Source organism: Thalassobium sp. R2A62 (genome assembly GCF_000161835.1).
Taxonomy (GTDB): domain Bacteria; phylum Pseudomonadota; class Alphaproteobacteria; order Rhodobacterales; family Rhodobacteraceae; genus Thalassobium.
This window is the reverse complement of sequence record NZ_GG697169.2, coordinates 2,019,211-2,074,296: the sequence shown is the minus strand read 5'-3', so window position 1 is coordinate 2,074,296 and position 55,086 is coordinate 2,019,211. Positions and strand designations below refer to the sequence as shown.

Annotated in this window: 61 protein-coding genes and 2 pseudogenes (1 of these 63 only partly in view); 45 read left to right on the top strand and 18 right to left on the bottom strand. The window is 56.4% G+C overall.

Translation table 11 applies throughout. From position 1 onward, the window contains the following. The 5 genes from TR2A62_RS10290 to TR2A62_RS10270 all read left to right on the top strand — a co-directional run. Positions 1-1,216: the 3' portion of an acyl-CoA dehydrogenase gene (locus TR2A62_RS10290; protein WP_009160577.1), read on the top strand. The gene continues 488 nt to the left of window position 1, outside the view; 1,216 of the gene's 1,704 nt are visible here — the last part of the coding sequence; the start codon falls outside the window, past its left edge; its stop codon occupies positions 1,214-1,216. Continuing rightward, the gene (locus tag TR2A62_RS10285) at positions 1,213-2,259 is read left to right on the top strand and encodes an MBL fold metallo-hydrolase (RefSeq protein WP_009157894.1); all 1,047 of its coding nucleotides are present in this window, start codon (positions 1,213-1,215) and stop codon (positions 2,257-2,259) included. Before TR2A62_RS10290 ends, TR2A62_RS10285 begins: the two co-directional genes overlap by 4 nt. A gap of 74 nt (positions 2,260-2,333) precedes the next feature. Next, positions 2,334-2,801 carry a DUF6173 family protein gene (locus TR2A62_RS10280; RefSeq protein ID WP_040820591.1) on the top strand — a complete coding sequence of 156 codons (468 nt, stop codon included), beginning with the start codon at positions 2,334-2,336 and terminating at the stop codon, positions 2,799-2,801. Between the two features lie 58 nt (positions 2,802-2,859). Then, a complete protein-coding gene (locus TR2A62_RS10275; RefSeq protein WP_009160277.1) occupies positions 2,860-2,994 on the top strand; it encodes an aa3-type cytochrome c oxidase subunit IV in 135 nt (44 codons plus the stop codon). Between the two features lie 20 nt (positions 2,995-3,014). Further along, the gene (locus tag TR2A62_RS10270; RefSeq protein WP_009159040.1) at positions 3,015-3,614 is read left to right on the top strand and encodes a hypothetical protein; all 600 of its coding nucleotides are present in this window, start codon (positions 3,015-3,017) and stop codon (positions 3,612-3,614) included. On the opposite strand, the gene TR2A62_RS10265 is transcribed toward TR2A62_RS10270, so the two are convergent. Beyond that, complete coding sequence (locus TR2A62_RS10265; RefSeq protein WP_009157826.1) at positions 3,611-3,940, bottom strand: AzlD domain-containing protein; 330 nt, start codon at positions 3,938-3,940, stop codon at positions 3,611-3,613. The two genes, TR2A62_RS10270 and TR2A62_RS10265, sit on opposite strands and share 4 nt — an antisense overlap. Then, positions 3,937-4,644 (bottom strand): AzlC family ABC transporter permease, encoded by a 708-nt coding sequence (locus TR2A62_RS10260; RefSeq protein WP_040820588.1) that lies wholly within the window; start codon positions 4,642-4,644, stop codon positions 3,937-3,939. Before TR2A62_RS10260 ends, TR2A62_RS10265 begins: the two co-directional genes overlap by 4 nt. Positions 4,645-4,700: 56 nt before the next feature. On the opposite strand from TR2A62_RS10260, the gene fdhD reads away from it, so the two are divergent. Genes fdhD through TR2A62_RS10230 form a run of 6 tightly spaced genes read left to right on the top strand, consistent with a single transcriptional unit; the run spans position 4,701 to position 9,834 of the window. Then, positions 4,701-5,582, top strand: coding sequence for a formate dehydrogenase accessory sulfurtransferase FdhD (gene fdhD / locus TR2A62_RS10255; RefSeq protein ID WP_009159432.1), 882 nt, complete (start codon positions 4,701-4,703; stop codon positions 5,580-5,582). Then, the gene (locus tag TR2A62_RS10250) at positions 5,579-6,118 is read left to right on the top strand and encodes a YcxB family protein (RefSeq protein WP_009159135.1); all 540 of its coding nucleotides are present in this window, start codon (positions 5,579-5,581) and stop codon (positions 6,116-6,118) included. Before fdhD ends, TR2A62_RS10250 begins: the two co-directional genes overlap by 4 nt. After that, positions 6,115-6,708, top strand: a complete 594-nt coding sequence (mobA, locus tag TR2A62_RS10245; protein ID WP_009159174.1) for a molybdenum cofactor guanylyltransferase MobA — start codon at positions 6,115-6,117, stop codon at positions 6,706-6,708. Before TR2A62_RS10250 ends, mobA begins: the two co-directional genes overlap by 4 nt. After that, a complete protein-coding gene (gene mobB, locus TR2A62_RS10240; RefSeq protein WP_009158609.1) occupies positions 6,705-7,196 on the top strand; it encodes a molybdopterin-guanine dinucleotide biosynthesis protein B in 492 nt (163 codons plus the stop codon). Before mobA ends, mobB begins: the two co-directional genes overlap by 4 nt. Beyond that, positions 7,193-9,256, top strand: coding sequence for a gephyrin-like molybdotransferase Glp (gene glp / locus TR2A62_RS10235; protein ID WP_009157569.1), 2,064 nt, complete (start codon positions 7,193-7,195; stop codon positions 9,254-9,256). Before mobB ends, glp begins: the two co-directional genes overlap by 4 nt. Next, entirely contained in the window at positions 9,253-9,834 is a 582-nt protein-coding gene (locus tag TR2A62_RS10230; RefSeq protein ID WP_009160294.1) for a GNAT family N-acetyltransferase, read from the top strand. The genes glp and TR2A62_RS10230 overlap by 4 nt, the downstream gene beginning before the upstream one ends. Here the strand turns inward: TR2A62_RS10230 and TR2A62_RS10225 are convergent. Both TR2A62_RS10225 and greA read right to left on the bottom strand, forming a co-directional pair. Beyond that, positions 9,831-10,847 carry a hypothetical protein gene (locus TR2A62_RS10225; RefSeq protein WP_040820585.1) on the bottom strand — a complete coding sequence of 339 codons (1,017 nt, stop codon included), beginning with the start codon at positions 10,845-10,847 and terminating at the stop codon, positions 9,831-9,833. The genes TR2A62_RS10230 and TR2A62_RS10225 overlap by 4 nt on opposite strands. 12 nt (positions 10,848-10,859) lie before the next feature. Continuing rightward, positions 10,860-11,330, bottom strand: coding sequence for a transcription elongation factor GreA (greA, locus tag TR2A62_RS10220; RefSeq protein ID WP_009157657.1), 471 nt, complete (start codon positions 11,328-11,330; stop codon positions 10,860-10,862). 246 nt (positions 11,331-11,576) lie between these two features. Here greA and TR2A62_RS10215 point away from each other — a divergent pair, with 246 nt between their 5' ends. The 3 genes from TR2A62_RS10215 to TR2A62_RS10205 all read left to right on the top strand — a co-directional run bounded on the left by TR2A62_RS10215 (position 11,577) and on the right by TR2A62_RS10205 (position 16,020). Next, complete coding sequence (locus TR2A62_RS10215) at positions 11,577-13,229, top strand: electron transfer flavoprotein-ubiquinone oxidoreductase (protein WP_009158698.1); 1,653 nt, start codon at positions 11,577-11,579, stop codon at positions 13,227-13,229. A 166-nt stretch (positions 13,230-13,395) separates the two neighbouring features. After that, positions 13,396-15,084: a tetratricopeptide repeat protein gene (locus TR2A62_RS10210; RefSeq protein ID WP_009160792.1), complete on the top strand. Its 1,689-nt coding sequence runs from the start codon at positions 13,396-13,398 to the stop codon at positions 15,082-15,084. A gap of 6 nt (positions 15,085-15,090) precedes the next feature. Next, entirely contained in the window at positions 15,091-16,020 is a 930-nt protein-coding gene (locus TR2A62_RS10205) for a 4-(cytidine 5'-diphospho)-2-C-methyl-D-erythritol kinase (RefSeq protein ID WP_009158184.1), read from the top strand. Here TR2A62_RS10205 and TR2A62_RS10200 read toward each other — a convergent pair. Next, positions 15,979-16,977 carry a polyprenyl synthetase family protein gene (locus tag TR2A62_RS10200; RefSeq protein ID WP_009160745.1) on the bottom strand — a complete coding sequence of 333 codons (999 nt, stop codon included), beginning with the start codon at positions 16,975-16,977 and terminating at the stop codon, positions 15,979-15,981. The two genes, TR2A62_RS10205 and TR2A62_RS10200, sit on opposite strands and share 42 nt — an antisense overlap. A gap of 57 nt (positions 16,978-17,034) precedes the next feature. Here TR2A62_RS10200 and TR2A62_RS10195 point away from each other — a divergent pair, with 57 nt between their 5' ends. The 3 genes from TR2A62_RS10195 (at position 17,035) to TR2A62_RS18160 (ending at position 18,301) form a co-directional block, all read left to right on the top strand. Beyond that, positions 17,035-17,250: a DUF2007 domain-containing protein gene (locus tag TR2A62_RS10195; protein WP_009157461.1), complete on the top strand. Its 216-nt coding sequence runs from the start codon at positions 17,035-17,037 to the stop codon at positions 17,248-17,250. Beyond that, the gene (locus TR2A62_RS10190; RefSeq protein WP_009160790.1) at positions 17,247-18,017 is read left to right on the top strand and encodes a tRNA1(Val) (adenine(37)-N6)-methyltransferase; all 771 of its coding nucleotides are present in this window, start codon (positions 17,247-17,249) and stop codon (positions 18,015-18,017) included. Before TR2A62_RS10195 ends, TR2A62_RS10190 begins: the two co-directional genes overlap by 4 nt. A gap of 119 nt (positions 18,018-18,136) precedes the next feature. Beyond that, complete coding sequence (locus TR2A62_RS18160) at positions 18,137-18,301, top strand: YdcH family protein (protein WP_009159570.1); 165 nt, start codon at positions 18,137-18,139, stop codon at positions 18,299-18,301. Positions 18,302-18,340: 39 nt separating this feature from the next. Here the strand turns inward: TR2A62_RS18160 and TR2A62_RS10185 are convergent, their stop codons facing one another. The 4 genes from TR2A62_RS10185 to TR2A62_RS10170 all read right to left on the bottom strand — a co-directional run bounded on the left by TR2A62_RS10185 (position 18,341) and on the right by TR2A62_RS10170 (position 22,609). Next, positions 18,341-19,294 (bottom strand): transcriptional regulator GcvA, encoded by a 954-nt coding sequence (locus tag TR2A62_RS10185; RefSeq protein WP_009158244.1) that lies wholly within the window; start codon positions 19,292-19,294, stop codon positions 18,341-18,343. 309 nt (positions 19,295-19,603) lie between these two features. Next, a complete protein-coding gene (gene phbB / locus TR2A62_RS10180; protein WP_009159441.1) occupies positions 19,604-20,329 on the bottom strand; it encodes an acetoacetyl-CoA reductase in 726 nt (241 codons plus the stop codon). Between the two features lie 99 nt (positions 20,330-20,428). After that, positions 20,429-21,604: an acetyl-CoA C-acetyltransferase gene (locus tag TR2A62_RS10175; RefSeq protein ID WP_009157956.1), complete on the bottom strand. Its 1,176-nt coding sequence runs from the start codon at positions 21,602-21,604 to the stop codon at positions 20,429-20,431. 174 nt (positions 21,605-21,778) lie between these two features. Then, a complete protein-coding gene (locus TR2A62_RS10170) occupies positions 21,779-22,609 on the bottom strand; it encodes an EAL domain-containing protein (RefSeq protein ID WP_009157357.1) in 831 nt (276 codons plus the stop codon). A 129-nt stretch (positions 22,610-22,738) separates the two neighbouring features. Here TR2A62_RS10170 and TR2A62_RS10165 point away from each other — a divergent pair. After that, positions 22,739-23,323 (top strand): annotated as a pseudogene (locus TR2A62_RS10165) (DNA-3-methyladenine glycosylase I). Here TR2A62_RS10165 and TR2A62_RS10160 read toward each other — a convergent pair. After that, positions 23,304-23,855, bottom strand: a complete 552-nt coding sequence (locus tag TR2A62_RS10160) for a TlpA disulfide reductase family protein (protein WP_009158773.1) — start codon at positions 23,853-23,855, stop codon at positions 23,304-23,306. The pseudogene TR2A62_RS10165 and the gene TR2A62_RS10160 sit on opposite strands and share 20 nt — an antisense overlap. 25 nt (positions 23,856-23,880) lie before the next feature. Here TR2A62_RS10160 and argH point away from each other — a divergent pair, with 25 nt between their 5' ends. The 5 genes from argH (at position 23,881) to TR2A62_RS10140 (ending at position 29,840) form a co-directional block, all read left to right on the top strand. Beyond that, a complete protein-coding gene (argH, locus tag TR2A62_RS10155) occupies positions 23,881-25,272 on the top strand; it encodes an argininosuccinate lyase (protein ID WP_009158301.1) in 1,392 nt (463 codons plus the stop codon). Positions 25,273-25,336: 64 nt separating this feature from the next. Continuing rightward, positions 25,337-25,498 (top strand): hypothetical protein, encoded by a 162-nt coding sequence (locus TR2A62_RS18805; RefSeq protein WP_009157308.1) that lies wholly within the window; start codon positions 25,337-25,339, stop codon positions 25,496-25,498. Then, complete coding sequence (locus TR2A62_RS10150; RefSeq protein ID WP_009160410.1) at positions 25,498-25,800, top strand: DUF2834 domain-containing protein; 303 nt, start codon at positions 25,498-25,500, stop codon at positions 25,798-25,800. Before TR2A62_RS18805 ends, TR2A62_RS10150 begins: the two co-directional genes overlap by 1 nt. An 83-nt stretch (positions 25,801-25,883) precedes the next feature. After that, positions 25,884-27,152 (top strand): diaminopimelate decarboxylase, encoded by a 1,269-nt coding sequence (gene lysA, locus TR2A62_RS10145; protein WP_009159397.1) that lies wholly within the window; start codon positions 25,884-25,886, stop codon positions 27,150-27,152. A 69-nt stretch (positions 27,153-27,221) separates the two neighbouring features. Continuing rightward, complete coding sequence (locus TR2A62_RS10140; RefSeq protein ID WP_369699504.1) at positions 27,222-29,840, top strand: TIGR02302 family protein; 2,619 nt, start codon at positions 27,222-27,224, stop codon at positions 29,838-29,840. A 9-nt stretch (positions 29,841-29,849) separates the two neighbouring features. On the opposite strand, the gene TR2A62_RS10135 is transcribed toward TR2A62_RS10140, so the two are convergent. Then, positions 29,850-30,725: a zinc-ribbon domain-containing protein gene (locus TR2A62_RS10135; RefSeq protein ID WP_009159414.1), complete on the bottom strand. Its 876-nt coding sequence runs from the start codon at positions 30,723-30,725 to the stop codon at positions 29,850-29,852. Positions 30,726-30,912: 187 nt separating this feature from the next. Between TR2A62_RS10135 and TR2A62_RS10130 the strand changes: the two genes are divergently transcribed. From TR2A62_RS10130 to TR2A62_RS10115, 4 genes and pseudogenes are all read left to right on the top strand, one after another. After that, positions 30,913-31,590: a cell division ATP-binding protein FtsE gene (locus TR2A62_RS10130; RefSeq protein WP_009158991.1), complete on the top strand. Its 678-nt coding sequence runs from the start codon at positions 30,913-30,915 to the stop codon at positions 31,588-31,590. Beyond that, positions 31,587-32,492: an ABC transporter permease gene (locus tag TR2A62_RS10125; protein ID WP_009157757.1), complete on the top strand. Its 906-nt coding sequence runs from the start codon at positions 31,587-31,589 to the stop codon at positions 32,490-32,492. The genes TR2A62_RS10130 and TR2A62_RS10125 overlap by 4 nt, the downstream gene beginning before the upstream one ends. Continuing rightward, positions 32,489-33,220, top strand: a complete 732-nt coding sequence (locus TR2A62_RS10120) for a 1-acyl-sn-glycerol-3-phosphate acyltransferase (protein WP_009157361.1) — start codon at positions 32,489-32,491, stop codon at positions 33,218-33,220. Before TR2A62_RS10125 ends, TR2A62_RS10120 begins: the two co-directional genes overlap by 4 nt. After that, positions 33,217-33,819 (top strand): annotated as a pseudogene (locus tag TR2A62_RS10115) (pyridoxamine 5'-phosphate oxidase family protein). The gene TR2A62_RS10120 and the pseudogene TR2A62_RS10115 overlap by 4 nt, the downstream one beginning before the upstream one ends. A gap of 58 nt (positions 33,820-33,877) precedes the next feature. Here the strand turns inward: TR2A62_RS10115 and lysS are convergent. From lysS to TR2A62_RS10100, 3 genes are all read right to left on the bottom strand, one after another. Further along, positions 33,878-35,338, bottom strand: coding sequence for a lysine--tRNA ligase (gene lysS, locus TR2A62_RS10110; protein WP_009159841.1), 1,461 nt, complete (start codon positions 35,336-35,338; stop codon positions 33,878-33,880). Positions 35,339-35,404: 66 nt separating this feature from the next. Further along, positions 35,405-36,370 (bottom strand): acetyl-CoA carboxylase carboxyltransferase subunit alpha, encoded by a 966-nt coding sequence (locus TR2A62_RS10105; protein ID WP_009158726.1) that lies wholly within the window; start codon positions 36,368-36,370, stop codon positions 35,405-35,407. Positions 36,371-36,532: 162 nt separating this feature from the next. Further along, a complete protein-coding gene (locus tag TR2A62_RS10100; protein WP_009158520.1) occupies positions 36,533-37,492 on the bottom strand; it encodes an L-malyl-CoA/beta-methylmalyl-CoA lyase in 960 nt (319 codons plus the stop codon). A gap of 155 nt (positions 37,493-37,647) precedes the next feature. Here TR2A62_RS10100 and TR2A62_RS10095 point away from each other — a divergent pair, with 155 nt between their 5' ends. The 10 genes from TR2A62_RS10095 to TR2A62_RS10050 all read left to right on the top strand — a co-directional run bounded on the left by TR2A62_RS10095 (position 37,648) and on the right by TR2A62_RS10050 (position 44,857). Next, positions 37,648-38,490 (top strand): sugar phosphate isomerase/epimerase, encoded by an 843-nt coding sequence (locus TR2A62_RS10095; protein ID WP_009160194.1) that lies wholly within the window; start codon positions 37,648-37,650, stop codon positions 38,488-38,490. A 166-nt stretch (positions 38,491-38,656) separates the two neighbouring features. Next, positions 38,657-39,658, top strand: coding sequence for an N-acetyltransferase DgcN (dgcN, locus tag TR2A62_RS10090; RefSeq protein ID WP_009159131.1), 1,002 nt, complete (start codon positions 38,657-38,659; stop codon positions 39,656-39,658). Positions 39,659-39,713: 55 nt separating this feature from the next. Beyond that, entirely contained in the window at positions 39,714-40,676 is a 963-nt protein-coding gene (gene dgcA, locus TR2A62_RS10085) for an N-acetyl-D-Glu racemase DgcA (protein ID WP_009159926.1), read from the top strand. A 5-nt stretch (positions 40,677-40,681) separates the two neighbouring features. After that, a complete protein-coding gene (locus tag TR2A62_RS10080) occupies positions 40,682-41,539 on the top strand; it encodes a D-amino-acid transaminase (protein ID WP_009159333.1) in 858 nt (285 codons plus the stop codon). A gap of 148 nt (positions 41,540-41,687) precedes the next feature. Continuing rightward, positions 41,688-41,927 carry a hypothetical protein gene (locus TR2A62_RS10075; RefSeq protein ID WP_150103480.1) on the top strand — a complete coding sequence of 80 codons (240 nt, stop codon included), beginning with the start codon at positions 41,688-41,690 and terminating at the stop codon, positions 41,925-41,927. Continuing rightward, positions 41,860-42,282, top strand: coding sequence for a hypothetical protein (locus tag TR2A62_RS10070; RefSeq protein WP_190275701.1), 423 nt, complete (start codon positions 41,860-41,862; stop codon positions 42,280-42,282). Before TR2A62_RS10075 ends, TR2A62_RS10070 begins: the two co-directional genes overlap by 68 nt. A gap of 111 nt (positions 42,283-42,393) precedes the next feature. Continuing rightward, on the top strand, positions 42,394-43,362 hold the full coding sequence (locus tag TR2A62_RS10065) for a hypothetical protein (protein ID WP_009160826.1): 969 nt from the start codon (positions 42,394-42,396) through the stop codon (positions 43,360-43,362). Further along, positions 43,323-43,979 (top strand): hypothetical protein, encoded by a 657-nt coding sequence (locus TR2A62_RS10060; RefSeq protein ID WP_009157925.1) that lies wholly within the window; start codon positions 43,323-43,325, stop codon positions 43,977-43,979. The genes TR2A62_RS10065 and TR2A62_RS10060 overlap by 40 nt, the downstream gene beginning before the upstream one ends. After that, complete coding sequence (locus TR2A62_RS18155) at positions 43,980-44,195, top strand: OmpA family protein (RefSeq protein ID WP_083791056.1); 216 nt, start codon at positions 43,980-43,982, stop codon at positions 44,193-44,195. Between the two features lie 68 nt (positions 44,196-44,263). Beyond that, positions 44,264-44,857 carry a hypothetical protein gene (locus TR2A62_RS10050; RefSeq protein ID WP_009157937.1) on the top strand — a complete coding sequence of 198 codons (594 nt, stop codon included), beginning with the start codon at positions 44,264-44,266 and terminating at the stop codon, positions 44,855-44,857. An 89-nt stretch (positions 44,858-44,946) separates the two neighbouring features. Here the strand turns inward: TR2A62_RS10050 and TR2A62_RS10045 are convergent, their stop codons facing one another. From TR2A62_RS10045 to TR2A62_RS10030, 4 genes are all read right to left on the bottom strand, one after another. Then, on the bottom strand, positions 44,947-46,290 hold the full coding sequence (locus TR2A62_RS10045; protein ID WP_009160807.1) for a calcium-binding protein: 1,344 nt from the start codon (positions 46,288-46,290) through the stop codon (positions 44,947-44,949). Between the two features lie 259 nt (positions 46,291-46,549). Continuing rightward, positions 46,550-46,849 (bottom strand): DUF1244 domain-containing protein, encoded by a 300-nt coding sequence (locus TR2A62_RS10040; RefSeq protein WP_009159953.1) that lies wholly within the window; start codon positions 46,847-46,849, stop codon positions 46,550-46,552. 10 nt (positions 46,850-46,859) lie between these two features. Further along, positions 46,860-47,204 (bottom strand): 5-carboxymethyl-2-hydroxymuconate Delta-isomerase, encoded by a 345-nt coding sequence (locus TR2A62_RS10035; RefSeq protein ID WP_009158396.1) that lies wholly within the window; start codon positions 47,202-47,204, stop codon positions 46,860-46,862. Positions 47,205-47,228: 24 nt separating this feature from the next. After that, positions 47,229-47,963 carry an N-formylglutamate amidohydrolase gene (locus TR2A62_RS10030; protein ID WP_009159769.1) on the bottom strand — a complete coding sequence of 245 codons (735 nt, stop codon included), beginning with the start codon at positions 47,961-47,963 and terminating at the stop codon, positions 47,229-47,231. A gap of 148 nt (positions 47,964-48,111) precedes the next feature. On the opposite strand from TR2A62_RS10030, the gene pyk reads away from it, so the two are divergent. From pyk to TR2A62_RS09995, 8 genes are all read left to right on the top strand, one after another. Next, positions 48,112-49,560, top strand: a complete 1,449-nt coding sequence (gene pyk / locus TR2A62_RS10025; protein ID WP_009160162.1) for a pyruvate kinase — start codon at positions 48,112-48,114, stop codon at positions 49,558-49,560. 36 nt (positions 49,561-49,596) lie between these two features. Then, positions 49,597-49,821: a hypothetical protein gene (locus TR2A62_RS10020; protein ID WP_009157301.1), complete on the top strand. Its 225-nt coding sequence runs from the start codon at positions 49,597-49,599 to the stop codon at positions 49,819-49,821. A gap of 141 nt (positions 49,822-49,962) precedes the next feature. Beyond that, positions 49,963-50,163, top strand: a complete 201-nt coding sequence (gene rpmI / locus TR2A62_RS10015) for a 50S ribosomal protein L35 (protein ID WP_009158059.1) — start codon at positions 49,963-49,965, stop codon at positions 50,161-50,163. Positions 50,164-50,175: 12 nt separating this feature from the next. Next, positions 50,176-50,535 carry a 50S ribosomal protein L20 gene (gene rplT, locus TR2A62_RS10010; RefSeq protein WP_009159343.1) on the top strand — a complete coding sequence of 120 codons (360 nt, stop codon included), beginning with the start codon at positions 50,176-50,178 and terminating at the stop codon, positions 50,533-50,535. A 139-nt stretch (positions 50,536-50,674) separates the two neighbouring features. Continuing rightward, the gene (locus tag TR2A62_RS18800; protein ID WP_009157822.1) at positions 50,675-50,812 is read left to right on the top strand and encodes a hypothetical protein; all 138 of its coding nucleotides are present in this window, start codon (positions 50,675-50,677) and stop codon (positions 50,810-50,812) included. 279 nt (positions 50,813-51,091) lie between these two features. Beyond that, positions 51,092-52,162 (top strand): phenylalanine--tRNA ligase subunit alpha, encoded by a 1,071-nt coding sequence (pheS, locus tag TR2A62_RS10005; RefSeq protein ID WP_009159112.1) that lies wholly within the window; start codon positions 51,092-51,094, stop codon positions 52,160-52,162. A 133-nt stretch (positions 52,163-52,295) separates the two neighbouring features. After that, positions 52,296-54,692 carry a phenylalanine--tRNA ligase subunit beta gene (gene pheT, locus TR2A62_RS10000; RefSeq protein ID WP_009159915.1) on the top strand — a complete coding sequence of 799 codons (2,397 nt, stop codon included), beginning with the start codon at positions 52,296-52,298 and terminating at the stop codon, positions 54,690-54,692. Positions 54,693-54,707: 15 nt separating this feature from the next. After that, positions 54,708-55,086: YtoQ family protein (locus tag TR2A62_RS09995; protein ID WP_040820579.1), on the top strand; the 379-nt coding region annotated here is incomplete at its 3' end.

The window sequence follows — 55,086 nt, the reverse complement described above, 5'->3', positions numbered from 1 at the left end:
GACCGAACCACAGGCGGGCTCGGACGTTGGTGCTCTCCGGTCCAAGGCTGAACCGAACGGCGACGGCACATTCAAGATCAGTGGCCAAAAGATTTATATCAGCTGGGCAGACAATGATTTTACGGAAAACGTCTGCCACCTTGTTTTGGCGCGTCTTCCGGATGCGGTGGATGGGGTTAAAGGGATCAGCCTGTTTATGGTGCCCAAGCGCATCCCCGATGAAAATGGTGCGCCGGGTGTCGCGAACTCTCTTCGTGTGGTCAGTCTAGAGCACAAAATGGGTCTGCACGGCTCGCCGACCGCCGTAATGGAATATGACAACGCAGTGGGCTGGCTGATCGGTGAGGAACATGCCGGACTAGCAGCGATGTTCACAATGATGAACAACGCCCGTCTCGGTGTTGGGGTTCAGGGTGTCGGTGTGGCCGAAGGCGCGTATCAGCACGCAGTGACCTATGCGATGGACCGCAAACAGGGCAAAGCATCAGGTGCTGGCACAATCATTGAACATGCTGATGTGCGCCGGATGCTGGCGTCGATGAAGACCGATATTTTTGCGGCACGTGGCATCGCATTGTCCTGTGCCGTGGCGATCGATATGGAACAGGCGACAGGTGATGTTGAATGGCGCGACCGCGCTGCGTTTTTGACCCCGATTGCCAAGGCCTTTGGCACAGAAGTCGGCATGGACGTGTCGCACCAAGGTATTCAGGTGCACGGCGGCATGGGCTTTATCGAAGAAACGGGCGCGGCGCAGTATTCACGCGATGTGCGCGTCACCGCGATCTACGAGGGTACCAATGGTATCCAAGCGATGGATCTGGTCGCCCGCAAAATGATGGATGGTGGCGAGGCTGCGATGCGTCTGCTTGATGAAATCGAGCAAGCTGCTGAAACGGCCAAAGCCACGTTCCCAGTGTTGGCTGAACAGGTTTGGTCTGCGGCCGAAACACTCCGTGAGACGACAGAATGGTTGGTTTCGCAGACGGATATGAACGACAGATTTTCGGGCGCGGTGTCCTATTTGATGGGATTTGCTCGCGTCATGGGGGCGCATATTCACCTGACGGCTGCGATGCAGGGTGATGCCACGCGTGTGAAAATGGCCGAGTTTTATATTCGCCGTTTGTTGCCCGAGCATGTATCCTATCTCGCACAGGCACGAGACGGAGCAGACGCCATTATGGAATTCACGAACGAAGAACTGGTGGCGTGACAGAAACCACCCGCAAAGGCCTAAATTATCCTTGGGACACGCCGCCTGACACAGGTTCTGCAATCGAAGTCGCCGATGGTGTCTTGTGGATGCGCCTGCCTCTACCAATGGCGCTGGATCATGTGAACGTCTACGCCTTGGACGAAGGCGATTGCTGGACTGTCATTGACACTGGTTTTGACAGCGGCCGGACCCGCGCGATCTGGCAGCGTCTGTTGGATGGACCATTGGGCGGCAAGCCTGTCAGCCGAATTATTGGAACCCACCATCATCCCGATCACATCGGATTGGCAGGGTGGTTTCAATCAATGGGCGCGACACTATGGGCGACCCGCACGACTTGGCTGTTTTCCCGCATGCTGATGCTGGATGCTCAGGATCGACCGACGCCTGAGACGCTGGCGTTCTGGCAGCAGTCTGGCATGGATCCGGCGATCTTGGCCAAACGCCGTGAAGAACGCCCCTTTAATTTTGCCGATGTTGTCCACCCGATGCCTGTTGGGTTTCAGCGGATTCAACAGGATGACGTGATCGAGATGGGCGGGCGGTCATGGGATGTTCATATTGGCAACGGGCATTCCCCCGAGCATGCCGTGTTTTTCAGTCGTGACGATAATTTGGTCATTGCTGGTGATCAAATCCTGCCATCTATCAGCCCAAACATCGGGGTCTACGCGACCGAACCAATGGCAGACCCTTTGGCGGAATGGCTCGAAGCATGTGAACGATTTGCGGAGCTCGCGCGGCCTGATCACCTCGTGCTTGGCGGTCACAAATTGCCGTTTACGGGTATGCCTACACGCATGTGTCAATTGATCGACAACCACCATGGTGCGCTCAAACGGTTGCTGAAACACCTTGAGACCCCGCAAACGGCCGCTGGATGTTTCCCGCCACTGTTCAAGCGAAGGATTGGTGACAGTGAATATGGATTGGCGTTGGTCGAGGCCGTCGCACATCTAAATCATTTGATGCACCTTGGTCAGGTGACCCGCGAAATGTCGCCGGATGGTGCATGGCTCTGGCAAACCAGCCGCGCCTAAACGCCGCAATCGGCTTGCCATTCGGATCACTTGGGCGCAGCTTGGCGCAAACCGCTAGTTCAAAGAGGCCCGCCATGTCCGACCCCATCGCCACGTCTGCAGAAGCGCTCGAAGCGGACGCGATCCCGCGTGTTCATGACGTGCATGCAGACGACCAGACAGCCCAAACATCACAGTCTGTTCCCGACAAGCTCAAGCAACCTGTTTCAAAGAAGTCGCCGGCCCAGTGGGCCTATGAAAGACTGATAATCTACATCCAGAACTTTGAAAAACAGCTGGATAATGAACATGAGATCGCCATGGGGTTTACCGGTGGTAATGCAGGCGTTGTTCGGATCGAAGGTATGGGGTTCTATGACCCAGACATCGTGACCTTTTATGGCACAGACGGTGAGGGGGCAAAAACCCAGTTGATCCAACATGTCAGCCAACTGAATGTCATGCTTCGTGCATTGCCCAAAAATATTGACCAAGAGGTGCCTAATCGGATCGGATTCCGGTTGGCCGAAGACCTAGAAGACGCCGCGGATCCGTCAGTGTGACGTGACAGGCTGATCTGAATCAGCTAAGACGCCGCAAACCTATAAACTGGAGGCAGATATGTCTGACCACAAACACGGCGAAATGGACACTAAGGTTCAAGAAAAGACCTTTGACGGTTTCATCAAATTCACCACTTGGTCCGTTGTGATCATTGTTGCGATCCTCGTCTTTCTGGCACTGATCGGTACTTAAAAATTGTCATGGGGGCCGCTATGAAAAGACGTTTCTTTATGATGGCCGCGCCGATGGCTCTGGCCTCTTGTGCCTCTGAGGCTGTCTGGGCCCCTGACGAATTGGTCCAGCGCAATATCTACCGCCATAATGGTCCACCCCGTTTGACGCTGTTCACTGTGCTGAACGTTGGGTCCAACAACGGTGCCCATAGTGGTCTGATGGTAAATGGATCGCAGCGTGTAATTTTTGATCCTGCTGGGACCTTTGCACACCCGACCATCCCAGAACGCAACGACGTTGTGATCGGTGCGCGTCCGCGGATCGTCGATTACTACACAGATTACCATGCCCGCGAGACGTACTATATCGTTGTGCAAGAGGTTGATGTGTCTGCCGCAGTTGCTGAACAAGCTCTGCAGATGGTGATGACCAACGGACCTGTCGCCAAGGCAAATTGCACACGTTCGATTTCAACAATTCTGGCGCAACTGCCTGGTTTTGAAAGCATCGGTGTTTCGTGGTTCCCGGGTGGTTTGATGGAAGACTTTGCGCGCATCCCGAATGTTCGTGCCCGAGAGATTTTTGACAACGACTCTGACAACAATGTTGGGGTCTTGGATAAGATCCAAAACGGCTAGTCGACCAGTGCTAGCATGACGCCCAATGTCACCGCACCGCCTAAAACGGCGATGACGACGTTGCGTGTTTTGTAAGCCAGCGCAAAGGTCACGATCGCAGCTATTCCTCTGGCAAGATCAGGTTCACCGCCCGTCGCTGCGGGCCATAGGACCAAGGGTGCGACAAGGCCCGGTAGAATGGCAACGGCCGTATAGCGCAGGTGCTGGATCACCCATGCGGGAAGGGGCCTGTTCCCCCAGATCAGCAAGAAAGAGGTCCTGATCAAATACGTACCGATCCCGAGCAGGATGATGATCGTCCAGATTTGCGTATTGGTATAAATCATGTTCGTCGCGCCACCCAGTTTTCAACCTGAACGCCGACGATCATGGCCAAGATCGCGGCGACCATCAGGCCCGAGTTATAAGGCAAGGTCCACAGCATCAGCGTCCCTGCTGCGGAAACAAAGGCAGCCGCAACATGTGGCAAAGTCCGAAGCATCGGCCCGACAAGCGCCAAGAACGTCAAAGCCACGGCAAAATCGATAGGGATACTGGCCGGGATTGCCTGACCGACGAATGCACCAACAAAGGTCGCGATATACCAGACAATCCAAACCGGCAGGGCGCATCCAAGATAGTATTGGATTTTGGTCTGCCATGTGGTGTCTGGATTTTCCTCGAACTCGACGATTCCAACCGCATAGCTGTTATCGACGAGAATATAAGCCGCCCATGCACGATGCCAAAAAGGAGCGTCCTTGAGGTGCGGCGTCAGCGCGGCGGAATACATCGCCATGCGCATGTTGACCGCCAATCCTGCCATCAAAACCATTGCGACCGGTGCGGCGTCTTGCATCTGTGATAGGGCCGCAAACTGAGCGGCACCCGCGATTACAAGCAGGCTCATCACGATGACTTGATAGACATCCAACCCAGCCTCAGTCGCAAGTACCGCAAACAACAGGCCAAAGGGTCCGGCCCCTAGAACAAACGGCATCCCGTCGCCAAAGCCGCGCCAAAAGTCCGATTTCGCGGTGGAGGATGTCATCATGTCGTCCTAGTGTAGCTCTTAACCTGCCTAGCCTAGCTGCCCCGAGGGTTCAAATGCCACCTGTAGATACGTCAAAAATGTTGATCGCACCTGACCTCGCTCGCGCTGGACTGACGCGTCATGTCTCAGGGGTGGATCACAATGGGGAGCGGATCGATCTGGCTGTGGTCGAAGAACGTCCGTTGACGATCTATCTGAATGGCCAAGAAATTGTCACGGCCATGACGATTGGTGATTATCCCGAATATCTCGCGCTTGGGTTTTTGCGCAACCAAGGCATGTTGTCAGATGGCGAAGACGTGACCGGCATCGATTATGACGAAGAGCTGGAAACGGTTGTCGTTCGCACCGCGAGCCAGACCACTTACGAGGACAAGCTGAGCAAGAAAACCCGCACCAGCGGCTGTGCCGTTGGCACCGTCTTTGGCGATATGATGGAAGGGATTGATCAGGTTGCTCTGCCGCAGACCCAAGTGCGCACCTCGGATCTCTATGCGCTTGCTCATCAAATCAACCAAATGCCCAGCCTCTATCTGACAGCCGGTGCGATCCACGGCACCGTTCTGTGTCAGGCGGATCAACCGCTGGTTTATATGGAGGACGTTGGTCGCCACAACGCCGTTGATAAAATCGCAGGCTGGATGCTGTCCACAGGGGCGTCAGCAGGTGACAAAACGCTCTATACGACGGGGCGTTTGACGTCTGAAATGGTGATCAAGACTGCGATGATGGGCATTCCTGTTTTGGCGTCACGGTCTGGGTTTACCGCGTGGGGCGTCGAGATCGCGCAACGGGTTGGACTGACCTTGATTGGGCGGATGCGTGGGCAGCGTTTCGTTTGCTTGTCGGGTGCGGACCGGCTGGTTCGCGATGTAGACCCCAGTACAGTGCCGTCAGAACCCAAAAAGTCATCGCGAAAAGGGGCGCGCACATGACCCAGTACAATCTGACCTATGGCGGTGACCCCAAGATTATCAAAGAAGGTATGGCAAAAGGCGGTCAGCTCATCTTCACAGGTTTTGCGCGCGCTTTGCCCCATCTCTCCAGCATGGTGCAGTATTTCTTTGCGCCGATCGGCGGCATGATGACGATCTTTGCGATCCTTTTTGCTCTCGGTGTCGGTGACCCTTTTCAAAGCTGGCTTGCTCTGACGGTTATGCCATTTGCTCTTGCTTTTCTGCTGCTCGGCTATGCGATCTATTCCAAAATGGCGGTCTTTTCGGCTCGGTCCAGTTTCGGTCAAAGCAGTGCGTTGACAATCGATGCCTCAGGGCTTGTTTTGACGACAGAGCATAGCACGTGGACCACCGGATGGGCCGATGTTGAGGCAGTGACACGATCAAAGAACACGGTCGGATTTTTGATTTCGGCAATTGTGATCCCGGTTCCTGCCACAGCGTTTGACGACATAGATCAAGCCGAGGCCGAAATCCGCGAATGGTGGGCCGCAGCGCATGGAGCGTCGTCATGAGGCAACCCCTTGGCGTTATTCTGGCTGGCGGATTGGCGCGGCGCATGGGCGGCGGTGACAAAGGGTTGATCCCTCTCGTGGGCCGTCCGCTGTTGTCTCATGTGATTGATCGGCTTGAGCCGCAGGTGGCTGGGCTCGCCTTGAATGCAAACGGCGATCCGGCCCGATTTGACGACTTCAATTTGCCAGTGCTCGCGGACAGCATTGATGGGTTCGCTGGCCCGCTGGCTGGTGTTTTGGCCGGGCTTGATTGGGCCGCATCACAGGGCGTGGACACGATCGTCACGGCGGCGGCTGATTCGCCGTTCTTTCCTTGTGATCTCGTGCCACAGCTTCAACTTGCGGCAGACCTCGACGCTGCCGAGATTGTGTTGGCAGAAACATCCGATGGCAGGCATCCGACCTTTGGTCTGTGGCCTACAGCATTGCGCGATGACCTGCGCGCGGCTCTGACGGGCGGCTTGCGCAAAGTTGTCGCTTGGACGGACGCACATCCCAGCACGACAGCGTTGTTCCCTGCTGGCGATCTGGATCCATTCTTTAACATTAACACGCCCCAAGATCTGGCCCGTGCCAAGGCTGCTTTATGAAAATCTTTGGCGTGGTCGGATACAAAAATGCGGGCAAGACCGGGCTCATGGAGCGACTGGTCACCGAAATCACCGGACGCGGTTTGAGCGTCTCGACGATTAAACATGCGCATCATCATTTCGACGTAGACCAACCGGGCAAAGACAGTCACCGCCACCGTTTTGCCGGCGCGTCCCAAGTGCTGCTCGCGTCATCAAAACGTTGGGCGCTGATGACCGAGCTTCGGGAGGATGCCGAACCGGTTCTCGATAGCTTATTGGCCGAACTGGCACCCGTCGATCTGGTGCTGATCGAAGGGTACAAGAACGATCCGCATCCCAAGATCGAAGCGATCCGCGCTGAGAATGATCACCCCCTTATTCATGCGACGGACAGCCATGTTGCCGCTGTGGCATCGGACGTACCCATCGAAACGATACTTGCGCAGTTCGACCTAAATGATACGGCGGCCATTGCTGACTTTATCCTTTCACAGGTGGGGCTATGACATTCGATACCGTTGTCATGGTGGATTGGTCGGGTGGCAATGATACAGGCGCTGCCCCCACCAAAGACGCGATTTGGGCTGCGGTTGCACGCGATGGCCAGACAGCGGAGCCGATGTATTTTCGCAATCGCATGGTTTTCGAAGAGTGGATCGACAACCTTTTGAAGGTCGAAGCACAGGACAGTCGCCGGACGCTCGTCGGGTTCGACTTTGCCTTTGCTTATCCAATTGGGTTTGCCGAGCATTTGACAGGATCAGACGATCCGCTTGCCGTTTGGGATTGGTTCGAAGAGCGCGTGAAAGATACGCCCGACGCCAATAATCGCTGTGACATTGCAAACGATCTCAACGCCCAGTTTGGCGAGACCGGCCCATTTTGGGGCCTGCCCAACGACGCAGACTATCCACACCTCACGGCCAAAAAATCTGATCGTACTCAACAACCGTTTCCCGAATTTAGACGTGTCGAGCAACAGGCCCGCGGGACGTTTAGCGCGTGGCAGCTCTTTTATAACGGTGCGGTTGGTAGTCAGATCATCATGGGGCTGCCTGTTCTGTCGCGATTGCGCAAATCTCATGCGGTGTCAGTTTGGCCGTTTCAAAAGCTGGACAACCCAATTGTCTTTGCTGAAATTTGGCCGTCGCTCTTCGCGGATGACATTGCAGCGACAACGCCAGAAAACGGCATCAAAGACGCGCATCAGATGTCCTATCTTGCGCGCAAGTTTAGCCAGATGCCTGCCGCGGAGTTGGCAACTTTGATGGATATGCCACCCGATTCAGAGGGCTGGATTTTGGGTGTGCCGCCAGTGGCCAAGCCTCTTGCGAATGACTGTTTCGCATTGCCCGCAGGCACGCATTGGACGCCCGTGGACGAAACGCTTGATCTGTTGAACAGTCGATTGGCATCTGTGACCGAGGTTGAAACGATCACGATTGCCGACGCTGTGGGGCGGATTTTAACCCGTGATGTCACGGCGCGGCGATCGAACCCGCCAGCCGCCAACGCGGCCGTTGATGGGTACGGTTTTGATCGTGGCGCACTAGGGCCCGATACTGTGACGCTCGCGCTGGTTGACGGACGTTCTGCGGCTGGTGTCCCCTATGATGATGCGGTTCCCGCTGGTTCTGCCATTCGCATTCTGACAGGTGCTAAATTGCCGGACGGTGTCGATACTGTTGTGCTCCAAGAGGATGTCACACTGACCGCGGACAGCGTGTCGTTCTCAACGGGCCTGAAACCCGGTGCGAACGCCCGCCGTGCAGGTGAAGACGTGGCCGAGGGCGACGTAATTCTGCCCAAGGGGCGCAAGCTGACCGCAGCGGACATTGCCTTGCTCTCAATCACCGGAGTGTCAGAGGTGCAGGTTCATCGCCGTTTGCGTGTCGCTATCCTGTCAACTGGCGATGAGCTGGTCGAGGCAGGTACGACGCCCAAAGACGGCCAAATCAATGATGCAAATCGTCCGATGCTGCGCGCCGTTTTGAACGCGTGGGGCTATGACGTTGTCGACCTTGGCCGCCAACCAGATGATGCTGATGCGTTAGAGCGGGCCTTTGATCAGGGTGCGGAACAGGCCGATGCTATTTTGACGTCTGGTGGTGCCTCTGCTGGCGATGAAGATCATGTCTCGGCGCTGTTGACGCAAAAGGCAGCAATGACCACTTGGCGTATTGCAGTCAAACCCGGTCGCCCATTGGCGTTGGCAATGTGGAACGAAACACCTGTTGTCGGCCTGCCTGGCAACCCTGTGGCTGCGCTGGTCTGTACGTTGATCTTTGCAAAACCGTCATTGGCCAAGCTTGCGGGTGGCGCATGGGCCATGCCGCAGGGTTTTGATGTGCCTGCCGCATTTTCCAAGTCCAAAAAAGCAGGGCGCCGCGAATACCTTCGGGCGCGTATCCGAAACGGACAAGTTGAAGTGTTCGGGTCAGAAGGGTCAGGGCGGGTTTTTGGCCTGAGCTGGGCCGAAGGACTGGTCGAACTGGGGGATCACGCCCATAGCGTCGCCGCGGGGGATCTGGTCCGCTACATTCCCTACGAGAGCTTTGGCCTGTGATCCATTGCAGCCTCGGGTTCACAGAGGACGAGGCGGATACCGTTGCACGGCTCTATTGGCAGGCCTTCTCGGGCAAATTGATCAGCGTCATGGGCCCCGAGGCCAAGGCACACCGCTTCATCACCTCTGTTCTTGATCCAAGCCATGCAATCGTTGCCCGAAACGAGGCTGGTCAATTGTTAGGCGTCGTCGGCTTCAAAACATTCCAAGGCGCCTTGGTCGGGGGCGAGTTTTCAGACATGCGGGCGAGCTATGGGATGTTCGGCGCGATCTGGCGGTCTGTGGCTGTCTCAATGCTCGAGCGGGACGTGGATAACACGCGGTTCTTGATGGACGGGATTTTCGTGTCGTCAGATGCACGGGGGCAGGGTGTCGGGACCGCCTTGCTTGACGCGATTTGCAACGAAGCCCGCACGCGGAACTACCCTTCGGTCAGGTTGGACGTCATTGATACCAATCCGCGCGCGCATGCTTTGTACGAACGATACGGGTTCAAAGAGGTTGGGCAAACGTCGATAGGACCGCTGCGCTATATCTTTGGCTTCAACGTCGCGACGACGATGGTCAAACCAGTCTAGTCGAACGTGCCGGTGACACGGCCCAGCAACATAAACGCGCGGGCTGTGCGGGTCTCAGACAGCGCACCAATTTCTTCGTCCGATGCGGTTTCTTCGAAACGCACCAGCATTTGGTCGAACCGACGCAGGAAATGGTGCCCAGCGTCACGAAAAATCGCATCTTCACGCATCCGGCCAGCTGTCAAAGCGAGGCTCGAGCGGTCGCGAACGCCGCCCAACGCGGCGACAACACGGCCCCGTTCGCCACGTGCAAACCTACGCCATATCTCAGCGCGCGCACGATCAGGGCGCAGATCATCCATGTAGATGCCGTCTTGCGACAGCAACGTCAGAATGTCTTGGCTGGCTTGGATCAGCTGCGATGCATTGCGATCCTTAAGAGCAAGGCGAAGTGCGGCGAACCCGACTTCGTCATCTGCCGTATCGGGGAAATTCAGCGCTCGGATCAAATCCGGTGTTGTGATCGGGGCTGAAATGTCTTCTGCACTGGTCCCCAACGCAAGGCTGGTCTGTTCGGTATCCTCTGCCGAAGTGTCGCTGGCTGTTGGTTCCAAACTGACTGTGACCTTGTCGCGGGACGATGCAAATGTCGCCAGTGCGCTCTCGGTCTTTTGTGTCGCCTTTGCGATCTCGTTTAGCTTGCGTTCGACCGTTGGCTGCAACGTGGTCACACCTGCCTGACGATCGGCTACATAGGTTTGGCGCATCGCATCAATCGCCGCTTGTAGCCTGCGCGACTCTTCGCGGACGATCCGGCTAGAGCGTACAGCAAGTGCTGCAACCCAAATCATCGCGACCGGCAAAAAGATCGCAAGCAACGTCATGATAAACCGCAAGCTGTCGACACGCTGGTCAGCGGGCTCAGAGGCAGGCGCGCGCAAAAACACGTAGCCCGCAACGCCAAGCCACAGCAGGCTTAGGACAATGGCAATCAGGTCCGCAGGCGTCATGCGCGCGTCCTTAGGAGTGGTGCCTTTGGTCAAAGCTGCATCTACTTTCGGTCGAGGTGTCATCGGTCTCTGTTGTCAGCTGTAGTTGATTTCTAGAATCTCATAGGACTTGCCGCCGCCCGGCGTGCGTACTTCGACGCTGTCACCTTCGTCTTTGCCGATCAGGGCACGTGCGAGGGGCGATTTCATGTTCAATTTGCCATTCTCAATGTCTGCTTCGTGCTCGCCCACAATCTGATAGGATTTTTCTTCGTCCGTATCTTCGTCGACCAGTTTGACCATTGCGCCAAATTTTGCAGTGCCGCTCATCTTGGATGTGTCGATCACGTCAGCCAGCGAAATCACGCCTTCCAACTCTTTGACGCGTCCCTCGATAAAGCTCTGCTTTTCTTTGGCTGAATGATATTCCGCGTTCTCGGACAAATCGCCGTGCTCACGTGCTTCTGCAATTGCACGGATGATCGCGGGGCGTTCCACGCTTTTCAAATGCTTCAATTCAGCGTTCAAGGCGTCATAGCCTGCCTTGGTCAGAGGTATTTTATCCATCTCACGGCCCTTGGGTCTAACTGTTTGGAAATCGTATCAATAGATTTCTCTTAACCCAAGGGTGACATTGAAAGCCAATAGAATCGTAGGCCAACGGTGGCTCAGAACCGCTCTTTTTGGGCCACAGGGTCGCGGATAGGCGATTTAACGTCCCGTCCTGATTGACCCTGTACCTCTGGCTACGCTAACCCTTCGCGCAACATCATTGCGTGCGGGATTAGCATGCAGTCATAAGGGAACAGACCGATGGCCGAGATTGAACGCGAAAGCATGGAATATGACGTGGTTATTGTGGGCGCAGGTCCTGCAGGCCTGTCTGCCGCGATTAAGCTGAAACAACTGGATGCTGACATCAATGTTGTCGTCCTTGAAAAGGGTTCAGAGGTTGGCGCGCATATCCTGTCCGGCGCTGTCTTGGACACCTCGGGCATTGATGCCCTAATCCCTGATTGGAAGTCGAAAGGCGCGCCGATCAAGACTGAGGTCAAGACCGACAACTTCTATATGCTGGGCGAAGCCGGCCAAATCCGTATCCCGAATTTCGCGATGCCGCCCCTGATGAACAATCACGGCAACTATATCGTGTCGATGGGCAACGTTTGCCGCTGGATGGCCGAACAAGCCGAAGAGCTAGGCATTGAGATTTTCCCGGGCATGGCCTGTTCCGAACTGGTGTTTGGTGACAACGGCGAAATCAAAGGCGTCGTCGCTGGCGAATTTGGCCTGAACGCTGATGGCACCCCGTCTGATGGCTATGAGCCGGGCATGGAGTTGCACGGCAAATACGTATTTTTGTCCGAAGGTGTGCGCGGTTCGCTGTCCAAACAGGTGATCGAAAAATACAACCTGGATGCTGATTCAGACGTGGCCAAGTTCGGTCTCGGGATGAAAGAGATCTGGGAAATTGATCCAGCCAAGCACAAAGAGGGCACCGTCACTCACACGATGGGTTGGCCTCTTGGCAAAAACGCAGGTGGTGGTTCGTTTATCTATCACCTTGAAAACAACCAAGTGTACGTCGGCTTTGTGGTTCACCTGAACTATCAAAACCCGCACCTGTTCCCTTACATGGAATTCCAACGCTTCAAGCATCACCCGATGGTCGCTGAGCTGCTGAAGGGTGGCAAACGAGTCGCATACGGTGCGCGCGCAATTTCTGAGGGTGGCTATCAGTCGATCCCGCAAACCGCGTTCCCCGGCGGGGCGCTGCTGGGATGTTCCGCAGGCCTCGTAAACGTGCCGCGGATCAAAGGTAACCATAACGCAATGCTGTCCGGCATCGCCGCTGCCGAGGCCGCGATCAAAGCAATTGCCGCTGGTCGCTCGGGTGACACGCTCGACGATTATCACGCCGAGCTGAAAGAGGGCCCAATTGGGAAAGACCTCAAGCGCGTGCGCAACGTCAAACCGCTGTGGTCACGTTATGGCCTGCTCGCCTCGCTTGGTCTTGGCGGCATGGATATGTGGACCAACAATCTCTTTGGTTTGTCGCTGTTGGGTACGCTCAAGCACGGCAAATCGGACGCGGCCGCAACGGGTCTGGCCAAAGATCACAAAGAGATCGACTATCCTAAACCAGACGGCAAACTCAGCTTTGACCGGTTGACCAACGTTAGCTTTGCGATGACCAACCACGAGGAAAGCCAACCGGCGCACCTCAAGCTCAAGGATGACAGTGTGCCTGTTGGTGTGAACTTGCCAAAATTTGCAGGTCCGTCAGCGCGGTATTGCCCCGCAGGCGTCTACGAATTCGTCGAAGAAGACGGCAAAGACACCCGTTTTGTGATCAACTTTCAGAACTGTGTGCACTGTAAAACATGCGACATCAAAGATCCGTCGCAAAACATCAATTGGACTGTCCCCCAAGGTGGTGACGGACCGAACTACCCAAATATGTGATGTTTTGGCATCCTGTTGGCCCTTCGGGGTAGCGACAGGGCGTCGCATCGCCGCGATTTCTCGCTCATTTGCCCTGAAAAGACCGTTCATTCGATTGTGAATCGGATCGATCCCTCCTAGCCTGTTTGTCCATTTGCTGCGGCATTCGGGGGAAAGGGACGTAACGATGAAATTGATCCGCGCAGGTTTGGCCGCGCTGGCTGTAACGATTGCACCGGCACCTATGATCGCCCAAGAAGCTGCTGGGGCATACCTTGCCGCGCGTCAGGCGGGTTTGAGTAGTGACTATACCGCCGCCAGCCAATTCTACCTTGATGCGATGTTGGCGGACCCCGGAAATCCAAACCTGATGGAAAGCGCGATCGCGTCGCAAATCGGTGCGGCCCAAGTCGACCAAGCCGTGATCGTTGCCAAAGCGATGGAGCAAGCGGGGCTCAAGAGCCAGCTTGCTGATATGGTTTTGACAGCTGGTCTGGCCAAGGCCGAGGACTACACTGGCATTCTCAATAGCATCGAAGCGGGTCGTGAAATCGGACCGCTCGTTGATGGATTGCTCCAAGCGTGGAGCCACGTTGGCCAAGGGCAGATGGCTCGCGCTCTGGATGACTTTGATGACGTGACAGCGTCTCCTGGCCTGCGTGCGTTTGGTCTCTATCACAAGGCATTGGCGCTGGCGTCAGTTGGTGATTTTGAGGACGCCGACGCTGTTTTTGTCGAGGCGCAATCAGGTCAACGCACCCGTCGTGCAACCCTCGCGCATACCCAAGTTCTCAGCCAGCTTGACCGCAATGACGATGCGCTGCGATTGATGACTGCGGTGTTTGGCAATTCGTTTGGGGCCGATATTGCACCCATCGCCGAAGAGTTGCGCGCAGGTGCGCCGCTTGGTTTCAGCTTTGTGACCAGTCCGACGGACGGTATTGCCGAGGTTTTCTTTTCAGTCGCGGGTGCGCTTGATGGCGAGATGGAGCCGGACTTTACTCTGATTTACACCCGCATAGCCGAACATCTGCGGAGTGATCATATCGAAGCGTTATTACTGTCAGCCCGCTTGCTAGAAGAGCTAGGCCAATTCGACCTCGCGACCCAAGCCTATGACAGCGTTCCCAGGTCGGATCCCGCGTATCACGCTGCTGAATTGGGCCGCTCTGCTGCGTTGCGTCGGGCAGGGCGTTCTGACGCCGCAATCGAAGTTCTGACCCAGTTGGCGGAAACCCATGGGGATCTCCCTCAGGTGCACCAAGCGCTGGCAGATGGGTTGCGCAGAGATGGTGATTACGATGCGGCCAATGCGTCATACTCAACGGCGCTGTCGCTGTTTACAAAAACGATGCCATTCCATTGGAGGCTCTATTTCCACCGCGCCGTAACATTCGAACGTCTGGGGAATTGGTCTGAGGCTGAGGCTGATCTGCGCCAGTCATTGGCATTGAATCCAAGCCAACCCGAAGTTCTGAATTATCTGGGGTACTCGCTGGTCGAGCGGCAGGAAAAGATCGACGAAGCGCTCACTCTGATCGAACGAGCCGCGGCCGAGCGTCCTGACACGGGCTTTATCATTGATAGCCTAGGCTGGGTTCTGTACCGCCGTGGTGAGTTTGAACAGGCGGTCACTCATCTCGAGCGTGCCTCGGAACTTGAACCCGTAGATCCCGTGGTGAATGACCATCTTGGCGATGCATATTGGGCCGTTGGTCGTGAGACCGAAGCGCGGTTCCAATGGTCTCGTGCGTTGTCTTTTGACCCAACCGAGGACGATGCCGAACGCATCCGGCTCAAACTTGAGCTGGGTCTCGACGAGGTGCTCTTGCGCGAGGGTGCGCCAGCGATTCAGGTCGCCAATGACGACAGCTAATCCCAGATGAAATGCGCCTTTTTTGCTCCGGCCAAAGTGAACTTGTCACTGCATGTGACGGGCCAACGCGGCGATGGTTATCACCTGCTGGATAGCCTTGTGGCCTTTGCCGATGTGGGCGATCTATTGACTGTCGACACTGACGCAGGCCGAACGCTGAGCGTGGCGGGCCCTGAGGCGGCAGGCGTACCAGATGATCAACGCAACCTGTGTCTGCAAGTCGCGGCACAGTTCTGGTCTGATGGTGGCTTTGCCCAAACACTGTTCAAAGAACTGCCCGCCGCGGCGGGGATTGGTGGTGGGTCTGCCGATGCGGCGGCCACGTTCCGCGCTATCGCGATGGGGCTTTCTCTGAATCCAGACGCCAACCCTGCGCTGCTGGCCGCACCGGACAACATGGCGATCTTGTTAGAGATGGGGGCAGACATTCCGATGTGCGTTCTGTCGACAGCCTCACGTGTCCAAGGTATCGGCGAGATTGTGACCCCATTCGAGGCGTTCCCCGGGCTTCCGGCTGTTCTGGTCAACCCACGTGTTGCGGTGCCAACGGGTCCAGTCTTTCAAGGGCTCGCGACCAAAGAGAACACGCCGATGCCTGATGATCTGCCGCAGCTGGACACGCTCGGCGATACGGTCGATTTCTTGGCCGAGTGTCGCAATGACCTGGAGCCGGCCGCGCAGGCGGTGACACCGGCCGTGGGGGCGACGTTGGCCGCAATACGCGACACAGCGCCCCTGCTGGCCCGCATGTCCGGATCTGGCGCGACCTGCTTTGGTGTCTATTCTAACACCTCAGACGCTATGGCGGGAGCTGAGGCGATCGCTCAGGCGCATCCCGACTGGTGGGTGCGCAATACTGTGTTGGGGTCACAAGGGGCGTTGAACGAGCCGCGATTACTTGACGCGGGCGACCACATAGTCAGCGAGATCAATTAGCATCTCGCGCAGCGGCGCTTGGGGCAGATTTGCCATCGCTGACTTTGCGACTTCGATCCATTCAAGCGCATCCACGCGCGCCGCTTGCATCGAGCCGTGTTTGGCCAAGAGGGTCAGCGCATGTTCTAGATCGCCCTCGTCCTGTTTGCCCTTTTCAATCACACGCTCCCAGAATGCGCGTTCTTCGGTGTCGGCTGCTGCGACGGCTTTGATTACTGGCAGGGTTAGCTTGCGCTCGCGGAAATCGTCACCGATATTTTTGCCGGTCGCGTCAGACCCACCATAGTCCAGCAGGTCGTCAACAATCTGGAACGCAATTCCTAGGGCATCGCCATAGTCATAGAGCGCTTTGACGATCGTCTCGTCCGCGTCAGAAATAACGCCACCGACTTGGGTGGCCGCCGAAAACAGCGCTGCGGTCTTGCCGCGGACAATTTTCAAATAGGTGTCTTCTGTCGTGCCCAAATCCTGCGCGGCTGTCATTTGCAGAACTTCGCCCTCGGCAATGGTGGCTGCTGCGTTGGCGAGAATGTCGAGCACCCGCAACGACCCTGTTTTGACCATCAACTGGAAAGAACGGGCAAATAGATAGTCGCCCACCAGAACGCTAGACTGGTTGTCCCACAGCAAATTGGCTGTCGGACGGCCGCGTCGCTGTGCGCTCTCGTCGACGACGTCGTCATGCAGCAACGTCGCTGTGTGAATGAATTCGACTGTTGCGGCCAGCTTGATGTGATTGTCACCGTCATAGCCACAAAGCTGTGCAGCAGCCAAGGTCAACATGGGCCGCAACCGTTTGCCACCTGCACCGACCAAATGGGCTGTCACCTCGGGGATGCGAGGTGCATGTTCGGACGCCATGCGTGCTGCAATCACCTCGTTTACGGCCTCTAGATCAGTCGTCAAGGCTGCGTTCAGCCGTTCGTGAGGTTTGCTCGCCGCTTGATCAAGGCTCATAGAATTTCCGTTATGTTGGCTCGACAAAAGCGCAGCCGCGCCCTTAAGTCTATATGGATGAAAGAGCTTCTGCGTACCAACGACCCGACAGTCGTCGCCTTTGCCACCGCTCTCTTGGACGGCGAAGGTATAGCCGTGTTCGAATTGGACGTAAACATGAGCATCCTTGATGGAAGCTTGGGCATTTTGCCGCGTCGGATCATGGTTGCTGATCGTGATTTGTTTGTCGCCAAGGCAGTGATGCGCGACAATGATATTGACTTGGTTCAGTGACGGCGGAGTTTGCAGATACCGACCTGACGCGTGATGCGTTCCAGGGAGGGCTGTTGTATCTCTATCAGCCGCGCCATGGCTACCGCGCAGGGGTCGATCCTGTACTCCTTGCTGCTGCTACCGAAGCCAAAAGCGGCGACCGTGTTCTGGAATTAGGCTGTGGGGCTGGGGCTGCATCGCTGTGCCTCGCTCGCAGGGTCGAGGGGCTGTCCCTGACGGGGGTGGAACTGCAACCGGCCTATGCCGCGCTTGCCGCACGCAATGCCAAAGCCAACGATCTGTCCCTGACGGTCATCAACGCGGACCTGCGCGCGCTTCCTATGGATCTGCGACAACAACAGTTCGATCACGTCATCGCCAACCCACCATATTTTGATCGTGCGACAGGAAGCTCTGCGACTGATACGGGGCGCGACATTGCGCTCGGTGGGGACACCGATCTAGCAGATTGGGTGCGTATCGCGGCCAAGCGCCTAGCACCCAAGGGCTACCTCACGATGATCCAAAAATCAGATCGTCTGGCAGATATTTTGGCCCCTCTCCAAGGGCTGTTGGGCAGTGTTCAGGTGGTCCCGTTGGCCCCTCGCGGGGCCAGAGATAGCCACTTGGTCCTCGTGCGTGCGAAAAAAAATGGGCGTGGGAAATTCCGGCTGCATGCTCCCAAAATCCTACATGTTGGGGGCGGTCATGAACGCGACAACGACAGCTATGTCCCCGATATCTCAGCGGTTCTACGAGATGGCGCAGGGTTGAGCATTTGGGATTAACCAATGGCAATACAATTGCGAGAGGCTGCTCAAGTCTGTGGATTGCTGCTCTGCGGCGTGACAGGTCGCGAAATCTGTGGTGCACTGAAAAGACCAGCAACATTGAGAGGAGTACGATTATGAGCCTTAATTCCCACCTGACTGAGCTCAAGAAGAAGCACCAACGTCTCTCGGATCAGGTTGAAATGGCAGAACGTAGCCCCGCAACCGACCATCTGGAAATCGCAGCAATGAAGAAGCAAAAGCTGCATCTCAAGCAGGAAATCTCGCGCCTGAGCGCCTGATCGAAAAAACCAACAGACACTGGCGTCAGCCGCCAGTGTCTAAGCAGGCGGCGGTGGCGTGTCGTCTGGCCAGACAAAATCACGCCCTTCCTCAAACACTTTTGATGCCTCGATTTCTGTCGCGACCCAATCGCGGAAGGCCGCAATTTGTGGCCTCGTCTCAGCCCCTCTTTGGCAAATGAACCGAAATTGTGCGTCGGTCACGAGACCCAGCCGGAAAGGGGCCACCAATCGCCCAGTTTCGAGCGCGCGGGTGGCCAGTGATACGCGCCCCAACACCACCCCAACGCCTGTGATTGCGGCATCTAGCGCGTGATCCGCTTGCGAAAACCGCACCCCGTGCGTCGTGTCCATTTCGACGCCGCTGGCGCGCGACCATGCGGCCCAATCAGTTGGAACTTTGAAGAACGCGATTGAATCGTCATGGATGAGCGGGGCGTTGGCCAAATCATGCGGTTCTTTGTACTGCGCCGCCATTTCAGGCGTCATCATTGGCGTCAGCCATTCGCGGATCAGAGGCACAGAATAGACATCGCCATCGTGGCCCAATCCAAACCGGATCGCGACGTCTACCTCGTCTCGCTCTAGGTCAACGATCCGAAGGCTGGCTGCAAACCGCAATTCTATTTCAGGATGCGCCTGTGCAAAATCATAGAGCCGTGGCGCGAGCCATTTTGACGTGAAAGCGGGTCCCGCCGTGACTGTGAGTGTCGTTTCGTCTGTCATGCGCCGTGCTGCGCGCCATGCCGCCCCCAACGCGTTAAAGCCATCAGATGTCCCTGGCTGCAGAACCCGCCCCGCCTCGGTCAGCGCGATGGCGCGGTTCAGTCGGTGGAAAACTGGCTGGCCCAAGTGTTCTTCGAGCGACTTGATTTGAAAGCTCAACGCCGCAGGCGTCACATTCAATTCTGCCGCAGCATCTTGGAACGACATATGTCTCGCCGCGGCTTCAAATGCGCGCAGGGCGGTCAGTGGAGGTAAGCGTTCATTCATCCTTCACACAAGTATATCTTAACTCAGAGCTTGAAAAGTCTCGTTTGTAAGGTACTCCGCCCACAGTCATATTGATGTCAATAGAACACAGTATCCCAGATGGAGACGCATCATGATTGAGACAACGCCAAATGCGCGCACACGAGACGCCATTCGTACAGCACACGCCGAACGGGGCCAAGCCTTGAACGACGTCATTGCGTGGATCTTTCGTCGCAAATCGTCCCACTGATCGTTGCAAGCCCTCAGTGATACGAAAAAGGCCGGTCCCTCGGGGCCGGCCTTTTGTTGTTCTAAGCTGCGATCCGCTTAGGACATGTATTGACCGCCGTTGGCGGAGATCGTCGAGCCGGTCACAAACCCGCCATCGTCCGATGCAAGGAACGCGACACAGCGTGCGATTTCTTCTGGCTCGCCCAAACGACCCACTGGGATCTGCGGCAGGATCACATCGTTCATGACCTTTTCTGGGATCGTGCTCATCATTTCGGTGTTGATATAGCCCGGAGCGACGACGTTTACGGTGATGCCAGCGCGCGCGCCTTCTTGGGCCAATGCCTTGGTAAACCCGATGTCGCCGGCTTTGGTTGCAGCATAGTTCGCTTGTGCAAACTGCCCCTTTTGCCCGTTGATCGAGCTGATGGTGACAACCCGACCGAACTTGCGCTCGCGCATGCCGCCCCACACATTGTGCGTCATGTTGAATACGCCGTTCAGGTTTGTGTCGATGCATTCGTGCCATTGCTGTGGCGTCATCTTGTGAAACGGCGCGTCGCGGGTGATGCCCGCGTTGTTCACGAGAATGTCGACAGGTCCGAGGTCGGCCTCGATCTGTGCGATACCTGCAGCACAGGCGTCGTAGTCGGCCACATCCCATTTGTAAGTCTTGATGCCAGTCTCTGCAGTGAACGCAGCGGCCTTTTCATCATTTCCAGCATAGGTCGCAGCGACTTGGCAGTCGTCTGCAGCAAGAGCCTTGGCAATAGCAGCACCAATACCGCGTGAACCACCGGTGACGAGAGCAACTCGGGACATTTAGATTCTCCTTTTAGGAATTTGACGTTGTAATTTTATTACGAAAAAGAAAAATGCTGCGTAAGAGTATTGCGCAGCCAAATTTCATGATGATGCCAATTAAGGGCGTTCGACGCACATGGCAACGCCCATGCCACCACCGATGCACAATGTAGCAAGGCCTTTTTTCGCGTCGCGTCGCTGCATCTCAAACAGCAGCGTGTTCAAAACGCGGCAGCCAGAGGCGCCGATCGGGTGTCCAATGGCAATCGCCCCGCCGTTGACGTTCACGATTTCCGGATCCCAACCCATGTCTTTGTTGACCGCACAGGCCTGAGCCGCAAAGGCTTCGTTGGCCTCGACGAGGTCCAGATCTTCTGCTTTCCAGCCAGCTTTCTCGAGTGCCTTGCGAGAGGCGAAGATCGGGCCGACACCCATGATCGACGGGTCCAAACCGGCGGTGGCATAAGACGCGATCCGAGCCAAAGGCTGGATGCCGCGCTTTTCTGCATCGTCGGCGGACATCAGAAGTGTTGCGGCCGCACCGTCGTTCAAACCGGATGCGTTTGCGGCGGTGACACTGCCGTCTTTTGCAAAGGCAGGGCGCATTTTTGCCATCGCTTCGATGTTTGCGCCGTGCCGGATGTACTCGTCGCTGTCGACGATGATGTCACCTTTGCGGGTCTTGACTGCGAACGGCACGATCTCGTCAGCGAACTTACCTGCCTTTTGTGCGGCTTCGGCTTTGTTCTGCGATGCAACGGCGAATTCGTCCTGCATATCGCGCGAGATCTGCCATTGCTCGGCCACGTTCTCGGCCGTTTGGCCCATGTGATAACCGTTGAAAGCATCCCACAAACCGTCGCGGATCATCGTGTCAATGTACTTGAGATCACCCATCTTATGGCCAGCACGCAAGTGCGCGGCATGAGGAGACAGTGTCATGTTCTCTTGGCCACCAGCGGCAACAACCGAGGCGTCACCCAACATGATGTGTTGTGCGCCCAAGGCGACAGCGCGCAGGCCGGAACCACATACTTGGTTGATGCTCCACGCGGCGCTCTCTTTGGGCAGGCCGCCGTTGATATGTGCCTGACGGGCAGGGTTCTGACCTTGGGCTGCGGTCAAAACTTGGCCAAGAATTGTTTCACTGACTTCGGCGGCGTCGATGCCGGCGCGGGCCACAACTTCGGCCAAAACGGCGGCGCCCAGATCATGTGCGGGCGTATTTGCGAATGAGCCGCCAAAGCTGCCGACAGCAGTCCGTGCAGCAGAAGCGATAACAACGTTGGTCATGTGGATCTCCCTATACTTCATGAATCCACCGACGCGAAATCACGCGAAATTCTAGGGAGTGGCAAAGTCACGGCACACCCCATAGGCCGACGGACGTTGCCTGCCTTGTAGGTTTTTTAGTGCCAAAGAGCAAATGATAAGCTGCAGTGCAGCACAGATTTTGCTGCATTGCCGCTATGCGCGTTTGGGTCTGGCTATGTAGCCATGAGGGTGCGGCGCAATCTGAGGTGCACCAAAATAATAGCCCTGAATACAGTCGATACCAGTCTTGGCGAGGAATGCGGCATCGGCTGCATCTTCGACCCCCTCGGCGACCGTAAACATCTCGAAATGTTGACCAATCCCAACCAACGCTTGGGTCAGGATTTGATTATCTACGTCGCGGTGAATGCCTTCGATGAACTGTCTGTCGATCTTGAGAATGTCGAAATAGAAATCCCGCAAATACCGAAAAGACGTGTAGCCAGCGCCAAAGTCATCCAACGCAAAGGCGACCCCGTGATCTTGGAGATCGGTCATGAAATTGCTCACAATCTCGGGCATGAGAATCGCTGAGCTCTCTGTAATTTCGAGGATCAGGCGCTCGCCCAGTGTTTCATTGCGACGCAATCGGCGGTCCAGAATGTCCTGCCAAGACCGGAACCCAATTGATCGGGCAGACATGTTGATCGACAGTCGTAACCCCGGATCAGCCTCGAGCGCATCAAGCCCATGATTCAACGCCAGACAATCGATTTTCCGGCCCAGTTCTGTTTCTTCGATGGTTTCGATAAATTGCTTGGCTGGTATCACGCGGCCAGTTCCATCCAAGACCCGGGTCAACCCTTCGTAAAACGCGACCTGACCGGGTTTGTCGGTGCGGACAACGGGTTGATAGGCCAGCATTGTCTCGCCCCGATCCACAGCGCGCGCCACCATTGCGATGACGTTTTCATCGCGCGCTTGAACAGCAAAGCTTAGCGGGTCTCCTGCGACGGAGCTGTCAAAGGACGTGTCGTTGCTCATGGGCTTCCTGCACTTGGATTGCCGCCAGACACTGGCGCACGACCCCCTAAGAGAGTCTTAAAGTTCCAATTTTGTTCACTTTTGTCCAAACTCGTTCAGGATCAGCCAAGGCATTGAAGGAAAACGATAATGGGCAACAGTTGTGCGTGGGTTGGCACCGAAAAAATCTATCAAAAATATCATGACACCGAATGGGGTGTGCCTGTGTTCGATAGCCGCGCTCTGTGGGAGAAGCTGATTCTCGATGGGTTTCAGGCTGGCCTGAGCTGGATCACCATTCTGAAAAAGCGCGAAGCCTTTCAGCAAGCCTTTGCAGGATTTGATCCCAATATCATTGCGACATGGGGCGAGCCCGAAGTTCAGACGCTCTTGGCGACCGCTGGTATCATCCGGCACCGTGGTAAAATCGAAGCAACAATAAGCAATGCCCGCGTTTGGCAGGTCATCGAGCAAGAGCAGGGTTTTGATACTTATCTATGGTGATGGGTCGATTTCAAACCGGTTCAAAACAGCTATGCGACGCATGCTGATATCCCGACCTTTGACGATCTCAGTACAACTATTTCCAAAGATCTAAAGAAACGTGGTTTCAAATTTTGTGGCCCCAAGATCGTCTATGCGTTCATGGAGGCCACTGGGTTTTTCAACAACCACACGACCGATTGCCCGCGCCATGCCGAAGTCGCAAAATTGGCTAGGAGCCACTCTCGATAAACGCGTTCAGGATTAGCTTGGCGTCGTCGCTGCTCCAATCGGCATCACCTTGCAGGCGCGCGACCTCTTTCCCCTCGGGATCGAGGATTATCGTCACTGGCAGACCCAGCACACCCATGTCGCGTGCCAGCTTTTGGCGAGGATCGCGGTAGAGCGGTAGATTGTCGACGCCAATCTCTTTAAAGAAACCCTTCATCGCAGGAACAGGGTTGCGGCCTGTTGCAACTGTGACGACTTCAAAACCGTCACCTCCTAGCTCGGCCTGAAGCTGGGACAGCATTGGCATTTCGTGACGGCACGGCGCGCACCACGTCGCCCAGAAATTCAGAACGATGTATTTGCCTTCATGCTCGGCCAAGGTGAATTCGACATCGTCTGCATCTACGAAAACCACATCAGACCCACGCAGTGGTTCGGCGTGAACTGCGAGTTTGCGCATGTCACCTGCGCGTAGATCGTCAATCGCAGACGTATCCGCGTTTGCACCCACGCTCAGCCCGAGATAAAGCATCGCTGAAGCTAGTAACCGCATGTTCCCTCCTAAAGGGTTGATCCCAATGACCAAGACCTCGAACCAAATGTGGGGCGGACGTTTCCAAGCTGGAAACGACGCCATCATGGAAGCCATCAACGCCTCGATCGGTTTTGATCAACGCATGGCTGCACAAGACATCCAAGGGTCTCGGGCCCATGCGGCAATGTTGGCCGCCACAGGCATCCTGACAGATACCGATGCCGAAACGATTAGAGAAGGCCTGCTCACGGTCTTGTCAGAAATTGAAGCAGGAACGTTTCCGTTCTCAACGGCGCTTGAAGACATTCACATGAACGTTGAGGCGCGGCTGACTGATCTGATCGGCCCTGTCGCAGGTCGTCTGCACACCGCGCGGTCGCGCAACGACCAAGTGGCTGTTGATTTTCGCCTCTGGACCCGCGACCAAGTGGACGCGTCCATCGAAGGCATCCAGCAAGTCATGCGCGCGTTCATCGGTCAGGCCGAACAAGGCGCTGATTGGGTGATGCCCGGTTTCACGCACCTGCAAACGGCCCAACCTGTAACATGGGGCCATCACATGATGGCTTATGTGGAAATGCTGGGCCGCGATCTGTCGCGGTTCCGTGATGCACGTGCTCGGATGAACGAAAGCCCACTGGGTGCTGCGGCTCTTGCTGGCACGCCTTATCCAATTGATCGTCATATGACGGCCGAGGCGTTGGGCTTTGATCGTCCTATGGCCAATTCGCTTGATGCTGTGGCGGACCGCGACTTTGCGCTTGAATTTTTGTCGAACGCGTCGATCTGCGCTATGCACTTGTCGCGCCTCTCAGAAGAGTTGGTGATCTGGTCGTCTGCTCAGTTCCGGTTTGTCAAAATGTCAGACCGTTGGTCGACGGGTTCTTCGATCATGCCGCAAAAACGGAACCCGGACGCAGCCGAGCTTTTGCGCGCGAAAATTGGCCGCATTTTCGGGGCTCATACCGCGTTGATGATGGTGATGAAGGGGCTACCGCTGACCTACTCCAAGGACATGCAAGAAGACAAAGAGCAGGTTTTTGACGCCGCTGATAACTTCCTTTTGTCGCTGGCCGCGATGTCGGGGATGGTTGCAGACATGTCTGCCAACACCGAAGCGTTGCGGGCCTCTGCCGCCTCTGGTTTTTCGACGGCGACAGATCTGGCTGACTGGTTGGTACGCACTTTGAACTTGCCGTTCCGCGAGGCACACCATGTCACTGGTGCACTGGTTGCAATGGCCGAAGCTCAGGACTGTGATCTGCCGGACCTCAGTCTTGCTGATATGCAAGCTGTAAATGCGGATATCACCGATGATGTGTTCAACGTGCTGACGGTCGAGGCGTCAGTCGCGTCACGCACCAGCTATGGCGGGACTGCCCCCGACAATGTCCGCGTACAAATTGCGCGGTGGACCGCCGAACTGGACGGTTGATGGGGCAGGGGCCTTTACTCTGGCCTCGCTCGCATCATCTTGGACCAAATAGGAGAGACCTGAAATGAAGATCACTGCCGCCCTTTTGGCCCTCACCATCCTTGCGTCATGTGGCGCGGATGGCGCGCCTGTAACACCGACTGTGTCGGGCAAATCCACTGTCGGAGTGAATTCGAATTCGGGCGTCTTTACCCAGAACTCGCTCACGGTGGGGCTCGAACTTTGATGCGTTGGCTGTTTCTGATCATTGCCATCTGGGGAGCGATCCACCCGATGTACCACTTTCTGCAATGGTTTGGTAAAAACGGCTATGACATCATGGCGATGGTCGATGCGTGGCATGTAAATGCAGCCGCCTCTGGTCTCGTTTGGGATCTGACAATCGCAGCCATTGCCCTCACGCTTTGGATCATTTGGGAAACCACGACGTCAAAACGCTGGCTTAATTTGATCGCAATCCCTGCCACGTTCTGCATTGGCGTGTCCTGTGGTCTGCCACTCTATTTGTTCCTGCGACTGCGCCCATAAGTCCGTTGCGATAATTTAGGGTTGGGGAATCCCGCCTATTTGATATGACGCTGCTGACCCTATTCTGACGCGGACATACACCTATGGACCATTTTCTTTATCGCGACGGCGCTCTGTTTGCCGAAGACGTACCTGTCGCAGATATTGCGGCATCGGTTGGCACGCCGTTCTATCTGTATTCTGCAGCAACCCTGTTGCGTCATTTCCAACTCTTTGATGATGCGCTGGCGGGTGTTGACCACCTCGTCTGCTTTGCGATGAAATCTGCATCTAACCAAGCGATCCTGAAACTGCTCGGCGACGCTGGCGCAGGTATGGACGTGGTGTCTGGTGGCGAATACGCCCGTGCCCGTGCGGCTGGTATCTCTGGCAACAAAATCGTGTTCTCGGGAATTGGAAAAACCCGCGCCGAGATGGAAATGGCCCTGACTGGTGGGATCCGGCAATTTAACGTCGAGAGCGAACCTGAAATGCTGGCCTTGTCCGCTGTGGCAACTGATCTTGGTGTGGTCGCTCCGATCACCGTTCGGGTCAATCCCGACGTTGACGCAAAAACCCACGAGAAGATTGCAACGGGACGCAAGGGCGACAAGTTCGGCATCCCGATCAGCCGTGCGCGCGAAATTTATGCGGTGGCCGCAAAACTTCCGAGTCTCAAAGTGATCGGCATCGACGTCCACATCGGTAGTCAACTGACCGATCTTGCACCATTCAAGACAGCCTATGAAAAAGTCGCGGACCTGACCGAACATTTGCGCGCTGATGGGCATGAGATTTCTCGCCTCGACCTCGGTGGTGGCCTTGGTATCCCCTATGCAATTGGGGATAACGACCGCCCGCCATTACCCGCGCAGTACGGTGAAATGATCATTGATACGTTGGGCCATCTGGGTTGCGAGATTGAGATTGAACCGGGGCGTCTGATTTCGGGCAACGCCGGTATTCTCGTGTCGCAAATCATCTACATCAAGTCCGGTGAAGATCGCGAATTCATGATCCTTGATGGCGCGATGAATGACCTCATCCGTCCTGCGATGTATGGCGCACACCACGACATCATTCCCGTGATCGAGCCACCTGCTGGTGTCGACAAAACGCCCTACGATATTGTGGGTCCTGTCTGCGAGAGCGGTGACACCTTTGCCAAAGCGCGGGACATGCCGCCCATGAACGCAGGCGATCTGGTGGCGTTCCGTTCGGCAGGGGCCTATGGCGCGGTGATGTCATCTGAGTACAACACGCGCCCACTGATCCCCGAAGTGCTGGTTATGGGTGATCAATTTGCGGTTATCCGCCCACGTCCGACCTATGATGACATCATAAACCGCGATACGGTTCCCGAATGGCTGTAACGTCCTATATTGATAGGACGTAGCCGTAGGAGAGTTGCCCTGACCGCACCTCGCGACCCCCACCGACATTTGCGGTGGCCTGTGTTTGGAACGCAGGTCGGCATGTCGGCTGAGCGGACCGCACGCGCATTCTGGCCGCTATGGTCAGTGGTTGCGCTGTGTATTGGTGCGCTCATGCTTGGCCTTAATGACATGCTTGCGGTTGAGGTCGTCTGGGGCGCATCAGTCATTGCTGTTGCTGCGACGATCTGGACCCTGATTTGGGGTCTGCGTCGTTTCAAGATGCCCCTGCGGGCCGAGGCGATTGCCCGTATTGATGCGCGTCTGCCCGGTCGGCCGATTGCAGCGCTCGCCGACACGCAGGCGATCGGCGCAACCGATCCCGCATCCCAAGCGGTTTGGGACACCCACATTGAACTTATGACTGACCGCACTCGTGATGCGCGGGTGCAGCCCGCCGATCTTCGCGTGTCAGATCGTGATCCGTATGGACTTCGCTATATCGCGCTGCTGTTTTTGGCGGTTGGTTTGATCTTTGGCTCGATCCTGCGGGTCGGTACCGTCACCGAGATCGCCTCGGGCGGGACGGTCTCGGCCGCAGCAACTGGCCCTGTTTGGGAAGGCTGGTTTGAACCTCCTGCCTACACCGGAAAACCAACGCTCTATCTGTCTGACATTCCCGCTGGTCGTCTTCGGGTTCCGCAGGGGTCTCGCGTGACTTTGCGGCTCTATGGGGACGTGGGCGCGCTCACCGTTGCTGAAACTGTTAGTGCGCGAACAGCAGATATCGACAGCGCCGCCGCAGCGCTTCAATCGTTTGAGATCACGCAAAATGGCACACTGTCGATCAACGGCGAGGGTGGCACAGAATGGAGCGTCATTGTTGAGCCGGACACACCGCCTAGCATCGCGATCTCGGCCCAAGTCGAGGCTGACGCCATGGGCGAGATGTCACAATCATTCATCGCCAACGACGATTATGGCGTGGTTGCAGGCACCGCGACAGTGACCCTAGACTTGGACCTAGTCGATCGCAGCTATGGGCTGGCTGTCGATCCTGAACCGCGTGCCGCTCTTATCCTTGATCTGCCGATGCCATTTAATGGGGACCGCCAGCGGTTCGAGGAAACCCTGATCGAAGATCTCAGCGAGCACCCCTTTGCCAACCTCACCGTTTCAATTCTGTTTGAGGTCGAGGATGCGCTGGGCCAAACCGGTCAGTCGTCTGACATCAAAATTGTTCTGCCAGGCCGTCGCTTTTTCCAGCCCATGGCGCGTGCGGTTATCGAACAACGCCGCGATATTTTGTGGTCGCGCGAGAACGCCCGCAGCGTCGTCCAAATTCTACGGGCGGTTTCACACCGACCAGAAGATATCTTTACCTCCGAAGTCCCGTATCTAAGACTCAAGGCAATCGTGCGGCGCATGGACGGTGTCTTGGATGCGACCGGCACGATCAGTGACAGCCTGCAATCCGAGGCGGCTGAGGCCCTGTGGGAACTCGCCATTCAACTTGAAGACGGCAGCCTCGCGGATGCGCGTGAACGGCTCGAACGGGCCCAAGACCGTCTATCAGAGGCAATGCGCAACGGCGCCAGCGACGAAGAGATTGCCGAGCTGATGCAAGAGCTGCGCGACGCGACAGAAGACTACATGCGCCAGTTGGCCCAGCAAAACCCGCAGAACGTTGATGGAACTGATCAGCCGCAGACGGGCGAGAACAGCCGGACCATCACCCAAGACGAGCTTCAGGCGATGATGGACCGTATCCAAGAGTTGATGGAAGAAGGCCGAATGGCCGAAGCCCAAGAGTTGATGGAAGAGCTGAACGAGATGATGGAGAACCTCCAAGTCACCGAAAACCAGAATGGTGAGGGGGGCCAGTCCGAAGGCGAGCAGGCAATGGAAGGATTGTCCGACACGCTGCGCGAACAGCAGGGTTTGTCAGACCAAGCGTTCCGCGATCTCCAAGAGCAGTTCAATCCAAACGCTCAGGCCGGTGAGAGCCAACAGAACGAAGGTCGCAATGGCGGTCAGGGTCAGGGCGAGCAACACAGTGGCGAGGGCGGTCAGGGCGAGCAAGGCCAAGAGGGTGAAGGCCAAGAAGGCCAGCAACCAGGTCAGGGGTCCCAAGACGGCCAAGGCTCAGAAGGACAGCAAGGCGGCCCCAAAGCAGAGCAATCATTGGCCCAACGTCAGCAAGCGTTGCGGGACGAGTTGAGCCGCCAGCGCAACAATCTACCCGGTGCTGGCAGTAAAGAAGGCGATGCTGCGCGCGACGCGCTCGACCGTGCTGGCGAGGCGATGGATGGAGCCGAACAGGCGCTGCGCAACAATGATCTGGCCGAAGCGATCGATCAACAATCCGAAGCAATGGATGCGCTGCGCGAAGGAATGCAAAGCCTAGGCGAGGCGATGGCGCAAAATGATCAGCAACAAGACCAGCAGCAGGGCCAAGGGCAAGAACAAGGCGATTTCACCGCGTCGCAAAGCCAGCAAAACCGCGATCCGTTAGGTCGTCAGGCTGGCAACGAAGGGCAAATTGGTAGCGCCGAGGATTTGCTGCAAGGGGATGATGTCTACCGGCGTGCGGGCGAGCTGTTGGATGAAATCCGACGTCGGTCGTCAGAACAAGATCGCCCAGAAGTCGAACGTGACTATCTGCGCCGTCTGCTTGATCGGTTCTAGTCGGTAGGCCTAGCTGCCGTCCGAGCCTGTCGCGTCGTTCAACCGGTCCAGCAGGTTGGTCGTCTGTGCATCTAGCAAGACACGTGCTTGGTTCACCCAATCGACATACATCGTCATCGGCTCTTTGGTAGCAGGGACGGCCTCGATGATCTGAGGCGCATAAAGATAGGCAGCCACGGCCAGTGCGGCGAGGATCATCATAAACCCAAATCCCATCCGGAACCCGCTGCGGCGCTTTTTTGCTTCGGCTTGTGGGGTTAGTGGGTTTGGCTGGATGTCATCGCGATCTGATGTCGACCGCAATGTCGAATTGATTTCTTCGATATCGGGCAAAAGTTCGCGCCGAGCACCGGTTGTCGCGGCAGCCGCAACAGCAGGATCGGGTTCGCCACGCAAACGTGCCATACGCCGCTCGGCCTCAGCCTTGGGGTCCTCGGGGATATCATCCAAACCTAAGTCCGGTTGGCTCTCGATTGCGTCTGCCTCGGCAGCCCGCAATTTCGCCTCGTAGCTAGCCTCTTGTTGCAAGATATCGGCAACTTTGGGGTCAATTTCTTGGCGCGCGCGCTCGGGGGCAGCTGCGACTTCCTCTTGAACCTCTTCGTTTACTTCCTCAACAAAGGACTGCAAATCGGGTTCTGGTTCTTCGGGTTCGCGTAGTTCTGGGTCAACCTGAGGGGGTTCAGGCGGGGCAAGGGCCATCTCTGGCACTGTCTCATCGCCATCAGCATCGAAAATTGCATCATCAGGCTCGACATCATAGCCGGCGGAATTCTGAAACCAGGTGTGACCACAGTTCGAGCACTGCACATCGCGCCCAGTTTCGGGGATTATATCATCCGAAACCTCGTACTGAGCACCGCAATTTGGGCAAGTTAGCCGCATCGATCCCTCGAATATTCACATCTGAAATGACTTTGTTTCGCATTTGTTAACAATTCATTGCCTTAAGGCAAAGGATTTGCGCCCTCCTTGCATTGAAACAATTCCGCTTATGAGGCAAAAAAGGCCCAACTTTACTCTAGTGGGGCGCGATCATGATTGTTTCCAACCTATCGCGCAGTGGCCCCAGATGATCGAGCTGGACGATGTCGCCTATTCCTATAGTGGGGTCCAGCTGTTTTTTGGCGTGTCGCTAGGCCTACCTGCGGGATCGTTCCATTTTCTGACTGGGCCATCGGGCGCTGGTAAAACCACTCTACTGAAACTCTGCTACGGTGAACTGCTCGCAACGTCCGGGCAGGTTCGGTTGTTTGGCGCTGATGCGCGTCAACACGACCGCGATCAAATTGCGCTGGCCCGTCGCCGTATTGGCGTCGTCCACCAAGACTGCCAGTTCCTTGACCACCTCAGTGTCACTGATAATGTCGCGCTTCCGTTAATGGCCGCAGGCCGCACCGCACAGCAGGAATACGATCAAGTTTCTGATCTCTTGGGTTGGGTCGGACTGTCCAAACAAGCAGGCCAGTTCCCCCCGGAATTATCGGGTGGTGAGCGGCAACGCGCGGCTCTTGCGCGGGCGGTGATCATGTCGCCAGATGTCATTCTGGCGGATGAACCCACCGGCAATCTGGATTGGGAAATGTCGCAACGGTTGCTGCGCCTGCTGATTGAGCTGAACAAAATGGGCAAGACGATCCTCGTTGCGACCCATGATTTGACGCTGATCCGTGCGGCCAAGGCCGAAGTGTCGACCCGCGTCTTGCGTCTTCGTGACGGGCGGTTGCAACTCGCGGGGGCGGATCTATGAACCCGAACCTCGCCCGCGCTTTGACCTTTGTCGCAGGTGATCCCAATGGCGACCGCGTGGTGCCACCCACAGGGTTTACCGCACGTCTAACTGTATTTTCCGCAGCGGCTATGGCGTTTCTTGCGGTGTTTGCATTGGCTCTTTCATTGGCAACAGGGCGTCTGGCGGACCGCTGGTCGGACGAGCTGGCGCGCACCTCGACCTTGCGTATCTCAGCCCCCGCAGACCAGATGGCGGCGCAGACACGCGTGGCGATCACGGTTCTGGAAACAACACCTGGTGTTGCTGCGGCCCGCGCTCTGACATCTGATGAACAGCGCGCGTTGCTTGCCCCTTGGTTCGGGCCTGATCTGCCTGTCGAAACGCTTCCGATTCCACAATTGATCGAGGTCATCGAAGAAGGTGGCGGCTATGACAGCGCGGGTCTTCGCGCGCGGCTTCAGGCCGAGGTGCCCGGTGCGGTCCTAGATGATCACACACGCTGGCGCGAACCGTTGGTCGATGCGGCCTCGCGGCTGCGCTGGCTGGGGATCTTGTCGCTTGTTCTAATCGCAGCCGCGACTGCTGCGATGATCACATTGGCCGCCAACGCAGCCCTTGCTGCAAATGCCCAAGTCATCCAAGTGCTGCGCCTCGTGGGCGCGCGTGACATCTTTATCGCTCGTGCTTTTGTTCGCCGGTTTACACTACGTGCACTTGCCGGTGCCGCTGCTGGCACCTTCCTCGGTGTCATCGCGGTATTGCTGTTGCCAAGCACAGATATTGCGGGTGGTTTTCTGACAGGGCTCGGCTTCCAAGGGGCTGGTTGGATTTGGCCGCTCTTTATTCCGATTCTAGCGGCGAGCGTGGCCTTTGTCGCGACGCGTGCAGCAGCCCTCAAAACCTTAAAGGAACGCTCATGAAATACGGTATTCAATGGGTTCGTAGCCTGATCTTTGTTGGCCAAGCCTACTTTATGATGCTTGTCATCGGATTGCTGTGGTTGCCTTGGGCACTTATTTCACCCGCGGGTGCCTTTGCAGGATGTCATGCTTGGTGCCGGTGGACCCGTTGGACAGCGTCGTGGATGGTAGGTCTGAAGACCGAAGTTCGCGGCACGCCGCCGACGGACGAAGTGATTGTCGCGGGCAAACATCAATCGTTCCTCGATATCATTATGATCTACGGCTCGATCCCACGCGGCAAATTCATCGCCAAGAAACAGCTGAAATGGGCGCCGGTTTTGGGCCAATACGGCATGCGCATCGGATGCATCTTTGTCGATCGCGGCAGAAAGGCAGTGGCGATCAAACGTATGGCTGCCGAGGTTGAAGCAGGTAAATCAAATGGGGGTCAGTTGATCATTTACCCGCAAGGAACGCGCATCGCGCCGGGGGCCGATGTGCCATACAAAATCGGCACTGGTGTTCTCTATTCTCAATTGGGTCTTCCGTGTGTTCCGGTCGGCTGCAACGTCGGTCTCTTTTGGCCGCGCATTGGCATCTACCGCAAACCGGGAACTGCTGTGATCGAATTTTTGCCGCGCATTGAGGCGGGACTAGAGGTCGACGCGTTCATGGGCGAGCTTGAAAAACGTATCGAAACCAACTCGGACGCGCTGATGGCCGAGGCAGGGTTCGTTGCCAAATGAGCCAGATCACGGACGTGAGCCAGCTCGAAGCCATCTACGGCACCCCCGGTGAGGCAAGTGTGATCAAGGTCACAGACCACCTGAACGAAACATACACCCGTTGGATCAGCGCCTCGCGGTTTTGCATTCTTTCGACCGTTGGCCCCAAAGGGACTGACGCAAGTCCCCGTGGCGATGACGGCATGGTCATCCGGATCGAAGACAACCGCACGCTTGCGCTGCCAGATTGACGGGGCAACAACCGGATGGACTGTTTGCGCAATATCGCCCGCGACGGGCGTGCATCGTTAATGTTTATGGTGCCGGGATCAAATAACGTGATCCGCATCAATGGAACTGCGCAGGTCCGCACTGACGCGTCGTTGCTCTCTAGCTTCGAGCAAAGGGGACAGAACCCGCGCAGCGTGATTTTGTTTGATATTGCCGAAGTCTATTCGCAATGCGCCCGCGCACTAATGCGGTCCGAACTTTGGACTGCCGGTGATCAATCCGCGGGCTTGCCCAGTGTCGGTGACATGCTGGCCGAGATCAAAGCAGAGTTCGAGGGCGCGCAATATGACGCAGACTGGTCAGGCCACGCGCAAAAAACCACGTGTTGATCCAAAGGTGCGCCTTGCGGCGCATCCCTATCCTGACCGCCTCAGGCGGCCCGCAGGCCTAGTTGTCAGACCGGCGGCGCAGGGTTGGGAACAGAATGACTTCTTTGATGTGTGTGGCATCGGTCAACAGCATCGCCAAGCGGTCAATGCCCAGACCCAAACCACCCGTTGGTGGCATCGCAAAATCCAAGGCCGCGACGTATTCATAGTCGACTTCGCGCTCGGTTTCGCCACGCGACGCGTCTTGGGCCACTTGGCCCTCAAAAATCGCTAGCTGTTTTTCTGGATCATTCAGCTCGGAGAACGCATTGGCGATCTCCCAGCCGTTGGCAAAGCTCTCGAACCGCTCGCAGAAACGTGGATCGTCGAGACACGGCTTGGACAACGGCGAAATCTCGGACGGGTACATTGTCACGTGGGTTGGTTGGATCAGCGTTGCTTCACCGTATTCATCAAAGGCCACTTCCATGCATTCACCCCAAGTGGCATCTGCTGGAACCTCGACACCCTTTTCTGCCATCGCAGCACGGGCTGCGGCGGCATCAGGGATTTCGCGGAAATCAATGCCCAGCGTATTCTTGATCAGTTCAGCCATTTCAATTTCTTGGAATGGCGCTTTGAACGAGAGCTCGGTGCCCTGATAGGTGGCGGTCGTTGATCCGTTCACCGCAACACAGGCCGCTTCGCAAATCTCGGCAATCCGTTGTTTCATTGTCTCGAAATCTGCAAACGCTTCATACGCTTCGAGCATCGTGAACTCGGGGTTGTGTTTTTTCGAAACACCTTCGTTGCGGAAGTTGCGGTTGATCTCGAACACACCGGGGGCCAGGCCGCCAACGATCAGACGCTTGAGATACAGCTCGGGTGCGATGCGCAGGTAGAACTGGGAATCCAGCGCGTTGTAATGCGTGGTAAACGGCCGTGCCGCCGCACCGCCAGAGATCGGGTGCAACATTGGCGTTTCGACTTCGACATAATCCATGCCCTCGAACGTGCGGCGGATCGCACGCACAATCTTGGACCGTGCAAGGAACCTATCCTTGCTGTCTTGGTTCGAGACCAGATCGATATAGCGTGCGCGGTAGATTGCTTCGACATCAGACATGCCGTGATGCTTGTCCGGCATCTCGCCGATCATTGCCGATTGAAGCTTTACGTCTGTTGAATTCACCGTCAGTTCGCCACGGCCTGTGCGGCGCACGACGCCTTCGACGCTGGCAAAATCACCAACCTTCATCAGGGCCAGCATTTCGGCAATTGGGCCGCCGCCTTTGACATCAGAATAGACCTGAATACGGCCAGTTGCATCGCGCAGATCGACGAACATGCCGCTGTTGCGAATGGCGTGGATACGGCCCGCAACTGTGACAACGTCTTCGGTCACTTCGCCATCTGGCAGTTCGGCGTATTTCGATTGCAGATCAGCTGCATAGACATAATCGACACGTTTCGCTGGAAAAGGTTCGACCCCCTGCGCGCGAAGGTCTGCAAAACGCTGGTATTTGTTCGAGTCTGTCATGTCATATGATCCTAATTTTGGCGCGTTCTAGGCCATTTAGGTGGGGTGGTCAAAGGGGGGGTGACGTTACGCCGCCAACCCCTTGGACCCCAGAGCCAAATACTTGGCACGGCGATTGGATTTCAACTGGTCGCGCGGCTGTTCGCCCAATTCGCCCAGCATCGCGGCAATCGCACCGCGCACAGTGTCAAAGGTCGCATCTTTGTCGCGATGCGCGCCGCCCATTGGCTCTTCGATAATGCGGTCACAAACACCCAGCTGGCTTAGGTCTTGGGCTGTCAGGCGCAAGGCTTCGGCGGCCTCACGCATTTTCTCGGCGTCTTTCCACAGGATCGAGGCACAGCCTTCGGGCGAGATCACCGAATAAATCGAATGTTCGAGCATGGCGACACGGTTTGCTGTTGCAAACGCCACCGCGCCACCAGAGCCACCCTCGCCAATAATCACAGAAATCAGTGGTACGGTCAGTTGTAGACATTTCTCGGTCGAGCGTGCGATCGCTTCGGACTGGCCGCGTTCTTCAGCGCCTTTTCCGGGATAAGCACCTGCGGTATCGACCAAAGTGATCACAGGCAGGCCAAACCGTTCAGCCAGATCCATCAAACGGACAGCTTTGCGGTAACCTTCTGGCCGCGCCATGCCAAAGTTCCGCTCAATCCGGCTCTTGGTGTCGTTGCCTTTTTCATGGCCGATCACGACAACCGGCTGGCCGTCAAAGCGGCACAAACCGCCCATTACGGCGAGGTCGTCGGCAAAATTTCGGTCACCTGCAAGCGGTGTGTAATCCGTGAACAGAGCGGCAATGTAATCTTGGGTATGCGGGCGGTCGGGGTGACGGGCCACTTGGCATTTGCGCCAAGGCGTCAGCGATCCGTACAAATCTTCGAGCAACTCTGCGGCTTTGGCGTCCAGCGCACTGGCCTCGTCTTCGACATCTGTGGGCTCCTCGGAAGCACGTGCAATCGCACGGAGCTCTTCAGCCTTGCCGACCAGATCGGCCACAGGTTTTTCAAATTCGAGGTAGTTGGTCATGGGACGCCTCAGATCAAGTTGACTGAAGGTTATATGCCGCCCCTTTGCGCCCATTGCAACGGTGGGCAGATGCGAAAAGGGGCGCCGACTGTGCCGCGCCCACCTTCTTTGAACGGATCAGGCACATCTGCGCCTATTGCTGCCGCGTTGTAGTGCGCGGCCTTAGCCGCCTGCGATCATTTCTGATTGGCGGACGATTACTTCGGCTTGTTTGATGCTTGCGATGTCCACAAGACGCCCTTTGTAGACGGTTGCGCCTTCACTGTTGGCCTTGGCCGTTTCCATCGCCGCGAGGATTTCGCGTGCCTCGGCGACTTGTTCATCGGATGGCGTGAATACTTCGTTGGCCAACGCAATCTGTTTGGGGTGGATCGCCCATTTACCAACCATCCCCAGCGTCGCTGAACGCCGCGCCTGAGCCCGGAAGCCTTCATCATCGCTAAAGTCGCCAAAGGGGCCATCGACGGGCAACACGCCGTGTGTCCGACATGCAGCTACAATCGCAGCTTGGGCCCAATGCCACGGGTCTGACCAATGCTGAACGCCATTGCGCTCCATGTAATAGTTTTCTTGGGTGCCACCGATCCCCGTTGTCTGCATGCCCATAGAGGCCGCAAAATCCGCGGCCCCGAGGCTCATCGCTTGCAAACGATCGCTTGATGCGGCGATTTCCTCAACATGGGCGATGCCCGCGGCGCTCTCGATAATAACTTCAAAGCTGACCCGCTTACTGCGCCCCTTGGCCGCTTCGATTGCGGAGACCAGCGCATCAACCGCATAGATGTCTGCTGCACAACCGACCTTGGGGATCATGATTTGGTCCAGCCGTTCGCCAGCGTGCTCCATCAGGTCGACCACGTCGCGGTACCAATAGGGCGTGTCCAATCCGTTGATCCGGACGCTGACAGTCTTGGTGCCCCAATCCACATCGCTGATCGCTTTGATGACATTGGCACGTGCTGCATCTTTGTCTGTTGGTGCAACGCTGTCCTCTAGATCGAGGTTCACGACATCCGCAGCGCTCGCCGCCATTTTCTCGAACAGCTTTACGTTCGATCCTGGGCCAAACAGCTGACAACGGTTCGGGCGGGCCACTGGCGTAGGTTGGAGACGAAAGGACATCAGGTTCACCTTGGTTATAATATTTCGTGCGGATCGACCTGTGAGATATTATAATGCGCGCCGCATCGCAACAGCCGATTTTGCAATCGCAGCATTTCGTGAGACTTGCCAGATCAAGCCCTACGCCGCAGGGTGTTTGTCAGGGAGACAGATCAATGCGCCAACTTAAATTCTATACCTCGCTCTGGGCGATGCAGCCCCATGATCCAACAGGGATCAAATTGCCCCATGACCAAGTCTGCGAAATGGTCGCTGCCGCCGGCTATGACGGGCTTGCGATTGATCTGGGCGCCGCAGACGTGTCGGTCGCTCATGCGGTGCGCCCGCATCTAGAGCGTAACAACCTGACCCCACTTATCGTCGCCTTCCCCAAAGAGATCGAAGGCTTTGCCGATACGCTTCATATGGCTGCCGATTTTGGCGCGCCATTTGTCGACGTGATCGGACAGGTCATGCCACTGTCGATCCCAGAGATGGAACCGATCATCCACCGCTGGATCGAGATGAGCGATCAGATCGGAATGCCGATCCAGTTTGAGACACACCGCAACTGCATCACCAACGATCTGTTTGTCACGCTTCAGCTGATCGACCGTATTCCCGAAATGCGCCTGTGTGCCGACCTAAGCCACTATGTTGTCGATCGCGAATTCTGGTACCCTGTATCGGATGCCGATCGTGCGTTGATCAGCCGCATCCTGAAACGCTCTGACAGCTTCCAAGGCCGCGTTGCAAGCCGTCAGCAAATTCAACTGCAGCTCGACTTTCCACAGCACCAAAAATGGGTCGCTCTTTTCAAAGAGTGGTGGCGCGAAGGGCTGGCTTCTTGGCGCGATAGAAATCCGACGGGCGATTGCATTTTTACCTGCGAATTGGGTCCGCCTGAATACGCCATGACCGACGCGAACGGGATCGAGATGTCCAACCGCTGGGATGAGGCTTTGCAAATCAAACAATGGGTTCAAGAAATCTGGGATCACTTGGGGGGTAATTCCTGATTCTGCGGGCAATTTGATTGTCGGTCAGCAGCCTGACGCAAGATTTTTGCGTCGACTGGACATCCTGCGCGATAAATTTGGCTCTATGATGTCGTCTTGTGCACGAATAGGTAACTTTTCCTGACGCATTTGCGCGAGAGTGCGGCGAAACCTAGGGGAACATACCATGATCCAGACACCATACCTTCTATTCCTCGGCGACGCGCCGGACCAATTGGCCGCCAAGGTCGCAATCGGCATCAAGGACTGGCGCCCCGAGAATGCGCTGGGTCAATTCCGCATGAAAGACTGTGGCGCCGATCTGGGCATCACTGACATGACACTAGAAGAAGGTCTGGCCGCTGGTGCCAAGACCCTCGTGATCGGTGTAGCGAACCGCGGTGGTGTGATCTCGGACGCATGGAAAAAAATCCTCGTTCGTGCGCTTGAGCTTGGCTACGACATCGCGTCTGGCCTGCACAATCTGCTGCGCGACGAAGACAGCCTGCAAGCCGCAGCACGTGTCAACGGTCGCACCCTCTTTGATGTACGTATTCCGTCGGTGGCCTATCCAATCGCCAATGGCAAAAAGCGGACTGGCAAGCGGTGCCTCGCAGTTGGCACTGACTGTTCTGTCGGAAAAATGTACACAGGTCTCGCCATGGACGCCAAGATGCGCAAACGGGGCATGAAATCGACGTTCCGTCCAACCGGCCAAACCGGCATCCTGATCACGGGTGGCGGTGTGCCGCTCGACGCTGTGATTGCCGACTTTATGGCGGGCGCGGTCGAATACCTCACACCTGACAATGATGCGGATCACTGGGATCACATCGAAGGGCAGGGCAGCCTGTTCCACGTGTCATATTCTGGCGTCACGATGGCGCTGATCCATGGTGGCCAGCCTGACGCGTTGATCCTCGCTCACGAACCAACCCGTACGCACATGCGCGGCTTGCCTGATTACAAACAGCCGTCGCTCGAAGCACTGCGCGATGCGGCCCTGTCTATGGCTCGCGTAGCGAACCCAGATTGTGTAGTTGCGGGCATCTCGGTGAACACCCAGCACCTGTCGGACGATGAGGCGAAGAAATACCTCGCCGAAGTCGAAGACCGCATGGGCCTGCCGACTGTCGATCCATACCGTTACGGTGCTGGCCGTCTGGTCGACGCTCTCGAAGCGATCTAAGCTATCGGTGCGGGGGGCCAATCCCCCCGCATCCAACACGCGCAAAGGACAACCCATGATCACTGTCACCCATGATGTGTTCAAACTCGCCCAAGTCTTTACCATTTCGCGCGGCAGCCGGACCGAAGCCAAGGTGCTTACGGTTAAAATCACCCGCGATGGCGTTACAGGTTGGGGCGAATGCGTGCCTTATGCGCGCTATGATGAAACGCTGGACAGCGTAACCGATCAGATCAATGGATTGCCGGCTGATATCACACGCGATGCGCTGCAATCCGCTTTGTCCGCTGGGGCCGCCCGCAATGCGGTGGACTGTGCCCTGTGGGACCATGCCGCGAAATTTTCTGGCAAACGGGTTTGGGATTTGTTGGGCATGCCGACCCCTTCGACCGAAATCACCGCGTATACACTGTCGCTGGACACACCTGACGCGATGGAACAACAGGCCGCCAAAAACGCCTTTCGCCCGCTGCTCAAGATCAAGCTGGGCACACCCGACGACATGGCTCGTCTCGAGGCTGTCCGTCGCGGCGCCCCCAAGTCCCGTATCATCGTAGATGCAAACGAAGGTTGGACTGCTGAAGTCTATTCCGAGCTTGCCCCGCATCTTGTGCGGTTGGGTGTTCAATTGGTCGAACAGCCGATGCCAGCGGGTGCAGATGACCTATTGTCCGAGATCGAGCGCCCTCTGCCGGTCTGCGCCGACGAAAGCTGTCATGACCGCGCGAGCCTCGCAGGGCTCAAGGGCAAATATGACTATGTAAACATCAAGCTCGACAAAACCGGCGGCCTGACCGAGGCGTTCGCGCTCAAGCGAGATGCGATCGCCGCGGGCTATGGCGTGATGGTTGGCTGTATGGTTGGCTCGTCGCTGGCGATGGCCCCCGCGACCCTCGTGGCATCAGGTGTTGGCTTTACCGACCTTGACGGCCCGCTTCTCTTGGCAGAAGACCGCGATACACCACTGACTTTTGACGAGGCGGGCGTGCACGCCCCCGCCACAACACTTTGGGGATGACCAAAATGCGCACTGTATACCTGAACGGTAAATACCTACCCGAGAACGAGGCCAACGTGTCTGTTTTTGACCGTGGCTTTCTCTTTGCCGATGGCGTCTACGAAGTGACGTCCGTTTTGGGTGGCAAGATTTTGGATTTTGACGGCCACGCTGTCCGTCTTGAACGCAGCCTGAACGAGCTGGGAATGCGCAACCCGATTGAAAAGGCCGACCTCCTTGCGGTGCACCGCGAATTGGTCCGCGCCAACGATATCTCTGATGGCATGATTTATCTCCAGATCACTCGCGGTAATCCCGGTGATCGTGACTTTGCCTATCCATCTGACGACACCGAGCCGACGATCGTTCTGTTTACACAGTCCAAGCCCGGCCTCGCCGATAGCCCAGCCGCCAAAACAGGTATCAAGATTATCAGCATCGAAGACCAGCGTTGGGGCCGCCGCGATATCAAAACCGTGCAGCTGCTCTATCCATCCATGGGCAAGATGATGGCGAAAGGCGCCGGATGCGATGACGCGTGGATGGTCGAAGACGGCCACGTGACCGAAGGCACATCCAACAATGCCTACATTGTGAAAGATGACAAAATCATCACGCGGCATCTCGGGAACGAAATCCTGCATGGCATCACTCGTAAGGCGGTTCTTGCCTTTGCTCGAGAGGCCCAGATGAAGGTTGAAGAGCGTGCCTTTACACTAGAAGAAGCTAAAAACGCTGATGAGGCGTTTATCACGTCGGCTTCGACCTTTGTGATGCCTGTGGTCGAGATTGATGGCGAGGCAGTTGGTACAGGAACACCTGGAACGGTCGCCGCACGGCTGCGCGAAATCTATCTCACAGAAAGCCGCAAAGCCGCTATTTGATGCGTTTTCCCCAGATTTAGGGGGAAATTTTGGCGAAACGTCTTGATATTGACGTTTCGCCCCAACTTTTTCTTGTCAACTGGTTAAGAATTTCCATGATCCACCCCGTCAGGGCGCAACCGCGCCTTTTAGATCGGGGGAAATGATCTTGCGTAAACTAGTTGGTGGTCTCGTTTTGGCGGGCGGTGTGGGTTTGGTCGGTGCATACGGTACGATGCGCACATCCTTTGAGATGGAAAATGATATTCGGGCGCGGGCACTGTCTGCAACGGAAACAGCAATCCACGGTGTTCAAACCCGTGTCGAAGGTCGGGACATCAGTGTTTCTGGAATCGCTGATACCGAAGCTGATCCGCGAGGCAATCCTCGCATCTTTGGACGTTGTTGATGGCCGCCGTGTCGTACATGATGAAATCGAAGTTTTGCCAGCCGCAGCACCCTATGTTTTCGAGCTGACCAGTAACGCCGACGGCATTGCCGCCTCTGGCAACGCGCCGACAGCGATCGCACAGGCCGCCATCGACGAAGGTACTGGAATGGATCTTAGCGGCGACCTGCCTCTCGCCTCTGGCGCTCCCGAGGGGTATCCCTTGGCTGTCATCGCGGCATCGCAATCGACCACTGCACTGATCGAAAGCACGGTGCGCGTCGAAGACAACACAATCACACTCAAAGGTTTGGCAGCTGACCCGTCCGCACGCGACGCGGCCCTGACAATGCTTCAGTTCGCACCCGAAGGGTAAGTTCTCACGGACGAGATTGAACTCTTTGACGATGGCACACCGCTGCGTCTAACCCTGAACAAATCTGATGCGTCTATCGATAGCACGGGCAAACTGCCGTCTGATCTGCCTATGGCGGATATGATGGGCATCCTTGGTGCGACGAATGCGGATCTTGATGTTCAACAGGCGCGCATCTCTTCGGACGCTGGCGTATGGCCCGGTGTTGCGACAGATATGACAACTGCGCTGACCCGCGTTGAGAGCGGCACGTTGATGATCGAAGGTCGCAACGTGTCCTTGACTGGTACAGCGACACCAGCTGGCAAGGCGGCAGGCGAAGCAGCGATTGCAAGCCTACCCGAAGGGTTTACCGGCACGTCTGACATTTCATTCTATGACGACGGCGCACCGTTCAGCATGATTGTCGACTACGATGGCGCAAACGCAACCGTCGACGGCAAATTGCCAGCAGGCTTCGGCGCTAGCTTAACGGCTGATGCGGTGGGCGTGTCTGCATCTGGCGATGTGGCCACGGCCTACATTAGTGACGACAGCGGCAGATGGCCGGGCATCGCAAACACTGGTCTCGCGGCGTTCCCCAACCTAGAAAACGGAATCCTGCAGATCGCGGACAACCGCATTCTATTGTCGGGTCTCGCTCGGACACCGGCCGAAGCCGGAGCAGCAGACGCTGCGTTGGCGGATCTGCCCGAAGGGTTCACCGCGACAACATCCTATGATCTGGTCGATGATGGCACACCGCCGTCCTATGACGTTGTCTATGATCCTGCGACGGGTGCCAACGTAACTGGCCGCCTGCCGTCCAGCCTTGCTACGACAGATATTGCCAGCGCGCTTGATCTCGACACTGTATCAGGTAAGCCAACCATCGGTCTGGTTGAGGACGACGGCATATGGGCGACTGTGGCAAACAAGGGTCTGTCCCCACTGTCGAACCTTGAGAACCGCACGCTGAGTGTCGAAGATACCACCGTTCGCCTAACCGGCCTTGCGCGCACCCCAGCCGAGGCTGAAGCTGCAGATGCGCCCTTGCTGGTTTGCCTGATGGCTATACCGCAACAACTTCCTACGATCTGATCGACGATGGCACACCGCCTGCATTTGACGTGGCCTACGACGCTTCAACCGGTGCAACAGTGTCGGGCAAATTGCCTGCTGGTGTCGGCACTGGTGACATTGCCGATGCAATGGGTCTGGACGTGGTCTCGGGCACTCCAACGCTTGGACTTGTTGGTGACGCTGCTCTCGGTCAATCCACGCTGAACAGCCTGACCAACTGGTTGCTAGAACTGGATGCTGCGACTGTGTCGATCTCGGATACCGAGAATGTTGTCGATGCAACGCTGACACCTGTTGTTGACCCCGAAATGGTTGCTGCTGGACTTGCTGCTGATCTGGGCTCTGCCACTACGATCAACGTCTCTGACAATCCAGTTGTACCAGCCGCAGGCGATGCACGTGTGAATGCTGCGACCGGCAAACGCGAAGTGTTCCAAGGTGGCTTCTGGCTGCCTTTGACCCGCTTTGCGGTAGCACCTGCCACCTGCCGCGATCAATCCGATGCCGCTCTGAGCCGCAACAAGGTGAACTTTGTCTCTGGCAAAGCGCGTCTCGACGGGCAGTCAACGCGCGCCGTCAACGACATGGCCGCGGTCATCCTGCGCTGCCTCAGCGAGGGTACTCTGACCGTATAGATCGGTGGTCATACTGACAGCTCGGGCTCTGACGTCACTAACAACGCGCTCAGCGCTGCGCGTGCTCTCGCGGTTCGTGACGCTTTGGTCGCACGCGGTGTTGATGCAGAACGTATCTCTGCTCAGGGGTATGGTGAAAGCGAGCCGATCGCGACAAACGAGACAGAAGAAGGCCGTGCGGCCAACCGCCGGACAACAATCACATGGTTCGAATGATTACTATTCAATCACGCACTATAGCCACACAGAAGGAGTGTAAAAATATTTAAAGAGTGGGTTTTCTCATGGGCGAATTGTGGGTGCTTTTGCTGCTCGCAGCCCTCATCGGTTTGCTTGCAGGCTGGATCATCTGGGGCCGTCGGTCCGAGGTAAACATCGACAACAGCGGTCTTCAGGCCGATCTCGATGCCTGCCGTGCCAAGCATGCAGACAAAGACGCGCGCATTGCTGAACTCGAGGCCGACCTGCGCGGTTGCCGCGATTCACTGGCTGACGTCCAGACTGCTGCGGCTGCACCGGCCGCTGCAATGGCGGCACCTGCTGGGGCTGTAGACTATGACGGCGACGGCGTGTTCGAAGGCACCGACGAAGGCACCAAGCCTACGACAATGGATGCACCTCGTGCTGGCGGCGCTGACGATCTGAAGCGGATCAAAGGTGTTGGTCCGAAAATGGAGAAGCTTTGCAACAAACTGGGCTTCTGGCACTTTGACCAGATCGCTGGTTGGACCCGCGACGAAGTCGCATGGGTCGACGCAAACCTTGAACGCTTTAAGGGCCGCGTCACACGCGACGAGTGGGTCTCTCAGGCCAAGCTCTTGGCGACTGGCGGCGAGACTGCATTCTCCAAGAAAGTGGACAAGGGCGACGTTTACTAAACGTCCTCAACACCCAAAATCAAAGGCTGCGCTGGAAACCCAGTTGCGGCCTTTTTCATGTCTGGTCCAATGCCGTGCAGGGCAGGGCGCTAGGAAAAGTCGAGTTCGCTGATCCGCACATATTCCACTGCGTCGCCTTGGTTCTGCAACGTCTCGGCGGTGGTGCCTTGGATTACGGCGACTACGACATCATCAACGACAACTTCGGCGCCGTCTGGTCCATCTTGGTAAAACAAGGTGTCGTCGAAATCGTCTGGGACCACGACCACTACCACTTCGGTTCCAACGTCCAAGTCGGTGATCGTGGTCGTGCCCTGTGATCCGTCATTGAATACAACAAATTGGTCAACACCTGTCCCGCCGGACAGCGTGTCATTCGCGTCGCCACTCAAGATGTCGTCACCCGTGCCACCGTTCAATTCGTCTGCATCGGCATTGCCTGTCAGCGTTGGGATGCCTGTGGTCCGGTCTGGTACGTCAATCGACACCAATACATCATTGCCAGCGCCGCCGTTCATGATATCGGCGCCATCTTGGCCCGCGATCAGATCGTTGCCTTCGCCACCGTCGATGACATCGGCACCCAGACCGCCCAAGAGCTCGTCATTGCCGTCACCGCCATTGACGATATCGTCGCCTGCTCCGCCTTCGATTTCGTCATTACCGTCGCCACCATTGATGTCGTCGTCGCCTTCTTTGGTTTTGATGGAATCGTTCCCGTCCCCACCGCTGATGATATCGTCGCCTTGACCCGTCAGGATGGTGTCATTGCCCACGCCACCGTCGACGATTTGCACACCTCCAAAGCCGGTGATCATGTCATCACCTGCGCCGCCATCTAGCGTGTTGTTGCCATTTCTGTCGTAGATTTTGTCATCACCGGCACCGCCCATGATCGTGTCATTGCCTGTGCGACCTGTCAGGTCGTCATTGCCTTCGCCACCGTTCAGCGTGTCGTTGCCACCACCACCAGTCAGCACGTCGGCGTTGTTGCCACCATCCAGCGTATCATCGCCAGCATTGCCGCTGAGCATATCTTGACCAAAACCACCGCTGATCACATCATTTCCGGCGCCGCCGCTTAACGTGTCTGCGCCCAGATTGCCATCTAGATCGTCGTCGCTGTCACCGCCTGCAATCGTGTCGTCGCCGTCGCCACCCAGAATGCGGTCGTTGCCAGTGCCACCATCAGCAGCGTCGTTGCCGCCTCGGAGAAAGACCTCGTCATTTCCGGCCAAGCTATTGATCGAGTCCTCGAGACTGCCACCTAGGATACGGTCGTCACCTTCCGATGGCTCCGAGCTGATCTCTGGTTCTGTAACAACATCCGGCTCGCGATCATCGTCGTCCGACTCCGAGCCGCCTCCGTCAAAGAACACACCCAACAAACCTAGCGGCAGCAGTGCCAGCAAAATAAACGGATCAAAATACATAACTATAGCTCACCACAAAATTCATTTTCTGTTTAATCCACGGCACAGTCCCCAAACGACGCCGTAAATCATTTTCACTATGATAGAGCTATCGAAAGGGCGCTATACACCCCTTTCGGTCCCCAGAAACCCCACGCTCTGCCGACTGACCATCCCCGATCATTCGCCAAGATTACGTTTCGATTCAAAGGCCTGTCAAGTTTTCGACACCATTGTCGCTGCATTGGAAATAAGCACAACTGTCCCATGTAAATTGTGGCTATTTCTCGGGGTGGCTCGCCTTAAATGCGTCTTTGGTGGCGTCCGTTGCATCTGTTTGATACTGCGCCTTCCACTCGGAAAACGGCATCCCGTAATATGCCTCGCGGGCGGCGTCCTTGGTCATCTCGATGCCGCGTTCCGCGGCGGCCTCTTGATACCAACGGCTTAGGCAATTTCGGCAGAACCCAGCGAGGTTCATCATGTCGATGTTTTGCACGTCTGTGCGGTCTTGCATCAAATGCTGCTGTAACCGACGAAATGCTGCTGCTTCGAGCTCGATTTGTGTCTGCGTGTCCATCGTTCGTCCCCTATAGAATTCGTTTCACATAGCTTGCGGCATCCAGATCATCCGCCTCGACAGTGATCGTGCCAACCTGCGGCATTTGTGCGGTCAGCCAGTCTAGAACATGGGAGGTCACCGCATGTTTTTCATCCCCTGTGCGCCCCGGCATCATCCGGATCGTCACGTGGGCAAAGCTTTGGTTCTCAACGACCATGAACCCGTGATCGGCTTTAAAGGCGCGAACCTTGATCCCTTTTGGATTGGGAAATAGGCCGGTCTCTAACATGATCTCTGGCAGACTGCGGCACAGGGCGGCGATGTCTTCGGATTTCTCTAGATCGGCTGAGTATTGCAGAATTGCATGGGGCATGACGGCCTCCTTTGAATGGGTCTATTATAGGCCGGTGTCGGCCAGAACGTCGCGTAGGATCGGGGCCAAACGCGCAGCCCATTCCAGTTGGCCCGCCTCTGTCTCGATCAAGTCATTTCTCAGCTCAATCAACACATGAGCGCGTTCATGTTGCAAGGCATGTCGGTCCATTGCGTCGCCGCGCAGCTTGCCATGATAGGGCTCGTTGTCTCCGACGCATAAATCCGCTTCGTCGCGGAGCCGCGCCAACAATGGAAGAGCCAGCCGCGTATCATCGGCATAGAGCACGCCAATCTGCCACGGCCGAGGCGCGCGACCCCGCAGTTGCGGGGTAAATGAATGTACCGACAGGATCACAGGATCCTCGCGCCCAGATGCGATATCTTCTAGAGCCGCGTGATAGGGCCGGTGGCATTGTTTTAATCGCGATTCAATATCATCAGCCGCACGGTTGGCTGGTATCATCGTGCCGTCATAAAGGCGCATTACCAATGTCGGATCATCCTCACCCCGATTGGGATCAATCACCAAGCGCGAGAAATTAGACGAAACAACGGGCCCATCCAGAGCCGCGCCTAGCGCCCGCGCCACACCCAATGCGCCGACGTCCCATGCGATGTGGCGCTGCATATCCTCAGAGCGCAATCCCAGATCACCGCCATTTACAAAATCAGGGACGGTGTTGGTCGCATGGTCACAGGTCACCAACCATCGGCCGTTTCGGGCGGCACCTTCGATGAAATATGGGGCGTAAGTCATAGATGTGTTACCTGAATCTGCTATTTTGCACTTAAAAATCACATAGGCCAGTTGTGACAGGAATGGAATTGCGCAATAAGGCCCTCAAACCGCGTTAGCGGTAACAAAGACTGACCGGGGATCGACCCCGATGGAAAGGACGACCCAAATGAGACGCCCCCGCAATGTCAAAATCGTAGCCACCCTTGGCCCAGCTTCCAATGACTACGAGATGATCCGCGCTTTGCACGAGGCGGGCGCTGATGTGTTCCGGCTTAACATGTCTCATGGGGATCACTCTGAAATCCGCGCACGGCACGAGATCATCCGTCGGGTTGAAAAGGACCTCGATAGCCCGATCGCCATTCTCGCTGACCTTCAGGGCCCGAAATTGCGCGTTGGCAAATTTGCCAGTGATGATGGCCACGATCTTGAGGTCGGCCAGTCCTTCCGCCTTGACCTTGATCCGACCGAGGGTGACACGACACGCGTCCAGCTGCCCCACACAGAGATTTTCCAAGCACTCGAGCCTGGCGCCTCTTTGCTCGTCAACGATGGCAAAATCCGTCTCGAAGTCAAAGACTGCGGCGATGACTATGCCAACTGTACTGTCACCGTGGGTGGCGCGATTTCCAACCGCAAGGGTGTGAACGTTCCGGATGTTGAACTTCCGCTTGCGGCGCTCTCTGAAAAAGACCTCAAAGATCTTGAATTTGTTTGCGATCTTGGTGTCGACTGGTTGGCTCTGTCCTTCGTTCAGCGTGCGGCCGACGTAGAGCAAGCGCGTGAACTGGCCGCAGGCCGTGCTGCGATCCTCTCGAAAATTGAAAAGCCGCTTGCGGTCAAAAACTTTGACGCCATTCTCAAGGCGTCTGACGGCATCATGGTTGCCCGTGGCGATCTGGGTGTTGAACTGCCAGTGCACGCCGTCCCACCGATCCAGAAACAGTTGATCCGCAAATCGCGTGCTGCTGCCAAACCTGTGATCGTGGCCACGCAGATGCTTGAGTCGATGATCGACAGCCCAATGCCAACTCGTGCCGAAGTCTCGGACGTCGCGACTGCGATCTACGAAGGCACGGATGCGATCATGTTGTCCGCAGAATCTGCAGCCGGTTCGTTCCCAATCGAAGCCGTGACCACGATGAACAACGTCGCAGCCGAGGTTGAAGCCGACCCGACCTACACAAACATCATCGAGGCAAGCCGCACCGCCAACCGCGAAAGCGTTGCAGACGGTATCGTCGCTGCGGCCCGCGAGATCGCTGAGACAACAGAGATCAAAGCGATCTGCTGCTTCACCACTTCGGGTACGACAGCTGTGCTTGTTGCTCGTGAACGCCCACGTGTTCCAATTATCGCGCTGACCACTGATATCGGCACTGCGCGCCGCTTGGCTCTGAGCTGGGGCACGAATTGCTTTATGTCGGGCGAGGTCGAACGCTTTAAGTCTGCGGTTGTCGCGGCGGCCAAGGCGGCCCGCACAGGCGGCTTTGCTGACGAGACCGATCAGATCGTTGTGACTGCGGGTGTGCCGTTCAATACATCAGGCACGACAAACATTCTGCGGGTTGCGCCCTGTGACGAGCGTTTGATTTTTAACACCGAACCGGGTTAATCTCTGGATCATATTATTGAACCCAAAGGTATTAATATGACCGCAGACCTTTATCTTGTGATTGGCCTCATTATTGGGGCCTTTACCATCCCTTCGATCTTGGGCGCGCTTTCCGAGGGCCGTGCGCCGCGCACAGCCGCGATTATGGTTTTGATCGCGGGCGGTCTGATTGTTCTCGCGGTCAAGGAAAAGCCCGGTGGTTATACGTTGAACGATATCCCGCAGGCCTTTGTGAATGTTGTTGGTCAGTACATGCCATAAAGGCACCAGATTCCGCCCTGAACACGCAGAATCCTCTTGTCCCAACGGGCGTTCCCACCTATAGCACCCTCTCTAACCGCGCGACCGGCCAATGTGGCATGCCGAGTCGTGTGTAAAACCGCCAATCCATAGGAGACGGAAATGCCTAAGATGAAGACTAAGTCGAGCTGCAAAAAGCGGTTCAAAGTGACGGCTTCGGGCCGTGTCAAAGCAGGTCAGGCTGGCAAACGCCACGGCATGATCAAGCGTACAAACAAATTCCTCCGCAATGCCCGCGGTACAACACTGCTGAGTGAGCCTGACGCGAAAATCGTCAAGTCCATGATGCCGTACAATCGCTAAGGAGGATTTGAGATGCGTGTAAAGAGCGGACCAGTCACCCACCGTCGTCACAAGAAAATCACCGACCAAGCCAAAGGCTATTACGGTCGTCGCAAGAACACCTTTAAGGTAGCTACACAGGCTGTCGACAAGGCGAACCAATATGCGACCCGTGACCGCAAGAACCGCAAGCGCAACTTCCGCGCTTTGTGGATCCAGCGTATCAACGCTGCTGTGCGTTCGGTTGACGAGACATTGACATATTCCAAATTCATCAACGGACTCGCACTGGCTGGCATCGAAGTGGACCGCAAGGTTCTCGCCGATCTCGCCGTCAACGAGCCTGATGCATTCGGCGCAATCGTAAGCCAGGCAAAAGCCGCGCTGAACTAAGCGACTTACGATCAGAAATTAAGAAAGCCGTCCTCATTTGAGGGCGGCTTTTTTCGTTGGCAGGGCTGGGGGTTTGATCTTTTGCAGCCATAACGCCGTGTAGGGCGGAAAATTCCGACTACTCTACGAGGCCTTTCTGGTGGCGATGCCGAGCGAGGCGGCAAATGGGGGCGCATCGGATCGTGAAGCCGATTTGTCGGATGCGCGTGCCCTATCTGCGTATCAGCGGACATGGGTACCGCTAGAGGTCAAAAACGAAATCACCCGCTTGCAATAGAGTTCGACGGAAATCTTTTCAGAGAAATTTTGGGTTGGGGCAATTAAATCCCTTAGCCCGCAACACCCTGCGTTCTGAACCCACGCACCTCATATGCAAATTATGTAATTCAGACCCAAAAATACGCAAAATACAGAAAACATCTGCGAACAAAGGGTTAATCACCCATGCCATGGCCGCCTGAATTAACGCCCCGTGCGCCCCATTAACTTGCACAGCGCGGCCCTTCGCGCTAACTCCGTGCAACGCCCCGCGCTATCTAATGCATCAGGACCGATCATGGACCATCTCAGAGATAAATACATTGCCCTCATTGCCGAGGCTGCTGATGAAAACACGCTAGAGGATCTGCGGGTCCAAGCCGTTGGCAAAAAGGGTGAAATCAGCCTCGAGATGCGTGCCTTGGGCAAAATGTCCCCTGAGGAACGCCAGGTTGCGGGTCCCGCTCTGAACGCGCTCAAGGACGAAATCAATTCGGCCCTCGCGGCTAAAAAGCAGGCGCTGTCTGACGCCGCTCTTGATGAACGTCTGCGCACAGAATGGCTTGATGTGACATTGCCAACACGGGCGCGCAACGTCGGCACGATCCACCCAATTTCCCAGGTATGGGAAGAGGTTACCGCGATTTTCGCCGAGCTGGGATTTGCTGTGGCCGAGGGTCCTCAAATCGAAACCGACTGGTATAACTTTGACGCGCTGAACATTCCGGGCCACCACCCCGCGCGCGCCGAGATGGACACTTTTTACACGCACCGTACCGCGGATGAAGATCGTCCTCCTCACGTGCTGCGTACCCACACCAGCCCCGTGCAAATCCGTTCGATGGAGGCGCAAGGCGCACCCATTCGCATCATTTGTCCAGGTCGCGTTTACCGCGCAGACTATGACCAGACACACACACCGATGTTCCACCAGATCGAAGGTCTGGCGATCGACAAAGACATCTCGATGGCCAATCTCAAATGGACACTCGAAGAGTTCTTTTCCGCCTATTTCGGCCGTTCCGTGAAAACCCGCTTTCGGGCATCGCACTTTCCGTTCACTGAACCTTCAGCCGAAGTTGATATTCAGTGCTCGTTCAAAGACGGCACCGTCACAGTCGGCGAAGGCGACGATTGGCTCGAGGTGCTCGGCTCTGGCATGGTTCACCCATCTGTTTTGTCGGCTGGCGGCATCGACCCCAATGAATACCAAGGCTTTGCTTTTGGTATCGGGATCGACCGGATCGCGATGCTGAAATACGGCATCCCTGATTTGCGCGCGTTCTTTGACAGCGACCTGCGTTGGTTGCGTCACTACGGTTTCGCAAGCCTTGACCAGCCGAACCTGCACGCGGGTCTAAGCCGCTAAGGGGACCAGTTTCCCTAGGCGAACCCGCGTCGATCCAAAACTGCTAACGCAGCTCTCTGGCAATCGCTTCTTTTCCCCGCAACGCCAATGGGGTAAGGACGATCAATCCTATTCAACAAACCGGCACGCGCTCATGAAATTCACTTTGTCTTGGTTGAAAAACCACCTCGAAACAGATGCGACACTCGATGTTATTCTCGACACGCTGACCGACCTCGGGCTTGAAGTGGAGGGTGTTGAAAACCCCGCAGCCCGATTGTCCGAGTTTACGATCGGCTATGTCAATTCTGCCGAGAAACACCCCGATGCGGACAAGCTGCGTGTGTGTCAGGTGCAAACCGATGAAGGCGAGACCCAGATCATTTGTGGCGCCCCAAACGCGCGTCAGGGTATCACCGTCGTGATCGCCAAGCCGGGCGTCTACGTGCCGGGCATCGACACCACGATTGGTGTTGGCAAAATTCGCGGCATCGAGAGCTTTGGCATGATGTGTTCCGAACGCGAGATGGAACTCTCTGAGGAACACGACGGCATTATCGAATTGCCAAATGGCGAAGTCGGTCAGAGCTTTGTGGATTGGCTGGCGCAGAACGATCCGGCCAAGGTTGATCCCGTCATCGAGATTGCCATCACTCCGAACCGCCCAGATGCATTGGGCGTTCGCGGCGTCGCGCGCGACCTCGCAGCACGCGGTCTCGGGACGCTGAAACCACTGCCTGTCACACCTGTCGCTGGAAATGGTCCTAGCTCGGTTGATGTGATAATTGACGCAGATACAACAGATGGCTGCCCCGTGTTCATGGGGCGTGTCATCTCGGGAGTCAAAAATGGCCCAAGCCCAGCATGGCTGCAGGATATGCTGCGTGCCATCGGTTTGCGTCCGATCTCGGTATTGGTCGATATCACCAACTATTTCACCTATGATCAAAACCGTCCGCTGCACGTCTTTGACGTTGATAAGATGCAGGGCAACCTACGTGTTCACCGCGCTGAAGGTGGCGAAACGATCGTTGCGTTGGACGACAAAGAATACACGCTGGCTGCGGGCCAGATGGTGATCTCGGATGACAATGGACCCGAAAGCATCGCGGGTATCATAGGCGGTGCTGTGACCGGCTGTTCTGATGAAACAACAACCGTGTTCCTAGAGAGCGCGTTTTGGAACAACATCCAGATCGCGTTGACTGGCCGCGCTTTGAAAATCAACTCGGATGCGCGGTACCGTTTCGAGCGTGGTATTGACCCTGCTTGGACCGCTAATGGTCTGGAATTGGCCACACAGATGGTATTGGACCTGTGTGGTGGCGAGGCTAGTGATGTTGTCGTTGTCGGCGCGATTCCTGATGTGTCGCGCAGCTACAAGCTAGATACTGACCGTGTTCAAAGCCTCGTTGGCATGACGATCCCAGCGGACACACAGCGTGCGACGTTGACGGCACTGGGCTTTGAAATCGATGGCGATCAGGCACATGTGCCGAGCTGGCGACCCGATGTTTTGGGCGAGGCCGATTTGGTCGAAGAGGTTGCGCGCATTGCGTCGCTCACCCGTCTCGAGGGTCGACCGTTGCCACGTATTACCGAAGGTCTGCCAACACCGGTCCTGACCCCGATCCAGCGCCGCGAACAGATCGTACGACGTACGATTGCGCAGTTGGGTTACAACGAATGCGTGACCTATTCGTTCATCGACCAACCTAGCGCCGAACTCTTTGGTGGGGGTACGGATGCGACGCGTCTCGAAAACCCGATCTCGTACGAGATGAGCCACATGCGTCCCACCGTGTTGCCCGGTTTGCTGCAGGCCGCTGCTCGTAACCAAGCCCGCGGGTTTGCCGATATGGCGCTGTTCGAAATTGGGGCGGCGTTCCATGGCGGCGAGCCCGGCGAACAGCATCTCCAAGCGACTGGCCTTCTTGTTGGGCGCACTGGTCCCAAAGACGTGCATGGTAGCGCGCGCGCCGTCGATGTGTTCGACGTAAAAGCAGATGCCGAAGCTGTTCTTGCGGCGATCGGCGCACCTGCCAAGGTTCAGATCATGCGCGGCGTGGATGACACTTGGCACCCCGGTCGCCACGGCAAAATTTGTTTGGGCCCTAAAATGGTGTTGGGTATCTTTGGTGAAATTCACCCAAAAATCCTGACTGAGATGGGCGTTAAAGGGCCAGCAATGGCCTTTACCCTTTGGCCAGCGGAAGTGCCGATGCCAAAGAATGAATCGGTTAACCGTGGTGCCGTGACAGCCCCTGATTTGCAAGCTGTCGAACGTGACTTTGCCTTTGTTGTCGACACGGATGTCGAGGCGTTGACGCTGGTGAATGCCGCTGCAGGTGCGGACAAGGCGTTGATCGACAATGTTCGAGTCTTTGACGAATTCATTGGTGGCTCACTGGGTGAAGGTAAGAAATCACTCGCGATCGCTGTTCGGCTTCAGCCAACCGAGGCCACGTTGAAAGACGCGGACATCGAGGCAGTTAGCACCAAGATTGTCGAGAAAGTCAGCAAAGCAACGGGCGGCGTTCTGCGCGGCTAATCCAAGGGGGCAATCATGCTCAAGGTTTATCTCTCCGGCGAAATCCACACCGACTGGCGTGAACAGATCATCGAAGGTTCGGCTGGCTTGGACGTGTCGTTCAATAGCCCCGTGACCGATCACGCGGCATCAGATGATTGTGGCGTGGCGATTCTCGGGGCCGAGGATAACAAATTCTGGCACGATCGCAAAGGTGCCCAGATTAATGCGATCCGCACCCGCAAGGGGATCGAGGACGCAGATGTCGTCGTTGTTCGTTTTGGTGAGAAATACAAACAGTGGAACGCAGCCTTTGATGCAGGCTATGCCGCTGCGTTGGGCAAGTCGTTGATTGTGCTCCACGGCGACGACCACCAACATGCGTTGAAAGAAGTAGATGCGGCGGCTCTGGCTG

What these genes read in the sequence shown, in the direction of transcription:
- TR2A62_RS10280 (WP_040820591.1), top strand. Translation starts at nt 2,334, where the DNA reads ATGTCCGACCCCATCGCCACGTCTGCAGAAGCGCTCGAAGCGGACGCG.
- TR2A62_RS10275 (WP_009160277.1), top strand. Translation starts at nt 2,860, where the DNA reads ATGTCTGACCACAAACACGGCGAAATGGACACTAAGGTTCAAGAAAAG.
- TR2A62_RS10270 (WP_009159040.1), top strand. Translation starts at nt 3,015, where the DNA reads ATGAAAAGACGTTTCTTTATGATGGCCGCGCCGATGGCTCTGGCCTCT.
- TR2A62_RS10265 (WP_009157826.1), bottom strand. Translation starts at nt 3,940, where the DNA reads ATGATTTATACCAATACGCAAATCTGGACGATCATCATCCTGCTCGGG.
- TR2A62_RS10260 (WP_040820588.1), bottom strand. Translation starts at nt 4,644, where the DNA reads ATGACATCCTCCACCGCGAAATCGGACTTTTGGCGCGGCTTTGGCGAC.
- fdhD (WP_009159432.1), top strand. Translation starts at nt 4,701, where the DNA reads ATGCCACCTGTAGATACGTCAAAAATGTTGATCGCACCTGACCTCGCT.
- TR2A62_RS10250 (WP_009159135.1), top strand. Translation starts at nt 5,579, where the DNA reads ATGACCCAGTACAATCTGACCTATGGCGGTGACCCCAAGATTATCAAA.
- mobA (WP_009159174.1), top strand. Translation starts at nt 6,115, where the DNA reads ATGAGGCAACCCCTTGGCGTTATTCTGGCTGGCGGATTGGCGCGGCGC.
- mobB (WP_009158609.1), top strand. Translation starts at nt 6,705, where the DNA reads ATGAAAATCTTTGGCGTGGTCGGATACAAAAATGCGGGCAAGACCGGG.
- glp (WP_009157569.1), top strand. Translation starts at nt 7,193, where the DNA reads ATGACATTCGATACCGTTGTCATGGTGGATTGGTCGGGTGGCAATGAT.
- TR2A62_RS10225 (WP_040820585.1), bottom strand. Translation starts at nt 10,847, where the DNA reads ATGACACCTCGACCGAAAGTAGATGCAGCTTTGACCAAAGGCACCACT.
- greA (WP_009157657.1), bottom strand. Translation starts at nt 11,330, where the DNA reads ATGGATAAAATACCTCTGACCAAGGCAGGCTATGACGCCTTGAACGCT.
- TR2A62_RS10215 (WP_009158698.1), top strand. Translation starts at nt 11,577, where the DNA reads ATGGCCGAGATTGAACGCGAAAGCATGGAATATGACGTGGTTATTGTG.
- TR2A62_RS10210 (WP_009160792.1), top strand. Translation starts at nt 13,396, where the DNA reads ATGAAATTGATCCGCGCAGGTTTGGCCGCGCTGGCTGTAACGATTGCA.
- TR2A62_RS10205 (WP_009158184.1), top strand. Translation starts at nt 15,091, where the DNA reads ATGAAATGCGCCTTTTTTGCTCCGGCCAAAGTGAACTTGTCACTGCAT.
- TR2A62_RS10200 (WP_009160745.1), bottom strand. Translation starts at nt 16,977, where the DNA reads ATGAGCCTTGATCAAGCGGCGAGCAAACCTCACGAACGGCTGAACGCA.
- TR2A62_RS10195 (WP_009157461.1), top strand. Translation starts at nt 17,035, where the DNA reads ATGAAAGAGCTTCTGCGTACCAACGACCCGACAGTCGTCGCCTTTGCC.
- TR2A62_RS18160 (WP_009159570.1), top strand. Translation starts at nt 18,137, where the DNA reads ATGAGCCTTAATTCCCACCTGACTGAGCTCAAGAAGAAGCACCAACGT.
- TR2A62_RS10185 (WP_009158244.1), bottom strand. Translation starts at nt 19,294, where the DNA reads ATGAATGAACGCTTACCTCCACTGACCGCCCTGCGCGCATTTGAAGCC.
- phbB (WP_009159441.1), bottom strand. Translation starts at nt 20,329, where the DNA reads ATGTCCCGAGTTGCTCTCGTCACCGGTGGTTCACGCGGTATTGGTGCT.
- TR2A62_RS10175 (WP_009157956.1), bottom strand. Translation starts at nt 21,604, where the DNA reads ATGACCAACGTTGTTATCGCTTCTGCTGCACGGACTGCTGTCGGCAGC.
- TR2A62_RS10170 (WP_009157357.1), bottom strand. Translation starts at nt 22,609, where the DNA reads ATGAGCAACGACACGTCCTTTGACAGCTCCGTCGCAGGAGACCCGCTA.
- TR2A62_RS10160 (WP_009158773.1), bottom strand. Translation starts at nt 23,855, where the DNA reads ATGCGGTTACTAGCTTCAGCGATGCTTTATCTCGGGCTGAGCGTGGGT.
- argH (WP_009158301.1), top strand. Translation starts at nt 23,881, where the DNA reads ATGACCAAGACCTCGAACCAAATGTGGGGCGGACGTTTCCAAGCTGGA.
- TR2A62_RS18805 (WP_009157308.1), top strand. Translation starts at nt 25,337, where the DNA reads ATGAAGATCACTGCCGCCCTTTTGGCCCTCACCATCCTTGCGTCATGT.
- TR2A62_RS10150 (WP_009160410.1), top strand. Translation starts at nt 25,498, where the DNA reads ATGCGTTGGCTGTTTCTGATCATTGCCATCTGGGGAGCGATCCACCCG.
- lysA (WP_009159397.1), top strand. Translation starts at nt 25,884, where the DNA reads ATGGACCATTTTCTTTATCGCGACGGCGCTCTGTTTGCCGAAGACGTA.
- TR2A62_RS10135 (WP_009159414.1), bottom strand. Translation starts at nt 30,725, where the DNA reads ATGCGGCTAACTTGCCCAAATTGCGGTGCTCAGTACGAGGTTTCGGAT.
- TR2A62_RS10130 (WP_009158991.1), top strand. Translation starts at nt 30,913, where the DNA reads ATGATCGAGCTGGACGATGTCGCCTATTCCTATAGTGGGGTCCAGCTG.
- TR2A62_RS10125 (WP_009157757.1), top strand. Translation starts at nt 31,587, where the DNA reads ATGAACCCGAACCTCGCCCGCGCTTTGACCTTTGTCGCAGGTGATCCC.
- TR2A62_RS10120 (WP_009157361.1), top strand. Translation starts at nt 32,489, where the DNA reads ATGAAATACGGTATTCAATGGGTTCGTAGCCTGATCTTTGTTGGCCAA.
- lysS (WP_009159841.1), bottom strand. Translation starts at nt 35,338, where the DNA reads ATGACAGACTCGAACAAATACCAGCGTTTTGCAGACCTTCGCGCGCAG.
- TR2A62_RS10105 (WP_009158726.1), bottom strand. Translation starts at nt 36,370, where the DNA reads ATGACCAACTACCTCGAATTTGAAAAACCTGTGGCCGATCTGGTCGGC.
- TR2A62_RS10100 (WP_009158520.1), bottom strand. Translation starts at nt 37,492, where the DNA reads ATGTCCTTTCGTCTCCAACCTACGCCAGTGGCCCGCCCGAACCGTTGT.
- TR2A62_RS10095 (WP_009160194.1), top strand. Translation starts at nt 37,648, where the DNA reads ATGCGCCAACTTAAATTCTATACCTCGCTCTGGGCGATGCAGCCCCAT.
- dgcN (WP_009159131.1), top strand. Translation starts at nt 38,657, where the DNA reads ATGATCCAGACACCATACCTTCTATTCCTCGGCGACGCGCCGGACCAA.
- dgcA (WP_009159926.1), top strand. Translation starts at nt 39,714, where the DNA reads ATGATCACTGTCACCCATGATGTGTTCAAACTCGCCCAAGTCTTTACC.
- TR2A62_RS10080 (WP_009159333.1), top strand. Translation starts at nt 40,682, where the DNA reads ATGCGCACTGTATACCTGAACGGTAAATACCTACCCGAGAACGAGGCC.
- TR2A62_RS10065 (WP_009160826.1), top strand. Translation starts at nt 42,394, where the DNA reads ATGGCGGATATGATGGGCATCCTTGGTGCGACGAATGCGGATCTTGAT.
- TR2A62_RS10050 (WP_009157937.1), top strand. Translation starts at nt 44,264, where the DNA reads ATGGGCGAATTGTGGGTGCTTTTGCTGCTCGCAGCCCTCATCGGTTTG.
- TR2A62_RS10045 (WP_009160807.1), bottom strand. Translation starts at nt 46,290, where the DNA reads ATGTATTTTGATCCGTTTATTTTGCTGGCACTGCTGCCGCTAGGTTTG.
- TR2A62_RS10040 (WP_009159953.1), bottom strand. Translation starts at nt 46,849, where the DNA reads ATGGACACGCAGACACAAATCGAGCTCGAAGCAGCAGCATTTCGTCGG.
- TR2A62_RS10035 (WP_009158396.1), bottom strand. Translation starts at nt 47,204, where the DNA reads ATGCCCCATGCAATTCTGCAATACTCAGCCGATCTAGAGAAATCCGAA.
- TR2A62_RS10030 (WP_009159769.1), bottom strand. Translation starts at nt 47,963, where the DNA reads ATGACTTACGCCCCATATTTCATCGAAGGTGCCGCCCGAAACGGCCGA.
- pyk (WP_009160162.1), top strand. Translation starts at nt 48,112, where the DNA reads ATGAGACGCCCCCGCAATGTCAAAATCGTAGCCACCCTTGGCCCAGCT.
- TR2A62_RS10020 (WP_009157301.1), top strand. Translation starts at nt 49,597, where the DNA reads ATGACCGCAGACCTTTATCTTGTGATTGGCCTCATTATTGGGGCCTTT.
- rpmI (WP_009158059.1), top strand. Translation starts at nt 49,963, where the DNA reads ATGCCTAAGATGAAGACTAAGTCGAGCTGCAAAAAGCGGTTCAAAGTG.
- rplT (WP_009159343.1), top strand. Translation starts at nt 50,176, where the DNA reads ATGCGTGTAAAGAGCGGACCAGTCACCCACCGTCGTCACAAGAAAATC.
- pheS (WP_009159112.1), top strand. Translation starts at nt 51,092, where the DNA reads ATGGACCATCTCAGAGATAAATACATTGCCCTCATTGCCGAGGCTGCT.
- pheT (WP_009159915.1), top strand. Translation starts at nt 52,296, where the DNA reads ATGAAATTCACTTTGTCTTGGTTGAAAAACCACCTCGAAACAGATGCG.